This is a genomic window from Stenotrophomonas capsici, assembly GCF_034961085.1.
Taxonomy (GTDB): Bacteria; Pseudomonadota; Gammaproteobacteria; order Xanthomonadales; family Xanthomonadaceae; genus Stenotrophomonas; species Stenotrophomonas capsici.
Genome location: NZ_JAYFUH010000260.1, coordinates 1,013 through 55,875, shown reverse-complemented (window position 1 = coordinate 55,875; position 54,863 = coordinate 1,013). Strand labels below are relative to the sequence as shown.

Below are 54,863 nucleotides of genomic sequence, written 5' to 3'. Positions count from 1 at the left end.
TTGAACAGTTCGATCGCACGGACCAGTGCCGGGTCACGTGCCACCGTTGCCTTGGCCTGTGCGCTGTCGCCGGGGTTCCACGGGCACAGCGCGTAGGGTTGCTTGAGCTTGTCGGCGGCCAGGAAGCCGTGGAACGTCGGTTCGGTGGCGGCGGCACGGTACAGCGCGGTGGCTTCGCCGGGACGGCCGGTCTTCTCCAGCAGCCGGCCCTCGAACCAGCGCCAGCGCGAATCATTGCGCTGCGTCGCCGGCATCTTGCGGATGGCCGCCAATGCCGCCGGCCAGTCGCCGCGGGCCATGGCTTCGCGGGTGCGCCATTCGTGCAGGCGTTCGTCGTAGGCCGATTCGGGCACCGCGGCCAGCCGGCGTGCCGAATCCGGCAGGTAGGAGGCCACCGTCCACAGTGCGATCTCATACAGCACCTGGCCCTGCTGTTCGGCGCTCAATCCCAGCGCCTGCGCGTACTGTGGCAACTGCTGCTCGGCGGCGCCGGGGTCGGCCTTGGCCAGCCGCTGCAGGCCGTCGGTGGCGATGCGGCGGCTGCGCTCGTTCTTCGGCCAGTTCAGTGCGCGGGCGTCGGGCTTGTCGACGAAGGCGGCGTAGTCATTGGCCTGGGCCAACTCGGCGGCCGGCAGGCCACGTGCGGCGGCGCGCATCACCGCCGGTTGCTGGGCATCGGCGGCCGCATCGATGCGTTCCCAACGCAGCGCCGGTGACAGGCCGCCGCGGCTGGCGAGCACCGCGAACACCGGGTCGCAGGCATCGGGCAGCGATTTGCCGCTGCTGCGCCACAACGCCTGCGCATCGCTGGTCCATTGTGCGTCGGCCTTGCCGGTGGCCTGGCGGGCGTTGAGTTCGGCGCAACGCAGGCCGGCATCGTTGCCGGGTTTCCAGTTGGCCAACAGGGTCGGCCAATCCTGGCGGCGGGCCAGCGCCGGCAGCCAGGCGGCACGGAAGGTCTCGGCCACCGCCTGGCCCTGGTAGCGCTTGAGGAAGTCCTGCGCCTGCGGCGTGCCCAAGGTGTCGATGTTACGACGCAGGGCGCTGTACTCCAGCCAGCCGTACAGCGGGTGATTGCGCAGGCTGGCGGCGGCATTGGCATCGAACTGGCCGCGTTCGGCGTTGTCGATGGCGCTGCGCATCGTCGCGCGCTGGGCATCAAGGTTCTGTGCGCAGGCGGCAAAGCCGGTCAGCAGGGAAAGGGCGGCCAGTGGCGTCAGGAAAAAATGCTTCATGGCCGAAGGATACCGACCGCGGCGTCAACGACCGAGCGACATTCCAACTGGTGGATGAATGGAACCGGCCTCCTCACGCCAACGTGGGCTGAACGGGCAGGCCAACCGCGATGGCATTGCTCCGGCAGCGGCGTAGCGTTGGATCCGAGGCAACCGGCCTCGCCCCGGGGAACTGGACATGGCATTCAGTGCGGCAGGCAATTCCGGACGTCCGTTGGCCGACATCAACGTCACCCCGCTGGTGGACGTGATGCTGGTGCTCTTGATCATCTTCATCGTCACCGCGCCGATGGTGGCCGTTCCCATCCCGGTCGACCTGCCGCAGCGCAGCGAGCGGTTGGTCCCGCGCCCGGATCCACCGCCGCCGATCGAGCTGCGCGTGGATGCCGGCAACCAGTTGTTCTGGAACGGGCAGCCGATCGGCCGCGCCACGCTGCAGGCGCAACTGCAGGAACAGGCGCAGGCGCATGCCGGCAACCTGCCGGAGCTGCGGATCGACGCTTCGCCCGACGCGCAGTACGAGGTGATGGCGCAGGTGCTGGCCGATGCCAGCAACGCGCACATGCAGCGGATCAGCTTCGTGCGCTGAGCAGGCGGGGTGGCGCACGCGGACAGGCCCGCCGATGCCGGCGGGAACCGCCATGAAATGACGAAGGCCGGCAATGCCGGCCTTCGTTTCGTTCGTTTCGTTGCCGCGTTGCCCGGCCTCAGCGCAGGCTCTCGCCCGGGACCTGGACTTCCATTTCCACCGCCAGGTGGTCCGAGTGCGCCGCGGCGACCGCGCGGGTGTCGACCATCTTCAGGTTGTCGGTGAGCAGGATGTGGTCGATGGCACGGTCCGGCCCCCAGCTCGGGAAGGTCAGCACGTTGCAGCTGGGCGGCTGCAAGCGGGTCTTGTGGTACAGCACGCGCATCTCGGGCCGGTCGGCCATGCAGTTGAAATCGCCCATCAGTACGGCATTGGGCAGGTCGGACAGCAGGTCGGAGATGAAGTCCAGCTGCGACAGGCGCGAGGCCATGCCCAGCGACAGGTGCGCCACCGCCACGGTCAGGCCCTGGTCGCCGTCACCGAAGCGGGCGACCAGCACGCCGCGCCCGCCGAGGCGGCCGGGCAGGGCATGGTCCTGCACTTCGACCGGCTCCAGCCGGCTGAGCAGTCCATTGGCGCTGGAAGCGACGCCGCCCATGCGCCGGTTCGGCTGGTGGCTCCAGTAATTGAAGCCGGCCCGCTCGGCCAGGTAATGGGTCTGGTTGGTGAAGCCCGAGCGCAGGCTGCCGGGGTCGGCTTCCTGCAGGCCCACGATGTCGCGGCCACTGGCCAGCTTGGCGATGGCGTCCAGGCTGGAGCGCTTCTGTCCGGCGGGCAGGGCGTGGGACCAACTGCGGGTGACGTAGTCGCTGTAGCGGCGGGTACTGGAGCCGGCCTGGATGTTGGCCGTCAGCAACCGCAATGTCTGGGTCTGGGATTTCACGACGTGCAAAACCAAGGGCCCCGTTTCCGAGGCCCTGGTGTCCTTACTGGGCGTTGGCGGCGCGTTCGCGCGCGATCAGGTGGTCGGCGATGCGGAGCATGTCTTCATAGCTCTTGCCCTTGACCAGGTACTTGCCGTTGACGATCAGCGACGGGGTGCCGCTGATCTTGCTGCGCTGGGCGAACTGCTTGGCGCGGTTGACCTTGGCGGCCACCGAGAAGCTGGCCATGGTGTCGGTGAAGGTCTTCGGCTGCACGCCGTACTTGGCGTAGAAGTTGGCGATGTCTTCCGGGGTGTCCATGCCGCGCTCGCCCTTCAGGGTCTGCTCGATGTGGATGGCCGAGTACAGCGCGTCATGGGTCTTTTCCTGCACGCCCAGGGTTTCGGCGGCATAGAAGGCGCGGGCGTAGTTGTCCCACATGCTGCCGAAGGCGGCCGGGACATAGACGAAGTTCACGTCAGCCGGCAGGCCGGCCTTCCAGGAGTTCACCAGCGGCTGGAAGCGGGCGCAGGCCGGGCAGACGTAGCCGAAGATCTCGGTCACCTCGACCTTGCCGGTGGCCGGCTGGAACGGCTGGCCGCCTTCGATGGCGACGTAGTCGGTGCCTGCCACCGGCTCGGGGCCGACCGGACGCGCCGGTGCCGGCACCGGGGTGTTGGCGGCAGCGTCGGCCGGGGCGGCCTCGCTGGCCGGAGCGGCTTCGGTGGCGGCCGGGGCCGCTTCCGGGGTGGTCTGGGCTGCCGGAGTGGTGGCCGGGGCGGTGGTGTCGGCGGTACCGTCCTGGGCTTTGCAGGCAACCATCAACGGAAGCAGGGCCGTCAGGGCCAGGGCGAAGCGGATCTTCATCGGGTGGGATCTCCAGCGGGATTCTTGGATGCATTCAGGCCGCAGCGTCGCGGCCGGCGCTCGCATGATGCCATTATCGACAGGCTTGGCTGAACCGGCAGATCGGTCCAGCCATGGATCGCAATGTCTCAGCGGGCCCTGCCGCCGCCGGCGCGTTCGCGGGCGATCAGGGCGCTGGCGATGCGCAGCTGGTCATCGAAGGTCGCGCCCCGCACCAGGTACTTGCCGTTGACGATCAGCGCCGGGGTGCCCGGGACGCGTACGCGCTGGGCGAAGGTCCGGGCATTGCGGACCTTCTGCTCGACCGCCTCGCTGCGCAGGGCCTCGATGAAGCGGTCCGGCTGCACGCCGTAGCTGGCGTAGAAGTTGGCCAGTTCGCTGGGCGAGACATTCTGGACCGGCAGGCTGCGCTGCTCATGCAGGGCCTTGAACACGTCGGCATGGCTGCGCTTGAGCACGCCCACCTGCTCGGCGGCGTAGAAGGCGCGGGCGTAGGCATCCCAATAGCCGCCGAACGCGCCCGGTACCGGGGTGAAGCGCACGTCGGCCGGGAGCTTGGCGGCCCAGGCTTCCAGCTGCGGCTCGAAGTGGGCGCAATGCGGGCAGGTGTAGCCGAACACTTCGACCACCTCGATCTTGCCGGCCAGCGGTGCGAACGGGCCGGGCTGCCCGATCAGCTCGTAGTCCTGGCCCTCGACCGGGGTGGCATTGCTGGCCGCGCAGGCGGCCAGGGGGAGCAGGGCACACAACAGCAGGATCAGGCGGGGGAACAACGTCATGGGGGAGTCTCCAGTGGAAAAAGCGACGCCGACCTTGCGGCCGGCGTGTCTGCGTATCGTGCAGTTGCCGGGTCGCCGGAGCGACCGGCAGGGTCAGGGTTGCGAGGCGGCGGCGACCACCTTGGCGTCCGAAGCCCGATCATGCAGGCCCTGGATGTAGCTGGCCAGCGCCTGGATCTCCTGCTCGGTGAGCGCATGGCTGACCTGCTGCATGATCCTGAACTGGGCCGCGTTGGTTTCTTGGGTCTGGCCGGACTGGTAGCGCTGCAGGCGCTGGGCCACGTAGCCGGCGTGCTGGCCGCCGATATGCGGGTAGGCCGGGCCGGGATTGCCGGCACCGGTGGGGCCGTGGCAGGCCATGCAGGCCGGGATGTTGCGGCTGGCGTCGCCGCCGCGGTAGAGCTTCTGGCCGATCTCGAAGAACTTCATGCCGGCATACGGGCCCTCGGCGACGGCGGCATCGTCGGCCACGCCGGCACCGGGCTTCTGGGTGGCGAAGAACGCGCCGATGTCACGCATGTCCTGCGGGGTCAGGCCCTGAACGAAGGGCAGCATCGCCGCGACCGCGCCTTCGTTGCGCTGGCCGTTGGCGATCAGGGCCATTTCCTTGGCGATGTAGCGCTCGCTCTGGCCGGCCAGGCGGGGGTAGATCTCCACCGCGGAGTTGCCGTCGGCGCCATGGCAGGCGGCGCAGGTGGAGGCCTTGGCTTCGCCGGCCTTGGCGTCGCCGGGCTTGGTCTTGCTGAAATCGACCTCCAGCGAGGCGGTCTGCACCGGCGCGTTGTCCGGGACCGGGACGACCGAACTCTGGGCAAAGGCAACAGCGGCAATGACGGGAACGACTAACGCGGTAACGGCAAGAACACGAGCATGGCGCATGCGGAAGCTCCGTGTGGACCGGCCGGGCGGGGCTGTGCGCCGGCATCGGTCGGATTATCAACGCCGTTTTGCGGCAGGGTCAACGAAGCAGTGCAGCAAAAAAGTCGGGGCAGGGCGGTGCTGCAGGGCAGCGTGAACCACGCGCGGCACCGCAACATGCGATCCTATGCGCATGTCACAGCTCATCGAACGCGCCCGTTACCTGCTCTCTGCCCACAATGCCCGGCAATTGCCGGACGACGAAGGGGCCGAAGTGGCTTTCGCCGGCCGCTCCAACGCCGGCAAGTCCAGCGCCCTCAACGCCCTGACCCGCCAGAACGCCCTGGCCCGCGTCTCCAAGACACCGGGCCGCACCCAGCAGCTGGTGTTCTTCCAGATCACGCCCGAGGCGCATCTGGTCGACCTGCCCGGCTATGGCTACGCCAAGGTGCCGCTGGAACTGCAGGCGCACTGGCAGGCTTTCATCGACAAATACTTCCGCACCCGCAATGCCCTGAAGGGGCTGGTGGTGGTGATGGACATCCGTCACCCGCTGAAGGAATACGACCTGCAGATGCTGGGTTACGCGGTGCAGCGCGGCCTGCCCGCGCACGCGCTGCTGACCAAGGCCGACAAGCTCGGCCGTGGCCAGCAGGGCCAGACGCTGCAGAAGGTGCGCAAGGAGCTGCACGCCAAGTTCGGCGATACGGTCAGCGTGCAGGTGTTCTCCGGTGAGTCGAAGCAGGGCGTGGAAGAAGCCCGCACGATCATCGGTGGTTGGCTGGGGTTGAACCCGCCGGCCGAGGAAGCGCCGGTCCCGCAGGGCTGAGCCCTGCCCGGCACGTAGGCCATCGGCAGTGCCGCCGCCGCGCGGCCCGGTGCTGCCGGGCGGTGGTTTCCGCCAAGGCGCCCCTCCCCAGCCCTCCCCTTCGCTGCGCGAAAGGGAGGGAGCCAGTCGTGTTCCTTCGCTGTGCGAAAGGGAGGGGCCGGTCATGCCCTTCGTCGTGCGGAAGGTAAGGGGCCGGTCATGGCCCTCGCGGTGCGGAAGCGAGGGGGCTGGGCCGGTGTGTCACGGTGTCAGCGGCGAGAGCGGCGAGAACTCGGCCGGTACCCAGGCGTAGGCCTCGCCTTCACGGCGGACGTGGCCCAGGCCCGGGAAAGGCAGGTGCGCACCGGCGACCCACCATCCCTTGTCGGCGGCCTCGGCCAGCATGCGACGGCGGCTGGCGATGGCCGCTTCGGGATTGCTGTCCGCCTCGAAGGACACGTCGGGGCGGGCGAACTGCACGGCATGGAAATGCACCAGATCGCCCCACACCAGCAGTTGCTGGCCGTTGCCTGCGTCCACGTTGTAGGAGGTGTGGCCGGGCGTATGACCGTGGCTGTCCAGTGCGCTGATACCGGCGGGCAGAGTATCGGCCGGTACGAAGCGATGCAGGCGGCCGCTGGCCGCGTACGGGGCGACGGCCTTGCGGGCGAGCGGGAACGCGGCCTGCACGCGCTTCGGTGCGGCGGTCTCGCTGGCTGGGTCCAGCCAGTAGTCGGCATCGGCGCGTGACAGCCAGACCGTGGCGGTCGGATAGGCCGGTTTGCCGTCGGCGTCGAGCAGCCCGCACATATGGTCCGGGTGCGCGTGGGTCAGCAATACCTCATCGACTTCGGCCGGGTCGTAACCGGCGGCGCGCAGATTGCCCAGTACCTGGCCCAGCCCCGGGCCGAAGCATTGGGCGGTGCCGGTGTCGATCAGCGTGAGGTGATTGCCGTTCTGGATCAGGAAGGCATTGACCGCCGTCTGCAGGCCCTGATCATTCTCCGGGACGTAGCGGTGGTCCAGCAGTCGGGTGACGGTCGCGGTGTCCACGCCGGCCATTTCCTGTCGGCCCAGCGCCACGGTGCCGTCGAACAGCGCGGTGATCCGCAGCGAGCCGATTGTTTGGTGATAGACGCCCGGGACCTGTCGGTCGGGGGTGTGCGAGGTGCCGGCCTGGGCGCTGCCGGCGCAGGTGGCGGCCAACAGCAGGAGAGCTGTCAGTGAGCGCTTTGAACGTGGGGACATGCAGGTTTCATCCGTCTGCGGCGGCGCCGCGGTGTCTGCATGGTGCGTCGGTTGCGGCGAGCGTTCCGCTCAGAATGGTGCGCGAACCGCTCGTGGTGCTCAGTCGTTGCCGATGTCTGCCGGTTCCATGCCGTAGCGGTCGACGAAGCGCTTGTTGAAGCTGGCCAGCGAGCTGTAGCCGGAGCGTGAGGCCACCGTCTTGAGCGGCAGCCGGGTGGTGTAAAGCAGCTGCATGGCATGGGCCAGACGGGCATCGACGACCAGCTCGCGCAGTCCGAGTTTTTCCATTGCCAGACGTCGCCGCAGGGTGGCGCCGCTGATGCCGAGATGCTGTTCAAAATCGCGCGACTGCCAGTCGCGTTCCGGTTGTGCGGCGACCAGATCGCGGATGCGTTCGCCCAGGCCGGGTTCGGGGGGAATCAGCAGGCCGCCCAGACCGCGCCGGCACAGGGTCAGGGTGAAGGTGGCCAGCGCCGAGCGGGCCTCGCTGTAACGGGCTTCGCGCAATGCCTGCCGCCATTGCAGCAGGATCGGGGCGTGTTCGTGCAGCGGCTGTACGGCCAGCGCCTGCCCGGGTTCGGGCAGCGGTTCGTTCCACAACATCCGCGCGGCGCTGAGTACATCGGGACAGAACGGCACGATGGCGCTCACATATCTGCCGGTGTCGGGGTCGGGACTGTTGACCACGTCGAAGCGGCAGCGGCGGGTGACCACGAACAGATCCCCCGGCCCCAGATCCAGCGACTGCTGGGCGGTACGGACCTGCTTGCGCCCCTGCAGCAGGATGGCGAACTGCGGCTGTGGAATCTCCACCGAGCTGGCACCGTGTTCGCGTCGGGCGGTGATGCAGGCGTAGCCATTGGCGAACTGGCAGTCGGCCAACGAGGCAAACTGGGCCAGCACCTGGGTGGCATGGTCGGCGGGCAGGTTCATGGCTTAGACCGCAGTATTGAACAACTGACCGATGCCGGCGGCTGCGGACATAGCCAACGCACCCCAGAACATCACCCGCAAGGCACCGCGCAGCACCGGTGCGCCGCCGGCCTGCGCGGCCAGCGCGCCAGTGATGCTCAACCCGACCAGGGTAGCCGCGGTGGTGATCGGTGCCACGTGCGCATGCGGGGCCAACACCGTGGTCAGCACCGGCAGGGCCGCGCCGGTGATGAAGGCACCGGCCGAAGCCAACGCGGCCTGCAGCGGGCGGGCGCGCAGCTCCTCGGTGATGCCCAGTTCGTCGCGGGCATGCGCGGCCAGCGCGTCGTGCGCGGTGAGCTGCTCGGCGACCTGCTGGGCCAGTTCCGGCGACAGGCCGCGCTGGCGGTAGATCATCGCCAGCTCCTGCAGTTCGCTGTGCGGGTCCTCGTGCAGCTCGCGGCGCTCGACCGCCAGGTCGGCGTGTTCGGTGTCGGCCTGGGACTGCACCGAGACATACTCGCCGGCAGCCATCGACATCGCGCCGGCAACGGTGCCGGCCACGCCGGTGGCCAGCACGGTGGACGCCGGGGCGCCGCTGGCGGCGATGCCGACCACCAGGCCGGCGACCGAGACGATGCCGTCGTTGGCGCCCAGCACGGCGGCACGCAGCCAGCCGACGCGGTCGGAACGGTGGATTTCGCGATGCGGGGTGCGGGTCATGCCGGACAGTGTAGGACGCATGGCCCGGTGCCAGCGGAATCAAACGCGTTATCAGCTGCATGCCGCGCCGGCGGCGCGTCCGGGGCGCCGGCAGGGGCCGGTCAAGCCGTTGCCGGTGGGATGCTGAAAACCGCCACGGTGACCGGTGGATAACGGGCTCCGCGATATAGTGCGCACTTGTGATGCCGGGGCCGGGTCCCCACATCCCCGCCCAGAACAGAACCTTGCGAGCCTGCCCTTGTCGAGCCCCAGCCACGTCGCCGATACCCCCATCACTGACCGCGACCAACTGGTCCAGAGCATTGCTTCCGGCGAAAAGCCCAAGGCGCAATGGCGGATCGGCACCGAGCACGAGAAGTTCGGCTTCCGGCTGGATGACCTGCGCCCGCCGACCTTCGACGGTGACCGCGGCATCGAGGCACTGCTGACCGGCTTGACCCGTTTTGGCTGGGAGCCGGTGCTGGAGAACGGCTGCACCATCGCGCTGCTGCGCGACGGCGCGTCGGTGTCGCTGGAGCCGGCCGGGCAGCTGGAGTTGTCCGGCGCGGCCCTGGAGACCCTCCACCAGACCTGCGTGGAAACCGGCACGCATCTCAACGAGGTGGCGCAGGTGGCCGGCGAGATGCAGCTGGGCTTCCTGGGCATGGGTTTCCAGCCCAAGTGGACGCGCGCGGACATGCCGTGGATGCCCAAGGGCCGCTACCAGATCATGAAAAGCTACATGCCCAAGGTCGGCTCGCTCGGCCTGGACATGATGACCCGCACCTGCACGGTGCAGGTCAATCTTGATTACGCCAGCGAAGCGGACATGGTGAAGAAGTTCCGCGTGTCGCTGGCGCTGCAGCCGATCGCCACCGCGCTGTTCGCCGATTCGCCGTTCACCGAAGGCAAGCCCAACGGCTACCTGAGCTACCGCTCGCACATCTGGACCGACACCGACGCCGACCGCACCGGCATGCTCGACTTCGTGTTCGAGGACGGTTTTGGCTACGAGCGTTACGTGGACTACCTGCTCGACGTGCCGATGTACTTCTCCTACCGCGACGGCATCTACCACGATGCCAGCGGCCAGAGCTTCCGCGACTTCCTGCAGGGCAGGCTGCCGGTGCTGCCGGGCGCGTTGCCGACCCTGCGCGACTGGTCGGACCACATGACCACCGCGTTCCCGGAAGTGCGGCTGAAGAAGTACCTGGAGATGCGTGGCGCCGACAGCGGCCCGTGGAGCCGCATCTGCGCGCTGCCGGCGTTCTGGGTGGGGCTGCTGTACGACCAGACCGCGCTGGACGCGGCCTGGGACCTGGTCAAGGATTTCAGCCTGGCCGAGCGCCACGCGCTGCGCGACGGCGTGCCGAAGCACGCGATGCACCTGCCGTTCCGCGACGGCACGGTGCGTGACCTGGCGCGCCGCGCGCTGGAGATCTCGCGCGACGGCCTGCGCCGTCGTGCCGCGCTCAATGGCGATGGCCAGGACGAAACGCGGTTCCTGGACGTGCTGCAGGAAATCGTGGATTCGGGCAAGACCGCGGCCGAGCGCAAGCTGGAACTGTTCCATGGGGCATGGAACGGCAACATCGACCCGGTGTTCACGACCTTCGCCTATTGAGCCGGCGCGGGGCGCAATCCGCTTCCCGCCACCGCTCCGTTCCGACCGTTGCCGGTGCAGCCCTGCCTTCCCGTGCACGGCTGAACGCGGCGATGGGCGGCTCAGCCGTTGGCCAGGTCCGGCGACAGGCAGGGCAGGCTCAGCGTCGCCCGCAGCCCACCATCGTCGCGATTGCGCAGGCGCAGGGTGCCGCCGTGGTCGAGCACCACGCTGTGGGCCACCGACAGGCCCAGGCCGATGCCGCCGGTATCGCGGTTGCGCGATTCCTCGCCACGCGCGAACGGCAGGAACAATTCGTCCTCGCGCGCGGGGTCGATGCCGGGGCCATCATCGTCCACGTCCAGCACCACGTTGCAGCCCTCGCGCTGCAGGCGCAGCCGCGCGTGCTGGCCGTACTTGAGGGCGTTGTCGATCAGGTTGGACAGGGCGCGCCGCAACGCCAGCGGGTCGCCGCTGACCAGCGCCGGCTCGGAGGCGGTAACGGTGACATCGTGCCCGGTGTCGGCCAAGTCACCGGCCACGCTTTCCACCAGCGAGGCAAAGTCCAGGCGGCTGCGTGGGCCGCGCTGTGACTGCCCGTGCAGGAAATCCAGCGCGGCGGTGATCATGGTGTTCATCTCGGCGATGTCGGCGCTGGCCTTGTCGCGGGCCTCCTCCGGCAGCGCATGCAGGCGGAACGACAGCCGCGCCAACGGCGTGCGCAGGTCGTGCGCGATCGCGCCGATGGTGCGGGTGCGTTCGTCCAGCAGGCGGTTGATGCGGGCCTGCATGGCATTGAACGAATCGGCGGCGCGGGCCAGCTCGGCCGGGCCACTGCGGTCCAGCGGCGGCGCGCCGGGGTTGCTGCCGAGCCGGTCGGCGGCCTGGGCGAAGCGGCGGATCGGTGCCGACAGCGCGCGCGAGAACCACCAGGCCAACGGCAGCATCACCGCCGCACCGAGCAGGAACAGCACCAGCACGTGGCGCGCCACGCTGGGCAGCGCGCCGGGCATGCGGTGGGTCACGCTGCGCCAATGCCCATCCGGCTTGCGCACCGCCACGAAGAAGTCGCCGAACAGTGGCGCGTTGGCGCGGCGGATGTCGTCGGGCGAAGGCGGTTGCCGCGGGGCTTGGTCGGCCACCGGTGGCGGGCGGTCGTCCGGATCGAAACCCGGGCCGGGCCCGGGGCCATGCCCGGGCGGACGGGTCGGATCGAACGGACGTTGCCATTGGCGGCTCTGGCGCAGGACGTCCACCGGTACCGGCAGGCGCATGCCGCGGCAGTAGTGCAGGGCATCCACGTCAACGTTCATCCAGCCGGCCAGGCGCCGGCCCATGAACCAGTCTTCCTGCTGGCCATCCGGGCAGGCCGGGCGTTGCGCGCTGTCGGTGACGGTCAGCCGGCTGTTGGTGGGTGGCAACTGGCTGGACAGCAGCGCCACCACCTCGGACAGCGGCACGCCCACCGGCCGCACCGGCGGCCGGGTCAGCAACAGCCCGAAACCCAGCGCGAGCGCCACCAGCAGCGCGCCCAGCAGCAGCAGGAAGGTGCGGGCGAAGATCGGCAGGGGCTTCACAAACGGCGGACCGTGGGCAGCAGCAGGTAGCCTTCGTTGCGGACGGTGCGGATCAGTTCCGGGTGGCCGCGCTCGTTGAGCTTGCGGCGCAGGCGGCTGATCTGGCTGTCGATGGCGCGGTCGTAGACCTCGCAGTCCTGGCCGCGGGCCTGGGTGAGCAGCTGGTCGCGGCTGAGCACCCGCTGGGGATGCTCGACGAAGCTGCGCAGCAGGGTGAACTCACCGTCGGACAGCGAGATGTAGGTGCCCTCCGGGTCGCGCAGGTCGCGGTGCAGGGCATCCAGCCGCCAGCCGCCGAATTCGTAGATCGGATGCGGCGCCGAGGAGGTCGGCTCCACGCTGGTCTGCGCCCGCCGCAGCAGGGCGCGGATGCGCGCCAGCAGCTCGCGCGGGTTGCAGGGCTTGGACAGGTAATCGTCGGCGCCGACTTCCAGGCCGATGATGCGATCGGTGTCGCTGCCCAGCGCGCTGAGCATGATCACCGGCGGCGGATTGCGTTCGCTGGTCAGCTGGCGCACGGCGCTGAGGCCGTCCTCGCCGGGCATCATCACGTCCAGCACGATCAGGTCGGGGCGCTGGTCGCGCACGGCCAGCCGCAGCTGGGCGGCGTTCTCGGCGGTGGCGACGTGGAAGCCGTGCTGGGCAAGGAAATCGGCGATCAGGCGGCGCAGGTCCGGATCATCGTCGACCACCAGGATATGGCTGGACATGGGGTTCCTTCAGCGAAGGGAAGAGTGCCGGCATCCGCGCCGGTATGGCGGACCGCCGATCATAGCGCCGCTCTTTGTCAATGCTTGTCAGTGCTTGTGGCCGGTGCCAGGGGCGGGCCATCGCATGGCCATCGGGGGGGCGCAGACTGCGTCCTCTTTTCGCCGGGTGCAGTCGATGGGGCTTCCGCAAGTACGCCTGATCAGCCGTGAGAACGGGGTGGGCCTGAGCCGGGACCTGGACCTGATGGCGGGCCTGCTGGCCGGGCAGGCCCGGGTCGAGCGGCTGGGCATCGGCGGGCGCAGCCGCATGCGGCTGCAGGAGCTGGGCCTGTGGGGCCGGCGGCTGCTGCACGGCAAGGCGCCGCTGCAGCTGTTCGCCGAGCGGGTCTACCGCCGTTGCCTGCCGCTGGCCGAACGCAACCTGCTGGTGCCCAACCCGGAATGGTTCCTGGAGCGCTGGCTGCCACTGCTGCCGGCCTTCGACGCGGTGCTGTGCAAGACCCGCCATGCCGAACGCATCTTCCACGCGCTGGGCTGCGACGCACGCTACATCGGCTTCACCAGCCCGGACCGGATGCAGGCGGCGGTGCCACGCCAGCGGGTGTTCCTGCACCTGGCCGGGCGCAGTTCGGCCAAGGGTACGCAGGCGCTGCTGGCCACCTGGCAGCGGCATCCGCATTGGCCGCTGCTGGTGGTGGTGCAGCACCCGAAGATCGCCACGGCCAAGGTGGTGGCGGCGAACATCGACCACCGCATCGCCTACCTCGACGATGCCGCGTTGCAGGCCCTGCAGAACCAGTGCCTGTTCCATGTGTGCCCGTCCGAGACCGAGGGCTTCGGCCACTACCTGATGGAGGGGCTGAGCGTGGGGGCGGTGGTGCTGACGACCGACGCCGAGCCGATGGCCGAACTGGTGGCGGCGCAGCGTGGCATCCACATCCCGGTGGCGGGCAGCCGGACCGACGGACTGGCGCGCCGCTACTTCGTCGACGGCGAAGGCATTGCCGCGGCGGTCGAGCAGGCACTGGCCCTGGACGCGGCGGCGCTGGCGCGGCTCTCGCACGCCGCGCGCAGCTACTACCTGTGCAATGACCAGGCCTTCGCCCGGCGCTTCCAGCGTGAGGTCCTGGCCTGGACGCGCAGTGCCGCGGCGCTGCCGTTGGCCGAGGTCGAGCGATGAGCGCGGCCGTGCCGGGCCGGTGCTTCCTGGTGGGGTGTCCACGCTCGGGCACCACCGTGCTGCAGCACCTGCTGGCCACCCAGGCGCAGGTGGTGTCGTTGCCTGAAACGCATTTCGTGCAGCGGCTGCTGCGTAGCGAGGACCACCGGAGGCAGGCGCGCGCGGCAGGGCCGCCGTGGCGCCAGCTGCAGCAGCTGCGCCGCCGCTGCCAGGCCGGCCTGGGCTGGGTGCCGCGCCATCAGGTGCAGCGGGCATGGCAAGGCATCCCGGAGCTGGCCTGTCCGATCGACACCAGGGCGCGCTGGCAGCCGGCGAAACGGCAGCTGCAGGCGTTCGTGGCCGCGCTCGATGCGTACTGCGCGCGGCACGGCGCCGGTGCGTGGCTGGAGAAGACGCCTGACCACCTGTTCTACCTGACGCAGATCCAGCGCCACGTCGCCGGCGCGCGGGTGATCCACCTGGTGCGGGATGGCGCGGAAGTGGTGGCGTCGCTGCATGCCGCCGCGCACCGCTATCCGCCATGGCGACCGTTCCTCGACCTGGACCTGGCGGTGGACCGCTGGAACCGGGCGCTGCAGGAAAGCCTGCGCTGGCAGGGACATCCCGCCCACCTGCTGCTGCGTTACGAACACGTGCTGCAGGCACCGGGCCCCACGCTGGCGCGCCTGCGTGCCTTCCTTGGCCTGCCCGGCGACGCGGCCGCACTGCGGCACCCGTCGCACGGCCTGCCGCTGGTACGCGCCGACGAACCCTGGAAGCGTGATGCCACCGGCCCGCTGCGCGATCACCGCAAGTTCGAGCAGATGTTCACCCCACGGCAGCAGGCCCGCATCCGCGCGCGCCTGCTGCCGCTTCCCGGCGCGTTGCAGCACGCTGCGGCCGCCTAGCCCACAACGGAGACAACAACGATGAAGCCTATGGAAACCCTGCGCGGGCATGCACCGGCCACCGCCGCACTGCTCGGGCTGGCGCTGGTGGCCGGTGCCTGGATGAACGATGCCAGCGCCAGCGCGCCGGACCAGGCACCGCCGGGCGAACACCGCGAGCCGCCACCGGGTGCGTCACACCGCGGGCATCGGCCGCGGGATCCGGCATTCACCCAGGCACTGGAGGAATGCGCCACCGCACTCGGCATCACGCTGCCCAAGCCCGGTGACACGGGCGGAAAGCCGCCGGCACCGCCGCAGGGCCATGACCGCGAGGCCATGGACGCCTGCCTGAAGGACAAGGGCGTGCAGCCGCCACCCCCGCCGCCGCCGCCGCGCGACTGAGATGCCCGCCGCGGCGGATGCACAGGCCCGGCGCTAGACTCCGCATTCCTTTCGCGGAGCAACCGGCATGGGCAACAGCAGCGACGAGATCGTCTTCTACACCAACCCGATGTCGCGCGGGCGCATCGTGCGCTGGATGCTGGAAGAGGTGGGCCAGCCCTACCGGGCCGAGGTGCTGAGCTTTGGCGACAGCATCAAGGCCCCGGCCTACCTGGCGATCAACCCGATGGGCAAGGTGCCGGCCATCGTCCATCGGGGCGTGGTGGTGACCGAGGCCGCGGCCATCTGCGCCTACCTGGCCGATGCCTTCCCGCAGGCCGGGTTGGCCCCGGCCAATGACGATCCACTGCGTGGCAGTTACCTGCGTTGGCTGTTCTTCGCCGCTGGCCCGGTGGAGGCGGCGGTCAGCGCCAAGGCACTGGGCTTGCTGGCGCCGGCCGAGCGGTCGGGCATGGTGGGCTATGGCAGCTTCGAGCAGGTGGTCGACACGCTGGAGCAGGTGGCCACCGATGCGCGGCCGTGGTTGCTCGGCGAGCAGTTCAGCGCGGCCGATGTCTACGTCGGCAGCCAGATCCTGTGGGGGCAGATGTTCAAGACCCTGCCCGAGCGCGCGGCCTTCGCCGGGTACGGGCAGCGCCTGCGCGAGCGCGCGGCGTGGCAGCGTGCGACGGCGCTGGATGATGCCCTGATCCCGCCGCGCGGATGACGTGCGGGTAACGCGTGGCGGTGCCGCGCGGGAGCGGGAATGCTTCGCCGGGCAGGGCTCGGCGCTGGCAGGCAGCCTGCCGTGCAGGACATGACCGGCGGATCATTGCAGCCACGCTAGAATCCGGGCACGTTGTCGAAGGGATGCCCGGTGTCGCCATTCAACCTGTTCCAGCGCCTGTCGCAGGCGCCCACCAACCCCCGCGCCGAGCCGGTCGCGCGCAGTTTCGACGTGGCCGAGCTGTACGAAGGGCCGGTGCAGCTGCAGGACCCGGGCCAAGCCGCGCCACTGGCGTTGGATGAGAAGCTGCGTCAGGCGTACTTCTGGATCGTCAACAACGCCATCATCAGCCCGCACTACGACATCGAGTACCACGATGGCCCATCGGCGAGCTTCAGCGTCGGCGATACCCGCCGTACCCTGACCCTGCCGTCGGCACAGAGCTACTCCAGCTACGTGCTGCTGCCGCTGCTGACCTTCGCCACGCGGCGCAAATGCCTGTTCGTCGGTGGCCCCGGCCGCGGCAAGACCGCCAGCGCGATCCTGATGGGCGTGCTGGCCGGCTACCCGGTGCGCGAGGTGCGCCGCGCCATGCAGCATGGCCATCCGCAGATGACCATCGCCGACCTGCTCGGCAACCCCTTGCCGGCGGACCTGGTGGCGGCGCAGGACATGGGCCAGATCCGCATCGCCTGGCGCAACTGGCTGGGCATGCGGGTCAAGATCATCGACGAGTACAACCGCATCCCGACCCGCACCCAGAGCGCGCTGCTGACGGTGATGGGCGACAACTACGCCGAGATCCTCAACCAGGTCTACGAATGCCCGGAGTCGGCGTGGTACCTGACCGCCAATGACGACCGCGGCGGCGGCACCTACCAGGTGATCGAGGCGCTGCGCGACCGCATCGACGTGGTGGTGCAGGCGCTGGCGTTCAACCCGCGCTTCCTGGACGAGATGCTGCTGCGCATCGAGCAGAACCTGCGGCCGGAGGAGCTGGTGCCGCGCGAGATCATCTTCAGCGAGGCCGAGTCCGAGCAGATGATGGCGCAGATCCGTGCGGTGGACGTGCCCGACGACGTGCGCCGCCGCATCGAATTCTTCAGCAGCCAGTTCGAGCTGATGGAGACCGCCGGCGCGCAGTTCGAGTACCTGACCAAGGACACCGTGCGCCTGGCCGGCACCGACTGGGCGCAGGCCACCGCCGCCGACAGTGGCCGCGACCGCATGAAGGACCTGGGCTGCCAGACCCGCAACGGCCTGTCGGTGCGCAACCTAAGCGCGCTGCTGGTGTACGCCAAGGCGCTGGCGTGGTTCCGCGGCAACCAGGCGGTGGCGCTGGACGACGTGCGCCAGGTGCTGCCGTTCGTGCTCAACGACAAGCTGCAGCCCGACCTGGACGCGCCGTTCTTCGCGCTGCCGGAGAACGCGGCCTACCGCAGTGACCGGCTGAGCTGGCTGCGCTGGCTGCTGGATGCGTCCAACGCCGAGTACGACCGTCTGGACCTGGATCGCAACGACCCGGTCGGGGAGTTGTCCGCGCAGTTCGCACGCGGGCTGGACGGCGTGACCGAGCGCGAGACGCGCGCACGCTTGACCCGCATCGAGCGGTTGATCGAGGAGCGGGTGAAGGGGCGCAAGCTGTACGGCCATCTCTACGACGACCTGCTCAAGCTCAAGTACCTGCACCAGCGCTACACCAATTACCTGCACTGGCTGCGGGCACGCTGAGATGGTGTCGTCGGTACTGGCCGGTGTACTGGCCGAGCGGCGCAGCCTGTTCAACCAGCGCGTGGCCGAGGCACGGCACCGCTGGCCCGGCTTCGATACGGCGGCCTTGTCGGCCTTCATCACCCAGACGCTGGACCCGGTGTGCGTGGCGGTCGCGCAGGTTGATGCGGCGGCCACGTTGGCGGTGGCCGAGGCCGGCTTCGAGGTCGGGCTGGAACTGGTCGCGCAGGGGCTGGCCGGCCCGGCCGCGCGCCTGCCGTGGGTGGACGCGGCCTGGCAGCAACTGGCCACGCCGGCGGCGGCGCTGATTGCCCGCGAGCCGCTGCAGGTGCTGGGCGCGTTGAGCAATGCGGTGGTGCGGATGGACAGCGTGCCTGGCGTGCGCGTGCCGGAATGGATCGCCGCGATGCAGCCGTTGGCCGCGCGCTGCACTTCGGGCGCGCAACTGCGCGCTGTCGGCGCGCTGTGCGCGTGGCAGGCCGGCATGGTGCAGCTGCGCGAGGCGGCCTTGGCGCAATCGGCGCAGCTGCCCGATCACCTGGTGGCCGAGGCCCTGGGCGTCGCAGGCGGGCAGGTGGACGCGGTGCGCCAACAGCTGCAGCGGGAGCGCTGGTGGAACCCGCGCACGCAGGCGGTGGAGGCGCTGGGACAACTGCTGGGCGGTTTCACCGGCCTGGGCGGCCCGTTCGCCGCGCCGCCGGAACTGCGCGCCTGCGCGCTGGGCTTCATCGCGCGCAGTGGTGAGCGTCACCACCTGCTGCTGGCCGATGCCTTCGGCGCCGTGGTGCTGCCTGCCAGTGCGGCGGAGTTCGCCGCGGCGAGTGCGACGCCGGCACGCGCTGCGGTGGTGGATGCGCAGGGCGTGCAGGTCGGCGCACGCCACGTGCGGTTCGCGGCACCCGAAGAGGGCCTGCAGGCGGTGACGGGACCGGCCGGCATCGCGATCCACTCGCCGTATTCGCATCACGTGCGCGTGGTGCCGGAGGTCGCGTGAATTCGCCGGATCACGACGCGTTGCTGGCCGCTTGGCGTACCGCCTGGCCGCAGGCGCTGGCCGACTGGAGCCGGTTCACCCGGCTGCAGGACCCACGGTTGTGCGATTCCAGCGTGGACGCCGCCGCCGAAGGCCTGACCGGCAGCTTCGCGATGATCCGGCTGGCCGACCAGCGCGTGGTGATCGACCTGCCGCGCGTGCAGCAGCTCGGCCTGCAGGCGTTCGCCCGCGAGATCCTCGCCCACGAGATCGGCCACCACGTCCTGGCGCCGGCCACCGCCACCGACCATGCCCGCCTGCTGGCGCGCATCCATCGCGCGTTGCCGACGCTGGAGGCGCATGCGCCGATGGTGGCCAACCTCTACACCGACCTGCTGATCAACGACCGCCTGCAGCGGCAGTGCGGCCTGCGCATGGCCGAGGTCTACCAGCGCCTGGCGGCCGGCGCACAGGGCAGCACCCCGCTGTGGACCCTGTACATGGGCATCTACGAGCAGCTGTGGCAGCAGCCGGCCGGCAGCCTGGGTGGGCCGGTGGACGATGCGGCCCTGCGCGGCGATGCCTGGCTCGGCGCGCGGGTGATCCGCACCTATGCGAACGAATGGATGATCGGCGCTAACCGCTTTTCGGCGTTGCTGCTGCCCTACCTGCTGGAGACGGTGAGCGACGCGCGCGTCGATGCGTTGATGGATACCCGCCACGCCGGGCGTGGCAGCCAGCCGTCCGGGTTGGACCGACTGGAGGAAGACGAGCTGGAACCGCCCGTGCACCCGGCGCACGACCCGCGCATCACCGGCGAGGCATCGGACGCCGCTGCCCCGGCCGAGCCCGAAGCCGAGCCGGCCACCGCGCACAGCGTGGGCCAGGCGCGCGAGCCGTTCGAGTACGGCGAGATCCTGCGCGCGGCCGGGCTGGAACTGGACCCCAGCCAGTTGGCGATCCGCTACTACCGCGAACGCGCGCTGCCGCACCTGATCCGCTTCCCGGTCCATGCACAACCCCAGGCGATGGAACCGGAGATGGAAGGCCTGGAGCCGTGGGAGCCGGGCGACCCGCTCGATGCGGTGGACTGGCTGCAGACACTGATGCAGTCGCCCCGGGTGGTGCCCGGCGCGACCACGGTGCGGCGCGTTTATGGCGATGCCCCCGGCAACGAGCCGGCGGCCGAGCCGATCGACCTGGACCTGTACGTGGACAGCTCCGGCTCGATGCCCAACCCGCAGCAGGTAACGTCGTGGCTGACCCTGGCCGGCGCGGTGATCGCGCTGTCGGCGCTGCGCGCAGGTGCACGGGTGCAGGTGACCTTGTGGAGTGGCAAGCACCAGTACCTGCACACCGAGGGCTTCGTCCGCGACGAGAACGCGATCCTGGGGGTGCTGGTCGGCTACTTCGGCGGCGCCACGGCCTTCCCGATCCATCGCCTGCGCGATACCTACGCGCAACGCAGCCGCACCGGGCGCGCCGTGCACATGCTGCATATCTCCGACGACGGCATCACCACGATGTTCGAGGACGACGAACGTGGCAACAGCGGCTGGGACGTGGCCGCGCAGGCACTGCGCGCGGGCCGCGCCGGCGGCACGATGGCACTGAACCTGTACAGCCCGTTACCCGATCACCTGGCCGGGGCCAAGGGTTGGACCGCCGACCTGCTGCGCGCCCGCGACGCCGGCTGGGACATCCATGTGGTGCGCGACATGGCCGATCTGCTGGCCTTCGCCCGCGATTTCAGCCGCCGTCACTACCAGCAGGAGGCGCGGCGATGAGCCGGCAAATAGGAAACCTGTTTTCATGCCTGACATGCCCATGACCACCGGCCCGTCGCTCGACGTCCTGTTGCGTCGCCTGCTCGACACGCCTCCGGACTTCCTCGACCCGCCACGGCGCGGCCGCGAAGGGCAGCTGCACGTTGCCGCCGTGGTCAACGACGTGTTGGCGATGCACGGCACGGCGATGGCATCGTCGCTGCGTGTGACCTTGTCGGGCGGATTGCAGGGGGTCAACGCGAACCAGTTGAGCCTGTCGGCGGTGATGGCGTGGTTGCTGGCCGATGCGACGTGGCAGTCGTTCGATCGCGATGGCGAACAGTTGCAGGCGTTGTTCAGCGAGGCGGTGCCGGCGCTGGCGACCGAGGCGGCGGCGACGCGTTACGTGCTGGAGCCGGACCGGCGCGAAGAGCTGGCACGTACCACCATCGCGCGGCTGGGCCTGTTGCCCGCCGGCGAAACCGCGGCACAGGCGGCCGACCGGCTGGCCAGCGTCAGCGGGGTGGAGCGGCGCCGCCTGCTCGAGGCCAGCCGCGCCGCCGAAGCGCGTGCACGTGCCATCCGTGAAGCCCTGGCGCGCAAGGCGGCCGAGGAATCGGCGGACAAGTGGACGCGCGAGTGAGCCAGGCACCCACCGATGCCGAGCGCTATCCGACCCTGAGCGAAGAGGGCCGGCGCTTGCTGCAGCGGATGCGCGAGCATCCGGCCGCGCCGATCTTCCGCAACCAGAGCGGCAACCGCCTGTTGGCCGAGGAGGTGACGCAGCTGCGTGCCTATGAGCAGCAGGTGATGGCGGCACGGTTTGAATGGCAGCCCGGTGTGCCGCCGCCGTGGTTGGCGGGGTTCCTCGACGCGGTGCATGCACAGGTGCCGTACTTTCGTGCGCGCGGCCGTGGCACGGCGTTCGAGGCGCTGCCGACCACCGACCGGGGCGACCTGGCCGCCGACATCGCCCGCTTCGTGCCCGACCCGGTGCCGCTGGAGCGGATGATGAACTTCCGTACCACCGGCACCACCGGCCATCCGTTGGTGCTGCCGTCGCACCCGGTGGTGGCCGCGCGTTACCTGGCCTACCACAAGCGTGCGCTGGCCCGGTTCGGCATCGGCCTGCAGCATGGGCGCGGGCAGATGGGGGTGATGCTGCTGGGCATGCAGCAACGCTGCTTCACCTATGTGTCGGTGACGCCGACGATGGATGAGTCGGGGCTGGCCAAGATCAACCTGCACCCCAACGATTGGCGCGACGTGGACGACCGCGCGCGCTACATCGACCAGATGCAGCCGGAAGTGATCGCCGGCGACCCGATCTCGTTCGCCACCCTGCTCCAACTGCCACTCTCGCACCGCCCGCGCGTGCTGCTGTCGGTGTCGATGGCCTTGTCGACCGGCCTGCGCACCGCGCTTGAAGCGCGCTTCGGTTGCCCGGTGCTGGACCTGTACTCGATGAACGAAGCTGGCCCGCTGGCGGTGCACGACGATGCCTATGGTGGCCATGTGCTGCTGCAGCCGGGCATGTACGTGGAAGTGGTGGATGCGGCGGGCCGGGCATTGCCGGCCGGGCAGGAAGGCGAGATCACCCTGACCGGTGGTTTCAACTTCTGCCTGCCGCTGCTGCGCTACCGCACCGGCGACCGCGGCGCACTGGCGATGGCCGGTGACGTGCCGATGATCGTCGGCCTGCAGGGCCGGCGCCCGGTGCGCTACCTCACTGCCAACGGCCGCTGGATCAACAACATCGACGTGAGCCACGCGCTGGCCCCGTTGCCGTTGTCGCGTTACCGCGTGCACCAGCACGCTGATGCGGGCATCACCCTGCACCTGCCGGTGGCGGAGGCCGGGTTGGCCGATGATGCCGTCGCCCGCCTGCAACAGGCCCTGGACGGACGCGCCGTGCAGGTGCAGCGGCTGCATGCCGAAGACAAGCTGCTGCAATACACCACTGACTTACCGGAAGGCTTCACCGCATGACCGTTCTTGAAATCGCCGCCAACGTGATGGCTGCCGCTTCGATCCTGCTGGCCGCGCGCAACAGCGTGCACACCTGGTGGACCGGCATCGTCGGTTGCTCGTTGTTCGGCCTGTTGTTCTGGCACACCCAGTTGTACGCCGACGTGCTGCTGCAGGTGTTCTTCGTCGTGGCCAGCCTGTTCGGCTGGTGGAACTGGCATGCAAGCGCCAACCATGCCGCGCTGCCGATCCAGCGCACGCGGTTGCGCAGCTTTGTGCTGATGAGCGTGGCCGCCGTGCTGGCCGCACTGGCCTACGGCACGCTGCTGCACCGTTTCACCGACGCCTATGCGCCGTTCGCCGACTCGGCGGTGCTGTGCCTGTCGGTGCTGGCACAGCTGCTGTTGATGCAGCGGCGGGTGGAAACCTGGCCGGTGTGGATACTGGTCAACAGCATCGCCGTGCCACTGTACGCTTCGCGCGGCTTGAGCCTGACCTCGGTGCTGTATGCCGCGTACTGGCTCAACGCCTGGCTGGCGTGGCGGCATTGGCACCGGCTATGGCGGGCGCAGGAAGCGCGCGCGTGAAGCCGCATCGCGTGGGGCTGGTGGTGGGCAAGTTCTGCCCGCTGCACCGCGGGCACCAGGTGCTGCTGGACCATGCGCAGGCCGCCTGCGAGCGGCTGGTCGTGGTCAGCTACACCCGGCCCGAGTTCGATGGCCTGTGGCCGGCGCGGCGCGAGCAGTGGTTGCGCAATCTGTATCCGCAGGCACAGCACTGGGTGCTGGATGACGCGCGGCTGGCCGCGCTCTGCCAACAACGCGGCGTGCCGGTGCGGGTGCTGCCGCGCAACGACGAGGACGATGCGACGCACCGTCAATTCGTGGCCTGGCTGCTGCACGAGATCGTACGGAGCGACGTCGATGCGGTGTTCACCAGCGAGGCCTACGGGCCGGGCTTCGCCGAGGTGTTGTCGCAGGAGCAGCAACAGCGCGGTGGGCGCGCGGTCGTGCATGTCGCGGTGGACCCGGCGCGCGTGCGCGTGCCCACCTCGGGCACCGCGATCCGCCGCGACCTGCACGCGCACCGGCAGCTGCTGGCGCCGCAGGTGTACGGCGACTTCGTGCGCCGGGTGGTGCTGCTGGGCGGGGAATCGACCGGCAAGTCGACGCTGGCGATCCATCTGGCCCAGCGCTGCGGCAGTGTGCATGCCGCCGAGTACGGCCGCGAGCTGTGGGAAGCACAGGATGGCGTACTGCAGGAGGCGGACCTGCTGCGGATCGCGCGCACCCAGGTGGCGCGTGAAACGCAATTGCTGGCCGATGCGCGGCGTTGGCTGGTCTGTGATACCTCGCCGTTGACCACGCTGCTGTATGCGCAGGCGATGTTCGATCGCGCTGCCCCGGCGCTGGTCGCGCTGGCCACGCGCCGCTACGACCTGGTGCTGCTGTGCGGGCCGGACGTGCCGTTCGTGCAGGATGGCACCCGCCGTGACCCGGCATTCCGGCAGTGGCAACACGATTGGTATGTGCGCGAGCTGGACGCACGCGGCGTGCCCTACCAGACCTTGCACGGGGACTGGCAGGCGCGCACGCAGGCCGCCTGGCAGGCATTGCAGCAGGCCGACGCGGTGGCCTGAGGGGCGTGCGTTTCAGCCCTGCAGGCGTGCCGGGGCGGTGTCGGTGAGCAGCTGGTTGATGCGGCGCAGGGCACTTTCCAGTTGGCGGCGGTCCGGCGCCAGCCCGAGGGAGAGCCGCACACCATCGTGCAGGGGCTGGTCCACGGCACTGAAAGTGGACGACGGGGAGACCGCCAGGCTCTGCAGCTGCGCTGCATGTGCGAACGCGGTGTCGGTCCACGGTGGCGGCATCGTGCACCAGGCATGCAGGCCGCCGACCTGCGCACGCAGATACGGGCTGAGCAGGTGATCGGCCAGGCGTGCGCGCTCGCGTGCTTCAGCCAGGGCCTGCTCCAGCAGCGCCTGCGCCGAGCCGTCCAGCAGCAGCTGGCTGGCCAGCGCCATGCCGAACGGCTGGCCCATCAGGCACAGTGCCCGCAGCACGCGCGCCAATGTTTCGGCGTGCGCGGCCGACGGGCAATGCACGAACGCCGTGCGCAGGCCGGGGCTGATCGCCTTGGACAAGGTGGAGACGTAGTGCACGTGCGCCGGGGCGAAGGCCGCGATCGGCGCCGGCCTGCTGGCATCGTGGTGCCAGTACGGGTCGTCCTCGATGGCGAGCAGGTCGTGTTGCTGCAGCACGCGCGCCAGTTCGGCGCGACGCAGCGGCGGGATGGTCAGCGCGGTCGGGTTGTTGCAGGTCGGGTTGAAGTACACCATGCGTGCGCCGTGCAGCCGCGCGGCACGCTCCAGCTGGTCCGGGCGCATGCCGTCGGCATCGGCATCGACCGCGATCAGGCGGCGCCCGAGCGAGTCGGCCAACTGCAGCAAACCGGGGTAGACCAACCGGTCGCACAGTAGCGCATCCCCTTCGCGGGTCTGGCTGACCAGCAGCGCGGTCAGGGCGAACTGCGCGCCTTCGGCGACCACCAGCCGGGCTTCATCCACCTTGCCCAGCATCGGTTCCAGCCAGCCGGTCGCCGCGTGCAGGTCGGTGCGGCTGCCGCCGGTGAGGTGGTAGGTCATCAGGTTGGGCGCGTTGCTGCGTGCGAGCACGGCGGCGGCACCGCGGCGCAACGCGTCATTCAACGCGGCGGCATCCGGTACCGGCGGCACGTTCATGCTCATGTCCACCGGCTGCCCGAAGGCGGCCTTGGGCGGGGCGATGAAGCTGCCCTGCGGTCCGCGTGCCTCGATCAAGCCACGCCGGCGCGCTTCATCGAAGGCGCGCGTGACCGTGGTCAGGTCGATGCCCAATTGCTTGGCCAATGCACGCTGCGAAGGCAGGCGATGCCCGGGTGCCAGCTCGCCGGTGTTCACGGTGCGCTCGATCGTATCGACGATGCGCAGGTAGATCGGCCCGTTGCTGGCCAGCGCGTTGTCGATCCAGGTCATCGCGCACCTCCGTGGAAGCGGGGCAGGGCTGCGACAAACGGTCGCGCCATGTAGGGAGGATGTCGTGCCCTATCGTTTACCTCAGCGGCGGGCGCCTGCTCACAACCATCGGTCGGTTGGAGTGGGTGCCCGCTGTTTTTCGTGGACGCGCGGCGGCGCCGCGCAACGAGGGCGAAGGGAAGGCACATGGCGATGTCAGGGCGTGGTTTGCCAGCGGCAATAACAACCGACGGCGAGCAGGCCGCGCGGGCGCACGGGCTTGCCGGAGACCAGCTTGTCCAGGATCGGCTCGACGAAGCTGTTGGCCGAGTTGCACACCATGCCGATGCTGTACGGGCCGGCGTAGGCGAGGTGGCCATCGCGGTCCCAGATCGCCACCGCCGGGCTGGCCGGGATCTGCTCCACGCCGGTGAGGGTGGGCAGTTCCTGCAGGCGGCCCTTGAGGTAGTCGGGCAGCTCACCGGTGGTGCCGGGACGACGCACCGCATAGAAGTCGATGCCGGCGCGGCGGTACATGCTGATCAGGTAGCTCAGGTGCGCACCGGTTTCGCGATTGCAGACCGTGCAGGCCGGGTCCCAGAAGTGCACCACGCGGATGCGGCCATTGGCACCGGCCAGGTCAAGCGGCAGCTGCAGTTGCGCGTCGTCGAACACGATGGCCTGCTCGGCGAAGCTGGCCTGTTCGCTGAAGCCGAAGTACTGCCACAGCGCCACGCCCACGCCGAGCATGAAGACGCAGGCCGCGGCGATCAGCAGGCGCATGCCACGGCGACGCGCAGGCGTCGCGGGAGGGGTGTTCACGACGCAGTGCCTGCGCCGAACTTGTGCTCGTACTGCTTGACCATTTCCCGGCACGAATCGGCCTGGGCGCGGCGGTAGATCTCGGTGCGGTCAGGCGCGCGGCTGCGCTCCCAGCACTGGGCGATGGCCGCCTGTTCGGCGGCCTGCACGCTGGCGGTCTGCGGGCGGGTGCAGACATAGGCCAGCGAGGCCAGGGCCAGACCGACGAAGCCGGCGCAGCCGAACATGACCAGGTGGAATTTCAGCTTGTCCCGACGCATAACGAAGCACACGCATATCCATACAAGATTAAAACTCTATCATTTTTGTATGGATATGACCGGGGAGGGGCTAGACGATGGTCTGGGTCCGCGTCTCAGGTGCTGTCGAGATTATCTCGGTCAGGCGGGTCAGCGCTGCGGCCAGGCTGGGCTGGTCGACTGCCCCGCCCAGCGACAGGCGGATCGCGTTGCCGGCCTGCTCCTCGATGCTGAATGCCTCCGAGCTGGCGATGCCCAGGCCTTGGGCCTGCGCGGTCTGGATCAGCCGGTACTGGTCCAGCCGCGCGGGCAGCGGCAGCCACAGGTGCAGGCCTGCCGGATGCGCCTGGTAGGGCGTGGGCAGGAGGCGTGCGGCGATCTGCTGTCGCTGGCGCAGTTCCTGCTGGAAGCGGCGCACCATCTCGTCGGCCTGGCCGCTGCGGATCCAGTGCGAGGCCACCGCCACCATCGATTGGGTCGGCATCAGCGCGATCGAACGCAATGCGTCGAGCACCGGTTCCATCGGCTCGCCCGGCGGCACTACCAGATAGGCCGTGCGCAGGCCCGGCGCCAGGCACTTGGACAGGGTGGAGACGTAGTAGACCGGCGCCTGCGGGCTGCTGTCGACGGCCAGCGGCGCGGCGGCATCGCCGGCCAGCAGCCAGTATGGGTCGTCCTCGACCACGGCCACGCCGTACCGGCGTGCCACCGCGAGCAGGGCGCTGCGGCGGGCCTGCGACAGGGTTGCCGTGGTCGGGTTCTGGATGGTGGGGATCAGGTAGACCAGGCTTGGCTTGCGCTGCTGGCAGGCCGCTTCCAGCGCCTCCGGGAGCATGCCTTCGGCGTCCATCGCGATCGGCGCGATGCCCCGCTGCAGCACGCGCGCGGCGGCCAGCAGGCCGGGATAGGTGAGCTGTTCGGCGGCGATCACGTCGCCGGGTTGGGTCCTGGCCAGCAGGATCGCGCACAGCGCGGCCTGGGCGCCGGGGCAGATCACCACCCGTTCCGGGGCGACGGTGCCCAGCATCGGGGCCAGCCACTGCACGGCCGCGGCACGGTCCTCGCGCGAGCCGGCGCCGACGTGGTAGCTCATCAGCTCGCCCTGGCCCAGTTGCTGGCTGAGCTGGTGGAAGCCGCGTTCCATGCCCTGCGCGAACGGTCCGCTGCCCAGCAAGGGGGGGATGTTCATGCTCAGGTCTACCGAGGTGGCGCTGTTGCCGGCGGACAGGGCGATGAAGGTGCCGCCGGCGCCCTGTGCGTCGAGCAGTTCGGACTGGCGCAGCTCGGCATAGGCGCGGGTCACCGTGGTCAGGTCCACCCCCATCTGCTGGGCCAGGTCGCGTTGCGGCGGCAGCCGGTCGCCCGGTTGCAGCACGCCGTCATCGACCGCGGCGCGGACCTGCTGGGCGATCTGCAGGTACAGCGGGCCGGCACCCTCGGTGAATGGGCGGACCCAGGTCCGGTTCGGCTTTTTCAGGCGTCGGCCAGTGGCGTGTTGCTGCATCGGGGAGGCACCTTCCATACATGGCATGTGCATCAAGCCATACAATGATGTATCTTGTATGGACTTGACTGGGGCGGAGTTCCTTTTGTAGGTGCCGCCGTATGGACAGTGTAGCCGCTCCGCGCGCCCGCGCCGGGTGCTGGATGTCCTCGGTCAAACAGCTCCTTCAACCGGGTCGACCTTCAATGAATATCTGCTGGAAACGCATCCGCCCAGCGCTGGCCGCTTTGGCATGCGTGGGATTGGCTGGCTGCAACTGGGCGTTGCTGGACTCCAAGGGGGACGTGGGCCTGGCCCAGCGCGACCTGATCCTGATCTGCATCGGGCTGATGCTGATCGTGGTGATCCCCGCCATCGTGCTGACCTTCGTGTTCGCCTGGCGCTACCGCGCGGGCAATACCGCCGCCCGCTACATGCCCGACTGGGCGCACTCGACCAAGGTGGAAGTGGTGGTGTGGGGCGTGCCGCTGATCATCATCGCGGTGCTGGCCGCCATCGTGTGGAAGTCCACCCATGACCTCGACCCCTACAAGCCGCTGGACATCCCCGGCGAGCCGCTGCACGTGGAAGTGATCGCCACCGACTGGAAGTGGGTGTTCGTCTACCCGGACCTGGGCATCGCCACGGTCAACCAGCTCAACTTCCCGGCCAAGCGCCAGTTGGCGTTCGACATCACCTCCAACTCGACGATGAATACCTTCTTCATCCCGCAGCTGGGCGGGCAGATCTACGCGATGGCCGGCATGCGCACGCAGCTGCACCTGGTGGCCAACGAACCGGGTGAGTTCCGCGGCATGTCCGGCAACTACAGCGGCCACGGCTTCTCCAACATGAAGTTCACCGCCACCGCGATGACGGATGCGCAGTTCGATGCGTGGGTCGCCGAGGTGCGCAGTGCGCCGGAACAGCTCAGCTTCGATGCGTTCAAGCAGCTGGCCGCACCCAGCCGCAAGGCGCCGGTGCGTCACTTTGCCTCGGTCGAGCCGCTGCTGTTCAAGAAGGTCATCGACCAGTTCATCGGCGTGGGCGAGAACACCGCAGCCAGTTCGGGCCATCACGCAGAAACCCAGGCCTCGCAGGAGTAATGAGCATGTTCGGCAAGTTGACGTGGGACGCCGTGCCGCTGCACGAGCCGATCGTCGTGGTGACATTGTTGGGCATGGTGCTCGGCGGCCTCGCGCTGCTGGGCGCGGTGACCTATTTCAAGCTCTGGGGCACGCTCTGGCGCGACTGGTTCACCACCGTGGACCACAAGAAGATCGGCATCATGTATGTCGTGGTGGCGTTGGTGATGCTGGTGCGCGGCTTCGCCGACGCGCTGATGATGCGTGCGCAGCTGGCCGCCGCCGGCCCGGGCAGCGAGGGCTTCCTGCCGCCGGAGCACTACGACCAGATCTTCACCGCGCATGGCGTGATCATGATCTTCTTCGTCGCCACGCCGTTCGTGGTCGGCCTGATGAACATCATCGTGCCGCTGCAGATCGGTGCGCGCGACATGGCGTTCCCGTTCCTCAATGCCTTCAGCTTCTGGATCTTCGTGGTCGGCGCCGCGTTGATGATGATCTCGCTGGGGGTTGGCGAGTTCGCGATGACCGGCTGGGTCGCCTATCCGCCGCTGTCGGGGCTGGAGTTCAGCCCGGGGGTGGGTGTCGATTACTACATCTGGGCATTGCAGGCGTCGGGCGTGGGCACACTGCTGACCGGCGTCAACCTGTTCATCACCATCCTGCGCATGCGTGCGCCGGGCATGACCCTGATGAAGATGCCGGTGTTCACCTGGACCGTGCTGGTCACCAGCGTGATCATCATCGCCGCGTTCCCGATCCTGACCGTCGCGCTCGGTGCGTTGACGCTGGACCGCTACCTGGACTTCCACTTCTACACCAATGACCTGGGTGGCAACCCGATGATGTACGTCAACCTGGTGTGGGCCTGGGGCCACCCGGAGGTGTACATCCTGGTACTGCCGGCGTTCGGCATCTTCTCTGAAGTCACCGCCACCTTCGCGCGCAAGAAGCTGTTCGGCTACAAGTCGATGGTGGGCGCGACGCTGGCGATCGGCATCCTGTCGTTCGTGGTGTGGTTGCACCACTTCTTCACCATGGGCTCGGGCGCCAGCGTCAATGCGTTCTTCGGCATCATGACGATGATCATCGCCATCCCCACCGGCGTGAAGATCTTCACCTGGCTGTTCACCATGTACGGCGGACGCGTGGAGTTCAGCGTGCCGATGCTGTGGACCATCGCCTTCCTGGTGACGTTCACCATCGGCGGCATGACCGGCGTCCTGCTGGCCATCCCGGGCGCGGACTTCCTGCTGCACAACAGCCTGTTCCTGGTCGCCCACTTCCACAACACCATCATCGGTGGCGCGTTGTTCGGCTACCTGGCCGGCTTCGCCTACTGGTTCCCGAAGGTGTTCGGCTTCACCCTCAATGAGCGCCTGGGCAAGTGGTCCTTCGCCTGCTGGGTGATCGGCTTCTACCTGGCCTTCATGCCGCTGTACATGCTCGGCTTCATGGGCATGACCCGGCGCATGAACCAGTACGACAACCCGGCGTGGACACCGTACCTGATCGTGGCCTTCGTCGGTGCATTGTTCGTGTTCGCGGGCATCGTGCTGATGCTGGTGCAGATCTACGTCAGCATCCGCGACCGCAAGAAAAACCTGGACATCACCGGCGACCCGTGGAATGCCCGCACGCTGGAATGGGCAACGCCCTCGCCGCCGCCGTTCTACAACTTCGCCGTGGTACCGAAGGCCGACCAGCTCGATGCCTTCCATGAGGCCAAGAAGGAAGGCCTGCCACCGCCACCGAAGGCCTACGCGCCGATCCACATGCCGAAGAACACCGGCGTGCCGCTGATCCTCAACGTCTGGATCCTGGTGCTGTGCTTCGCCTTGATCTGGCATATCTGGTGGATGGCCGGCGCCAGCTTCGTGGCGATGATCGTGACCCTGATCGTGCGCTCCTACGACGAGGACGTGGACTACTACGTCAGCGCCGAGGAAGTGACGCGCATCGAGAACCAGCACCAGAGCAAGCTCAAGCAGCACGGGGTGACCGCATGAACCTGATGTCCAACACCGCCGCCATCACCGAGCCGGTGGCCGACCACGGCCACGATGACCACGGCCATGCGCAGGGCGGCATGAAGGTCTTCGGCATGTGGATCTACCTCATGTCCGACCTGGTGCTGTTCGGCTCGCTGTTCGCTTCCTACGCGGTGCTCAGCACCGCTTATGCGGGCGGGCCGACCGGCAAGGAGCTGTTCTCGCTGCCGTTCGTGATGGTGGAAACCTTCGTGCTGCTGTTCTCCAGCATCACCTACGGCCAGGCCGTGCTGGCCATGCACCGCCAGAACAAGCAGGCGGTGCTGGCGTGGCTGGGCGTGACGTTCGCGCTCGGCGCCACCTTCATCGGCATGGAGCTGTTCGAGTTCAGCCATCTGATCCACGAAGGTGCCGGGCCCAGCACCAGTGCCTACCTGTCGGCGTTCTTCGCGCTGGTCGGCACCCACGGCCTGCACGTGGCCAGCGGCCTGCTGTGGATGGCGGTGGTGATGCACCAGGTGCATCGCCGCGGCCTGACCGCCACCAATGTCACCCGCATTTCCTGCCTGAGCCTGTTCTGGCACTTCCTGGACCTGGTCTGGATCTGCGTGTTCACCTTCGTCTATCTGGTTGGAGCGTTCTGAGCATGTCCGACATCGATACTTCCCGCGCCGGTGGCGGCCACGGTTCCACCCGTTCCTACCTGATCGGCTTCGTGATCTGCGCGGTACTGACCGTCATCCCGTTCCTGCTGGTGATGAACCCGACGCTGTCGCGGCCGTTGACGCTGTTCCTGCTGGTGGCCTTCGCCGTGGTGCAGATCATCGTGCAGCTGGTCTACTTCCTGCACATGAACCGCTCCTCGGAAGGCGGCTGGAACCTGGCCAGTTTCGTTTTCACGCTGGTCATCCTTTTCATCGTGGTCGCGCTCTCGGTCTGGATCATCTGGAGCATGCACTTCCACATGATGGTCAACTGACGCCGTCGCACGGGCCGGCAGGCAACTGCCGGCCCGTTGCGTGTCCGTCGGAGGCCGTCCCTCGCATTGCCAACGCCATGTCCCGTCATTCCTCCCTCGCCACCGGCCTGGCCGCGTTGGCACGCACGTTCTCCCTTCCCGTCGTGCTGGTCACCGCCGCCAGCCTGCTGCTGGTCGCCTGCGCGGCCAAGCCCAAGCTCGACTATTACGGCAAGGACATCTCCTGCCAGGACCTGGGCCAGCACTGGACGCTGCCCGACAGCGCCGGCGTCAGCCGCTCGCCGGCCGACTTCCAGGGCAAGGTCACCTACCTGTTCTTCGGTTTCACCAGCTGCCCGGACGTGTGCCCGACCACGATGGTCGAGCTGGGCCAGGTCAAGCACCTGATGGGCTCGGATGCAGACAAGCTGCAGGTGGTGTTCGTCACCGTCGACCCCGAGCGGGATACGCCTGCGGTCGCGCAGACTTACGTGAAAGCCTTCGACCCCAGCGCGACCGCGTTGGTCGGTGATGCCGATCAACTGGCCGCCATGGCGTCGCGCTTCAAGGCGTTCTATGAGCGCGAGGACGGCCCGGTGCCCGGCGCGTACGCGATGACGCATACCGCGGGCGGCTACCTGCTCGACCGCCAGGGCAGGGTGCGCCTGTTCGTGCCGTTCGGCATGCCGGTGGAGCAGTTGTTCTCCGACATCCAGCGGCTCACGCTGGAGCCGGACCATCCGGTCAAGGCACCGGGTGCGGGGCTGTGCCCGGGCGTGGCCGGCAAGGGCTGAGCCGGTCAGGCGGGGACGCCTGCACGTCCCCTTGGTCGAATCCACGGATGGCGCGCGTGCGCCATGCGGTCACGCACGCCGGCCGAAGTGCCGGTTCAATCGGCGGCGTCGGCCGCGTTCCAGGCCTTCACCTGCGCACGGGTGGCGTCGAGCAGTGCATCCAGCGCCGCGCGGTCCTGGACCTGGCCGCGCAGGATCACCGTATTGATCGCGGTGGTCGCACCGATGTCCTGCAGCGGATTGCGCTCCAGCAGCACCAGGTCGGCGGCCTTGCCGGCCTGCACCGCGCCGTAGCGGTCGAGCTTGCCGAACCAGGCCGGGCCGGCGCGGGTCGCCGCCGCCAGCGCCTGCGGTGCGCTCAACCCTTCACGCACGTACAACGCCAGTTCGTTGTGCAGGCCGATGCCGGGATAGTTGTACGAGTTGAGGAAGCCCGCATCGGTGCCGGCCATGATCTGCACGCCGGCCTGCTGCAGCATCGGCAACACCGCGGCGACCTGCGCGTAGTGCGCATGGCGGTCCTGGATCTGCTGTGGCGTGGCCTTGGCGGCACGGTCCACGCGCCAGGCATAGGTCTTGCGTAGGCCCGGGCCGATATACGCCAGGTAGGCGTCGTCGGCATGCGGTTCGACGTCGAGGAAATCGATGATGCGCCCACCGTCCAGGGTCGGGGTCACCGCCACGCCGTGTTCGGCGAAGCGGCGGTAAGCCGCCATCGCGGTGTCGCGGTCGAAGCCGCCGCGCAGCCGGCGGTTGGCCTCGGCGCGGTCGATGCGCCCGGCGGCGAAGTCGGCGGCGATGGCCGCCTCGTCCTTCACCCCGGCCTTGAACGCGTAGTCCAGGTGTTCGATCGAACTGATGCCCGCATCGACGGCCTGCTCCACGGTCAGCGCCATCGGGATGTGGCCGGAGGTGCGCAGGCCACGCTGCCTGGCCTGGCGCAGCGCGTACAGGAACAGTTCGGGCTTGAGCGTGCTGTCGGTGATCTTCACGAAGTCCACCTGGTCGCGCTGCTCGCGGTCCAGCGCAGCGTCCACGCCGGCTTCGTCGCCGGCCTCGAGGGTGCCTTTCCAGACCGGCGCGATGCCTTCGATCTTGGCGCCGGAGGTGAACAGCTGCGGCCCGAACAACTGCCCGGCCGCGATCTGCCCGCGCCACGACAACACCTGCTCGGGCAGGTCGCCGGAGGCGTCGCGCACGGTGGTGATGCCATGCGCCACGTACAGTGGCAGCAGCGCCTTGTTCTCCTCGACCAGGGCCGGGCCACCACCGAAGTGGACGTGCATGTCCCACAACCCGGGGATCAGGTAACGGTTACCGGCATCGACCACCTGCGTGGCCTGCCACTGCCGGGCCAAGCTGGCGTCATCGCCGACGGCGACGATGTCCTGGCCGCGGATGGCCACCGCCTGGCCGGGCTGCAGGCGGGCGTGCTCCACGTCGACCACGGTGGCATGGCGGATCAGCACATCGGCGCTGGACGGGGCAGCCAGCGCCGGCAGCGCAACCGCGAACAGGGCCGAAATGGCCAAGGAAAGCGTGGTCTTCATCAGGGGTTCTCGTGGGCCGCGCGGGTGCGCAGGGGAAAGGACGCCGTGCTCATCGCGCGTTGGCGGCGAGCAGCAGGCGGATGTTCTCGGCCTGGCCGCGTTGGCGGGCATGCTGCAGCGGCGTGATGCCATTGCCGTCGGCGAGGTTGACGTCGGCCCCGGCGTCGATCAGCAGCTTCACGATGGCCACGTGATCCGGGCCGCCGTCGCCGAGGATGATGGCCTCCAGCAGCGCGGTCCAATCCAACCGGTTGACGTGGTCGACATCGACGCCGGCCTGGATCAGCGTGCGCACCACCTCCACGTGCCCGCGTTCGGCCGCCGGGATCAGCGCGGTGCCGCCATAGCGGTTGGTGCTGCGCAGGTCGGCGCCGTGCTGCAGCGTCAGTTCCAGGATCTCGCGTTGGCCGCTGGCACCGGCGAGCAGGTAGGCACTGTCCAGGATCCGGTCCTTGGCGTTGACGTCGGCACCGGCATGGATCAGCACGCGCGCGGTATCGGCGCGGCGCTGGCGCACGGCGGCCAGCAGCGGGGTGCGGCCTTCCCCGTCGCGGGCCTCCAGCGGGGCGCCGCGTTCGAGCAGGGCAGTCACCTGCCGGGCGTCGCCGTGCGTGGCGGCCTGGTGCAGCGCTTCAGCCAGTGCCGGCTCGCCGGCGCCGGCCGAACAGGAGGTCAGCATGGCCGCGGCCAATGCATGCGTGGTGACCCAATGCCGGGTAGCCATGATGTCGTCTCCAGATGCGTGGCGCGGGCGCGCCGCTTGCCGTTCCAGACCGCCGGCGCAGTTGCCCGGGGCTGGCGCCGATGCTACAAGTCGGCCGCTCCATCCAGAAATGAAATATGGCGATGGGTGATATTCAGAAATCAAATAGGTCGATCTTCGACCTCGATCTGCTGCGTGCATTGGTGACGGTGGCTGACTGCGGCAGCTTCACGGCCGCGGCCACGCGCCTGCACTCGACCCAGTCCACCATCAGCCAGAAGGTGCGGCGGCTGGAGGAGCTGGCGGGGCAGCGCCTGCTCGACCGTGGCGTGCGCGATGCGCGCCCCACCGACATCGGCGAGACGGTGCTCGGCTATGCGCGCCGGATGCTGGCCTTGAACGAGGAACTGGCCGCCGCGTTGTCCGGCGAAGGAGCGGGCACCACCATCCGCATCGGCGTGCCCGAGGACTTCGCCGCCGGCCGCACCACCCGGTTGCTGGCCGACTTCAGCCGTGACCACCCGCGCGTGAAGCTGGAGGTCAGCAGCGGGCTGAGCCGCGGCCTGGCCGAAAGCTACGACCGTGGCGAACTGGACCTGGTGCTGGTCAAGCAGCGCCGCGGCAGCCGCGAGGGCCTGGCCTGCTGGCCCGAGCCGATGTGCTGGATCGACGCCGCCGCCGCGCCCACCTTCGCGCAGGACCCGGTGCCGCTGGTGGCCTTCCCCCCGCGTGGGCTGTACCGCGAGGACATGATCGATGCCGTCGAGGCGCTGGGCCGGCGCTGGCGGATCAGCTTCACCAGCTCCAGCCTGGGCGGGATCCAGGCCGCGGTCGCCGACGGCCTGGGCATCAGCCTGCTGCCGGCACGCGCGGTGACCGCCGCGCACGTGGTGCTGGGTCCGGCGAGTGGACTGCCGGTGGTGGACAGCATCGAGCGGGTGCTGCTGCAGCGTCCCTCGGCCGAACCGGAGGTCAAGACGCTGGCGGCGATGCTGGTGCGGATGCTCGGCGAGGAGCCGGCCTGATCGCGGGTGCCGGTGCTGGCGGGGTATCCGCCGCCGCATGTCCGGACGAGGGCGGCGACGCGCTAAACTGCCTGCAACCGGGTGTCCATGCCCCGGCCTGTTTTTCATGGGATCCCTACCAATGACGATAGACCTGACTTCCTTGAGCGTGCGGGAGTTGAACCAGCTGATCCGCACCGCGGAACAGACGCGCAAGGCGCTTGTCAGCCGCCCACCTGCCGAGAAGGTGAAGAAGCAGCTGACCGCGCTGGCCAGGAAGGCCGGTTACACGATCGAGGAAGTGTTCGGAGAAGGCACGGACGGAGGCGCTGCACCGCGTACGCGCCGCCGCAAGCTGCCCAAGGTGGCCATCAAGTACCGTGACCCGGAGAACCGCCGCTACACCTGGACCGGCCGCGGCAAGATGCCGCGCTGGCTCGCCTCCAAGGTTCGCTTCGGCCAGGACCCGGTCGATTTCCTCGTCCCCGGCGTGGCCAAGCTCACGCCCAAGGCGGCCCCGGCCAACCCGAAGCGCAAGTTGTTCAAGCAGGGCTGATGGCTCGTGCCCCTTGCGCACATATGCGGCAAGGGCATGCCAATGACGACGAACAGAGGGCAGGGCACACCGCGCAGGCACCTCGACGCCGGCGCCGGTCCGCGTCGTGATGGCGCGCGATGAAGTGCACCTGGGACGAAGTGCGGCTACGTCCGTATCGTGACGTGGCAGCAGGCACTCAATACCGCGCCGAGGTCAGCGGCGCATCGGCCCATTGCCAGGCGTCACGTTGCTGGCGCGAGGTCTCGCGTGCGGCGTCGGCCTGGCCCATCGCCTGTTGCGCCTGCGCCAGGCCGAACAGCGACCAGCCGTTGGCGGGATAGGTCTTCAGGTCCTGCTGGAAGACATCGGCGGCGGCCTTGGCATCGCCCGCTTCCAGCAGCGCGGCGCCCAGGTAGGGACGGATCGGCAACGGCCAATCGGCGGGCTCGTTGTAGGCCAGTGCGTCCTCGGCGGTGGCGGCCTCACGTAGTGCGGCGATGGCGTCGGCGGGCTTGCCCTGTGCGCGCAGCAGTTCGCCGCGCAGCAGGGCGTCGGCAATGCGCAACACGGCATCGGCGTGGTTGATGTCGAAGAAGCTCACCTGCGCCATCGCCGGGTCCAGCGTGATCGCGTGCAATGCCTCGGCTTCGCGCGCGGCATCGGCCAGGGCCCCCTTGCGCAGCTGCGCCATGCCGCGCGCGAAATGGCCGATCGCCGAGGGATACGGCAATGCCGGTGCCTGCGCGGTGTCGGCGAGGATGGCGTCCCAGTCACCGAAGCGCACCTGGGTGAGCAACGGCGTGACCACGAACTGCTGCATGAACTGCATCGGTGCCTCGCCCATCGCGGCTTGGTCGGCACGTCGCGCGGTCTGGCTGGCCGCTTCCATCGCCAGCGTGCGCGAGCCGGTGAGGCCGCTGGTCATTGTCGCGAAGTGCCAGTTGTGTGGCACGTAGCCGAGCGGATAGACGCCGTTGCTGCCGCGACAGACCGCGAGGAAGTCCTTGTCCGCGGTGCTCGCTGCCAGGTTGGTCAGGGTGGCGTCGTGGTAGCGGCCCAGGCGGATGTAGATGTGTGCCGGCATGTGCACCAGATGGCCGGAACCGGGGGCGAGCGCGGCCAGGGCGTCGGCGTGGCGCTCGGCGCGGCGTGGGTCGGGGGAGGCTTCGACCGCATGGATGTAGTAGTGCATGGCGCCGATATGGCGCGGATTGCGGGCCAGCACGCGTTCCAGTTCGCCGACGAGGCGTGCGGTGAATTCGGCGGGCGTGCCGTCCGCGCTCCAGTAGGCCCAGGGCGAGAGATCCATCAGGGCTTCGGCGTACAGCGTCGCGGCATCGTCATCGGCGGGAAACGCCTGGACCACGCGCGCCATCGCATCGGCATAGGCCCGGTCCAGCGGCTTGCGGTCTTCCGGTGCGGGCGCGGCATAGCGGGCCTGCAGCGCCTGGATCAGCGCACGGTCGGCGGGGCGCGCATTGCCGGCCAGTGCGGCGGCCTTGGCCGCGAGCATCGCGGCGTCACCGGCCAGCGACGGATCCATCGGCAGGTTGATGTTCGGCCCGAGCACCAGTGCCTGGCCCCACACGCACATCGCGCACTGCGGGTCCAGCCGCGCCGCTTCGGCGAAGGAGCGGGCCGCAGCCTCGTGGTTGAAGCCGTAGGCCAGGCGCAGGCCCTGGTCGAAATAGCGCTGGGCAGCCGGCACGCGGGTGCCAACGTCACGATGCAGGTCCCCGAACGTTTCGAACAGCGGCACGGCCGTGCCGGGCGGTGCCGCCGCGGTCCCGGCCGGTTGCGATGTGCCGCGGTCGCAGCTGGCCGACAACAGCGTGGCAAGCGCGGCGAGGGACAGCAGGAGCGGGGTTCGACGGGTCATCGGGGTCACTCCATGACAGGCACGGCGGACGATACTGCCGGCGAATGCGGGATGTGATAGCGCCGCGTTAAGCACGCGCCAAATGTTGATTCCGGCACATCGGCGCCAGTCCGGCGCCGCGCGCCACCGCCCCCGGCGTGGCATGAGAAAACCTGATGGCTGGGCCGAAATCTGCTCGATTGTGGGCGATGCCGGTGCGGCGCATCGTTCGGTTCCCTCCACACAACGAAGGCGCACGCATGAAGATTGGCAACGGGTTTGGCATCCTCGCCACCGCACTGGCCGCGGCCAGCGTCTGGCCGGCGCTGGCGGCCGATCCGGCGGAATGGTCGGCACCGGTCGCGCCCTTCCAGGTCGCGGGGAACGTGCACTACGTCGGTACCGAAGGATTGTCCGCGTACCTCATCACCACGGAGGCGGGGGCGATCCTGCTGAATGCCACCCTGCCGGAGAACGCGGCACTGATCGAACGCAACATCGAGAGCCTCGGCGTACGCCTGGCCGAGGTGAAGCTGCTGATCAGCGACCACGCCCATGCCGACCATGTCGGTGCGATGGCGCGGATCAAGCGCGACACCGGCGCACGCGTGATCGCCAGCGAGGGTGACCGCTGGGCCCTGGAGAACGGACGCAACCAGGGCGACAACAACTACGGCATCCAGCCATTTGAGCCAATCCGGGTCGACCAGGTGGTCAGCGACGGCGAACGGGTGCGCCTGGGCGATGTCGAACTGACCGCGCACCTGACGCCGGGGCATACGCGTGGCTGCACCAGCTGGAGCATGACGGTGAACGACCGGGGCACGCCGCGCGAGGTGCTGTTCCTGTGCAGCATCACCGTGGCCGGCAATACCCTGGTCGGCAATCGTGCCTATCCCCGCATCGTCGAGGACTACCGCACCACCTTCGCCAAGCTGGCGGTGATGCGCGCCGACATCGTGCTGACCAGCCACCCGTCGGTGGCCGAGGTACTGGAGCGGGAGCAGCAGCGTGCGCGCGGGGACGATGATGCATTCATTGATCCGGCGTTGCTGCCGCGGCTGGTGCGGCAGTTCAGCCAGGAATTCGAGCAGACGCTGGTCAAGGCCAGTCAGCCCTGAGAATGCTCCGGGGCCGGTGAGGGTGCTGGCATGGCGCAGCCTCGCTGCAGGCGATGATCGGAGACATCGAGCCGGTGTGGTTGGGCGACAGCAATCGAGGGAGTTTCCGCTTCTGTGTCCAACGACACATGTCCGCGCGCTGCTGGAGTGCAAGCATCGCCCCTTTGCAGAGGGCAGGTGCATCCATGGCTTACACGCTCAATCGCCGCTCTTTCCTGGCCAGCACGGCCGCGCTGCCGGCCGTGGGCCTGGTTCCTGCCAGTGCCGCGCTCGCCGCCGCGGCGCCTGCCGGCATGGCTTCACTCATCGATGGCGAGCGCAGCGCCATCGTGTCCGCCATGGCCGGCAGCAGGATCGGCGCGACCGCGGTCTGCCTTGTGCAGGATGGGACACCGCAGTGGGTGGAAGGGTTTGGCCACACCACCGACGTGGACGGGCAGGCGGTCGATGCCCGCACGCTTTTCAGCATCCAGTCCACCTCCAAGCATTTCGCCGCCGTCGCGGTGTTGCTGGCGGTGCAGGATGGCCTGCTCGATCTGGATGCGCCCATCACCCGCTACCTGCCGGCGTTCACGGTGAACAGCCGCTTCGAGCGCGCGCCGCAGGAGCGGATCACCCTGCGCCTGTTGTTGGCCAACCGCGCCGGCTTCACCCATGAAGCACCGGTGGGAAACAACTATGACGCTGCTTCTCCCGATTTCGAGACGCACGTGCGCAGCATCGAGAAGACCTGGCTGCGCTTCCCGGTGGGTGAGCGTTACCGCTACTCGAACCTCGGCTTCGACCTGGCCGGGCATATCCTGGAGCGGGCCGTGGGCATGCCGTATGCGCAATGGCTGCAGACGCGGTTGTTCGCGCCGCTCGGCATGCAGGACAGCACCGCCGACGCGGCGGTCCACCAGGCGCGCGCCAACCGCGCGCGCGGTCTCCAGGAGGGCCATGCGGAAGTGCCTTCGGTGACGCCGCTGCTCGTGTCCGGCGGGGTGTGGACCAGTGCCCGCGACATGGCGACCTACCTGGCGTTCATGCTTTCCGGCGGACGCCACGCGGGCCGCCAGCTGCTGGCGCCGGCGTCATGGAAGCAGATGCATGGCTTCGGGCTGGGCGGTGACTACGGGCTGGGCGTGATGCGTACCGAGCGACGCTACGGCCAGAGTCCGGTGCGCCTGCTGCACCATCGAGGCGGAGGTTTTGGCTTCGGCTGCGTGTTCACCTACTGCGTGGAAGCGGGTGTGGGCTTCGCGGCCATGTTCAATCGCGCCACCTCGGCCGGCTATCGCTTTGGTGACGCGGTGATCGATCAATTGCTGGCGGCCCGCTTCGGGCCACGCGCACCGCGGTTGCCGGCCTCGGCGCTGGCCACGATCCATCCGACCCCGGCGCGGGTGCGTGCCTTCGTTGGCCATTGGATCGGTCGCAACGTGCGCGCGCAGATCCGCAGCGATGACGAGGGACGCCTGCACCTGCATCGAACGGAGGGTGAGCCCGGTGTCGCGCTCGGCGTGATGGATGTCGATGCGGTGTTCACCGTGGACGCGGAGGGCGAGGTGGTCAACTATCGCTACCACGCCGCCACCGGCGACCAGCCAGCGCATCTGGAATGTGCATCGGGCGAGGAGAGCCTTGACCACAATGACGGCCCGGACCTGCCACGCGGTCCGGACACGCCGCAGTGGGAGCGTTGGCTGGGCCGCTACCGCATCGACCAATGGGGCCGCTCCTCGATGGTGGTCGAGGTGGAGCGGCGCTCGGGGTGGTTGTACCTGGATGGAACACGGCTGGTCGTTGAAACCGAGCCAGGCCTGTTCTTTACCAGCGACGGCGAGGCGGTGGACTTCCGTGGGCCGGTGCCCACCTGGCGCAATCTTCGCCTGCAGCGCGTGTGAGCGCGATGCGGGGCATGGGCTGATCGGGCGCGCAGCGGAAGCGTGCAATGCCGATCGGCGACCGGCATTGCACGGAGCGGTACTACAGCTCGCTTTTGCGCGTGATGAACACGGGCAATGGCACGTCCAGTGCGTCCGCGCTGACCGTCTGGCCGGCGAGGAAGTCCGCGATCCGGTCGGCGATGGCGGCGTTGCCCAGCCAGAGTTCGTTGTCATGGCTGGCGCCGCGTACGCGCAGGTGCTGGCCCTTGCTGAAGCCGGGCAGCAAGGCCTGGGCATTGGCCGGCGGGGTCCGGCCATCGAGCGTGCCGCTGATGAACAACGTCGGGACATCGCTGCGCAGCGGCGCACGGAATGCTTCGCCCAGGTCGGCCAACCCCAGGCCGTCCGCCAGTTCCGGAAGCGGGAAGTTCAACGCGTCGCCAAACAGGCTTTCGCGTGCCTGCGCCTGGACCAGGGCGCGCCGTTGCGGGCTCTGTCCGGAAGCAACGTCCATCGCCAACGGCATGGCGCGGAAGCTGCCCATGTCCTCGCGCATCATCAGCACGAACCCGGCCAGCAACGTGTAGTCACCTGCTTCGGCTTCGCGCAGCAGCAATGGCAGCATCCGCTGCGTCGCGCGCCGGCCAAGCGCGTTTGCGATGGCGATCTGCGCGTCGAACTCGCCGATGGTGACGGTTCTGCCGCCATGCAACGGGCTGCTTGCCTGCACGGGGTGCTGGCGCAAGCTTGCCAGCACGCGTCGGGCGGCGCCTTGCAGGTCGTCGAAGCCGTCCTTGCGCGCGACCGTGGACAGGTCTGCCAGCAGCGTGTCCGCCGCCAGTGGCAGCTTGATCGTATCGTCCGGGCCCTCGGTTCCCATCAGCACCACCCGCTCAAGCTGCGGGCCGTGGCGGCGAACCGTGGCCAGGGCCAGGTGCGTGCCGTAGCTCATGCCCCACAGGCTGATGCGCGGCAGGCCCATGGCGCGCCGGAGGTCGTCGATGTCGTCGGCACTTTCGGCGGTGGTGTACGCGCCGAGATCGACGCCGGCATTGCGCCATTCGTTGATGCATTCGGTGGCTGCACCGCGCAGCGCGGCCAACGCGGCCTCAAGCTGCAATGGCTCGGCGTCGGCGAAACGATGTGCGTGCGAGCATTCCGGGGGCATTTCCGAGAAGTCCGTGCCGCGCTGGTCGAGCAGCAGGACATCGGTCTGGCGACGGACGCGATCGAACACCGGCCAGCGCGGCCCAAGCGCCGTCCCGAAACCCGAGCCACCCGGGCCGCCGGCCAGGTAGACCACCGGTGCGGCGCGGCCATCGCCGCCGGTGGCGGGCAAGCGCACCACCCGCAGGCGGATGCGTGGCCCGTCGGGCTCGCTGTGTCGGCGCGGCACCTCCAGGAAGGCCTCCTCGGTGGCAATCGTGCCGTGGCTCTTGGTGACCATGGCATAGGGGGAGAACACCAGCGGCGTCGGGGCATTGCCGGCTGCTGCCGGTGCCGCTGCAGTTGCGGCCAGGGCCAGGCACAGGGTGGCCAGTACGCCGGCCCGATGCGGGGATGGGCGACGGTCGAAGGGAACGGTGCGCGGTGTGCGGGACATGGCGGACTCCAGTTGTGGGCAAGCGTGGGTGTGGAACTGGCCCCGACGACGGCGGAAGTGGTACCGGGTGCAGGGGGCGTGACCACCATCGCCCCGTACGCGTCGATCCGGCCGCGCCGGTCCGCCCAACGTCTCCAGCTGGCCGTCCAATGTCTCCGCCCAGCCGATACGATGGGCGCATGCAGATCTTCCGGACCCTGGCCGTACTCGCGGTACTGACCGCCGCCGTTGCGGCGTGGATGGCCGTTGCCACGCCGGACATGGCCAAGGTGCAGGTGCTGGACGGTGAGATGGCGCCGGCGGTGCTGCCGGCGACCGGGGCATTGCCGCGGCACCCGCCAGCCACGGCGGACTGGCGCCCGCTGGACCAGGGTGTCTTGGCCGGTTGGCGGGGGCCGTACTGGCTGCGCTGGCACTCGGGGACGCCGGGGGAACAGCACGGGGCCAGCCGTGCACTTCGCCTGTCGCTGCGAGGTGCCAGCCAGCTGTACTGGAACGGGCAGCCCTTGCCGGGCAACGGCGTCGTGGGCCGTACCGCCGAAGCAGAGCACCCCGGCCGCGTCGACATCGTCCGGATACTGCCTGCATCTCCTGACGCGGGCGCGGACGAATTGTTGGTACTTGCCTCCAGCCACCATCAGGGCATCGCGCTGCGCAGCGCCGATGCGGTTGCCGTGGTGGCACCGCCGGAGCTGCTGTTTGGCCATTTGCTCCGGCCCTGGTTGATCGCTGCGTTCGCCATGGGGGCACTGGCGGCGGCATGCCTGTACTTCCTGGCGGTGCAGCGTGGGCGTCCGCGCACGGCGGACACGCGCCTGCTGCTGGCGCTGTGCGCGGTCGGCCTGGTGTTGCCGGTGGTGGAGGCGTGGCGGTCGCTGCTGGGCTATGCCTATCCGTGGCATGGCCCACGCCTGCTCGCCCTGCTGTGCCTGCACGTGGCCGCGGCGGCGTTGTTGCCGGCCTACCTGGCCCAGCGCTTCCGTGTTGCCGTGCCAGCCGGTGCCTGTGCCGTGTACCTGGCGGGCCTGGTGGCAGCGGCGATCTTCATGCCCAGCTTCGACGCCCGCTCCACCGTGGTGCTGCTGCTGAGCCTGTTGGCCTCGGCGGGGGTTCTGCTGCGCGCCCGTGAAGCGCGGGAGGAGCGCTGGCCGATCCTGGCCCTGCTGCTGGCCGGTGCGATGGCCCTGGCGATCGAACGCGGTGCATTCCTTGATGGGCCGTACTTCCTGTTGTTGTCGGTGCTGATGGTCTTCCTGCTGCTGCGGCACGCCGCGCAACTGCGTGCGCTGGACCGCAACAACGCGCGACTGCGCGAGGAGCGCGCGCAGCTGTCGCTGCAACTGCTGCAACGGGGCATCCAGCCGCATTGGCTCATGAACACGCTGACCTGCCTACAGGAACTGATCGAACGCGAGCCGCCACGCGCCAGCCGGATGGTTGAATCGTTGGCTGACCAGTTCGATCGCCTTCGCGACAGCAGCGCCCGGCCGAGCGTGCCCCTGGCCGATGAGCTGGCGCTGTGCCGCAGTCATCTGGACATCGTTGGCCTGGCGCTGGACCGGCCCATCGCGCTGGAGGTGGAGGCCGCCGACATTGGCGTATCGTTGCCCCCCGGCGTACTGCACGCCCAGGTCGAGAACGCATTGACCCATGCCGGGGCCGTCGCCTGCGCGCAGCATCCGTTCCGTCTGCGCGTGCATCGGGAGAATGACCGTTGGGTCCTGGAGCTGCGGAGTGTGCGCGGATCATCGCCACATCGCGGCAGGGGAACCGGCACGCGCTACATCGAGGCCAGCCTGGAGGTCGCCTGGCCCGGTCGCTGGCAGTTCACCCAAGGGGCCGATGGCGCCGATTGGCGTGGCCGGATCGAGCTGCCATGCGCATCCTGATCGTCGAGGACGAGCCGCTGGTACGCCAGCGCCTTCTGCGCCTGTGCGCGGAGCTGGCCGGTGCCCGCGCACGCTTCGATGCGGTGGAGGACCTGGAGTCCGCGGGCGACAGGCTGGGGCGCAGCGTCTACGACGGCCTGTTGCTGGACCTCAATCTTGGCGGCGAGGACGGCTTTGAACTGCTGCGGAAGGCCGTGTCCGGGCGCTACCACTGCGTGGTGGTCTCGGCGCACCGTGAGCGTGCATTGCAGGCGTTCGAGCATGGCGTGCTGGATTTCGTCCCCAAGCCGTTCTCGCGCGAGCGGTTGGGTCAGGCCCTGCAGCGGTTGCTGGACGTGGGGCGCTACCGCTCCGGTCGCGCCCGCTATCTCGGCATCTGGCGGGCCCAGGGCACGGCCCTGGTTGAACTGGCGGATGTCGTGTGGATCCGTGCCGATGGCGACTACAGCGAACTGCACATGTCCGACGGGCGCAGCGAACTGCACGACAAGTCGCTCGCCGGCCTGGGCGCGGTGCTGCCCCCCGATTTCGTGCGTTGCCACCGCTCCTACCTGGTGAACCTGCGCCATGTACGTAGCCTGCATGCCGGCTCGGGCAGTCGCTACTGGCTGGTGCTGAGCGACGGTGCGGCGCTCACCGTTGGCCGTGCCCATGTCGCGGCATTGCGGCAGGAGCTCGGGCTGGATTGAACACGCAGGCTCCTGGCACCGTTGCCACGCCGGTCACCACGCATCCGGCTCGCGGACCATGTGGACGATGCCGGCGGGGTTGGTGATCCAGCCACCCCGGAAGCCTTCCGGCAGGGGTTCGATGGCGTCGCAACGAACGACGCCGGCCTTGGCCAGATGTGCCGCGGCGTCCTCGAAGCGCTCGGTGAACAGCTCCAGCCACACTTCGGCCTGGCTCATTCCCGGTGCTTCGGCGATCCACAGCCGGGTCGGCCCCAGCGCGAAGCCGATGTCCGGCAGCTTGTCGGTGATGGGGGTCAGGCCGATGACGTCCCGGTAGAACTGCAGCGTTGCCTCGTACTGATGCGGCGGCACCTTGATGGCGATGTCGATGCCGCCCTGGAAGGTCGTATGCATGGCGGATGCTCCCGGGTTCTATTCGTCGTCCACGAGTGGTGCGCGCGCCGGTTCGCCGTTGAGTTCGCTGGGGTAGTAGCCCGCGCGCAGGTTGATGCCGTACTCCAGGAATGCCTTCATGCAGCTGAGCATCTGCGACCAGCCTTCGCAGTTGATGTAGGCGCTGCGCTGGCCCTGCACGTCCTCATGCCAGCCGGTCTCGGCGATGGTGACCAGGGTGGCGTCGCCATCGAGCGCGGTGAAGTTCATTTCGATGCGGGTCTTGTAGGTGGCGGTGCCATCGGCGGCGCGGGGGCCATCCCAATGCAGGACGATGCGGCTGTCGGGTATCACCTCGGCCACGTCCACCGGCACGTCGCCCCACCACAGCACCGTCGTACCGGCCACCAGCGGTGCGCTGGCGCCGCCCAGGGTGGTGAAGTACGCGCTGAGCGTTTCAGGATTCACGACCGCATCGAACACCGCGCTGACCGGCTTGGCGATGCGTGCGGATACCCGGAATTCAGGCTTCATGGCACTGCTCCTCTTGCACTGGGTAGCTATGTGTTATAAATATATAACATGATGGATGGCGATGCGGAAGACGCGGTTTTCAAGGCGCTGGCCCACCCCCGGCGGCGGGCGCTGCTCGACTGCCTGAAGGAGCAGCCACGTACCACCGGCATGCTGTGCGAGGCATTCGACGACATGGACCGCTGCACGGTCATGCAGCACCTGAAGGTGCTGGAAGCGGCCGACCTGGTGATCGTCCAGCGCGAAGGGCGCGAACGCTGGAACCACCTCAATCCGCTGCCCATCAAGCACATCCACGAGCGCTGGATCAGCCAGTACGCCACCCATGCGCTGACCCTGCTGGACCGGCTCAAATCCGGCTTGGAAGGCTGAGGGCCTCAGCCCGCGTTGAACCGCCGCCGGTACTCGCCCGGGGTCAGGCCGACGATGCGGTGGAACACCTTGCGGAACGAGCCCGGGTCGCTGTAGCCGACGTCCCAGGCCACGCGTTCCAGAGGCAGCCGGGTGGACTGCAGCAGGTCGCGTGCATGGGCCACGCGCACGCGCTGCCCGTACTCGGTGGCGGTCATGCCGGTGGCCTTCTGGAAACGGCGCAGGAAGGTGCGCTCCTCCAGCCCGGCGCGGCGCGCAAGCTCGGGCAGGGCTGCCGCCTTGGCGTGTGTTTCGTGCAGCCATTGCTGCACTGCCAGCACCGCTGCATCGCCATGCGAGACGCGGGGCGCGAAGCTGCTGTAGTAACGCTGCTGGCGTCCGAGCGGATCGACCAGCAGGGTGCGTGCGGTGTCCAGCATCACCGCCACGCCGAGGTAGCGCTCCACCAGGCGCAGGCCCAGGTCGATCCAGGCCATCGCCCCGCCGGCGGTCAGGATGTCGCCGTCGTCGATGACCAGTTGGTCGGTGTCCAGCCGCACCGCAGGGAAGCGGCTGGCGAAGCTGTCGTTGAACGCCCAGTTGGTGGTGATGGTGCGGCCATCGATGCGCCCGGTTTCGCCCAGCAGGTAGGCCCCGGCGCAGACCGAGGCGAGCGTGCTGCCGGTGTCATGCAGGCCACGCAACCAATCGAGGTAGGGCGCGGCCGCCTCGGCGGTGAGCGGTTCCTCAAGGCTCGGCGGCAGGATCAATACGTCCGGTCGCAGGCTGCCCTGCGCGGGGGAAGGTGCGTCCGGCGCTGGGCGCTGCCCCGGTACGGCGATATGCCATTGCGTGACATGCAGCTGCGGCGGTCCTGCGGGCGCGTGACGGTGGGCGATCCTGCTAGCCAGGGCGAGCAGGTCGGCCAGCCCGAGTACGGCCGCCAGTTGTGCGCCGGGGTAGCGTAGTATCCCGATCTCGATGTGGCGGTCGTGGTGCATCTGTCGGTGCAGCCCTCAAGAATGTCGGTGATGCCCCTTCGCTGCGTGCGGCCGGCGGCGGAAAATTCTCCCACGTTTTCCATACGTGAACCGGGAGCCCCATGCACAAGCGCGCCGTCATCGTCATTGATCTGCAGAACGAATACCTGCCCACCGGCAAGCTGCCACTCACCGGCATCGACGCCGCCGTCGCCCACGCGGTGACGGTCATCGCCGAAGCCCGCCGCACCGGCATCCCGGTGCTGCATGTCCGCCACGAATCGGCCAGCAACGAAGCGCCAATCTTCGTGCCGGGCTCGGACGGGGTGGAGATACAGGCCGCCGTCGCCCCGCGGGAAGGCGAGCCGGTGATCACCAAGCACTTCGTCAATGCGTTCCGCGACACCGACCTGAAGCAGCAGCTGGATGCCCGCGGCGTTGGCGAGGTGGTCGTCATCGGTGCGATGAGCCATATGTGCGTGGACGCCTGCGTGCGGGCCGCCGCCGACTTCGGCTACACGGTCACCGTGCTGCACGATGCCTGCGCCACGCTGGACCTGGCGTTCAACGGCGTCACCGCCCCGGCGGCGCAGGTGCATGCGGCGATGATGGCGGCCTTCGCCTTCGGTTATGCGCGCGTGACCTCGACGGACGCCTGGCTCGCTGGCTGATCCCGGTGAGCGCGGATGCGGTGCAACCGTTTGATTGGAAACGACTTCATTAATCTTCATTCGCACATCAGGCAGTTCATTCGGGGCCATGGTCGGCTGGGCGCTCCCTACCTGGAGTGCCTCCATGCCCCGCCTGATCCGCCTCGCCCTGCTTGCCGTCCTTGCCTCCTTCGTTCCCTGTCTGGCCGCCTCCGCCGCGGCCTCCACGTCCCCTGACTGGACCGTCGCCGACCCCGCCAGCCAGGGCCTGGATGCCATCCGCCTTGCTGCGCTGGATGCCGCGATCCGTGGCGGCGAGGCGCCCGACACCACCAGCGTGCTGGTCGTCCACCGCGGCAAGCTGGTGCACGAGGCCTACTTCAACGGTGCCGACCGCACGACCCTGCACAACACCCGCTCGTTGACCAAGAGCGTGACCGCGATGCTGGTCGGGGCGGCCATCGACCGTGGCTTGATCGTCGGAGTCGATGCGAAGGTGCTTGGCTTCTTCCCCGAGCGCACGCCCGCGCACCCGGGCAGGTTCAAGGACGCCACCACCGTCGAGGACCTGCTGAGCATGAGCGCGCAGTGGGAATGCGATGACAACAACGAATACTCGGCCGGGCATGAGGAGCGCATGTATGTCAGCGCTGATTGGACCGGCTTCACCCTGGACCTGCCCGAACGCGGCTACGCGCCGTGGGTGAAGCGACCGGCGGACAGCCCGCACGGCCGTGCGTTCGCCTACTGCACCGCCAATTCGTTCCTGCTCGGCGCCATCGTCGAGCGCGCCAGCGCGATGCCATTGGAGCGCTTCGCGGCAGACGCGCTGGAGCGCCCGCTGGGCATCAGCGGCTCGGTCTGGCAACACGCCTCCGAAGGCGTCGGCATGGGCGGTGGTGGCACCGAGTACCGCAGCCGCGACCTGGCCAGGCTCGGCCAGTTGTTGGCCGACGGTGGTCGCTGGAACGGTCGACAGGTGCTGTCGCCGGGCTGGGTGCAGGCGATGATGCAGGTGCGCGCACAGACCCCGTTCGACGCCGATTACGGTTACCAGATGTGGCGCTTCACCTTCACCATGGGCGCGCAGGAGCTGCATGCGTGGACGATGTCAGGCAATGGTGGCAATGCGGTGTTCGTGGTGCCGGACAAGCAACTGGTGGTCGTGGTCACGCGCACCCGCTACAACCAGCGCGGCATGCACCAGGAAACCCGCAAGCTGCTGCAGGACTACATCCTCAGCGCGTTGCCGTGACGTCCTTCGCGTCGGCCGGCAACCGCCCGGCCGCGTTGATGCGCGCCCGCTCGGCGGCGACGGCGGACGTGATCGTTGCCAGCACCGGCGTGAAGCCGGGGTCGCTGCGCAGGCCCGCGAGCAGCGGTGACACGCGCAGGTAGTTGGCATCGCGGTAGCCCGCGGCAACGGCGGCCTGCAGCGCTGCCAATGCAGCGCTGCGGTCACCGGCCAGATCGGCCAGCAGGGCGGCGTCGATGCCATCGAAGGCATCGCTGCCCTGCAGGCCCTCGCGCAGGGCGTTGGATTGCACCAACAGTTCGGCCGACGTAGGCCGGACGGCAGCACCGGTGATCCAGGCGACCGTCCGCGGCAGGCTGGCGTGCGGCTTCAGTGCCCGTGCCTTGCCTGCTTCCACCTGCGCGCCATGGGCATCGCCCTGCAGCAGTGCCAGCTCCGCGCCGAGCAGGTGCAACCCCGCGTGCGCGGTGCCACGGGCGCGTGCTTCGGCCAGTGCCGCACGGGCTTCCTCCATGCGCCCATGTTCGAACAGGAACGTGGGCCAGGCCAGGTTGGAGAACACGTTGTCCGGGTACAGCTGGAAGCTGCGCCGGTAGCGTGCTTCGGCTGCGGCAGCGTACCCGAGCAGGTCGAGGTTGGAGGCCACCTGCAGCTCCCAGAAACGCACCTGCCCGGGATGCCGCACGGCGAGATTGGCGTCGAGTGCATCGGCCAGGCGACCCTGCCGGGCGTACAGGTAGGCCGCCGAGGCGCGACTGGCATCGGCGTCGGGATCCAGTTGCACGCTGCGCTCGTAGCCGGCGATGGCCGCATCGACCGCGCCGCGGCAGTCATGGGCATAGGCCAGCACCGCATGCGCGGCAGCCAGCCGCGGCTGGCGGGCGATCACCGCTTCGGCCATCGCCTGGGCCTGGTCGGCATCGTCGCGGCTGCCGCTGTACAGGCACAGGCGCGCTGCCAGGGCGCGTGCCGCGCCCAGCGTGGCCAGGACGTCATCCGGCGCTTCCTGCAGGCGTTGGCGGTACAACGCAAGCGCGCGTTCGTTGTTGTCACGCTGGCCGATGCCGGCGTAGTAGTCGGCGCGCTGCAGTAGCGGGGAGTGCGCCGGGTTGCCGGCGTCGGGCCATTGCCACCAGGCGATGCCTGCTGCCGCCAACAACACGATGGCACCGGCAATGACCAGGCCGCGTCGCGCGTGCGCGGGGGCCGGCGGTGGTGGCGCGTCGAGCGAAGGTTCGCTGCACAGCTGGTAGCCCTGGCCGCGCACCGAGCGCAGGTAGCGCGGTTGCCGGCCGTCCTCGCCCAGTGCCTGCCGCAGCAGGCGCACGCGCTGGGTCACGGTTTCCTCGTTGACATGCGCCGGTGCCCAGACCTGCGCGATCAGCTCATCGAAGCCCACCACGCGCGTGCCCTGCGTGAGCAGGTAATGCAGCAGGCGGAAGCTGAGCCCGCTCACGTCCAGCAGCTGTCCGTCCTCGCGCGTTACCCGCTGGCGAGCCACGTCGATGTGCAGGTCGTCGAGCCGGTACTGCAGGGGCGGGGCAGGTGGGGTGTCAGCCATCGCGAGCGGAGGAGGGTCCGGGAGGGCCAAGAGTATCAGCAGTGCTGTGGTTTCCAGGACCGGGCTTGGAAGCCATATCCCGGGCGCGGTGCGGGGCGAGTCCTGCCTGCGGTGGTTGGGCAGCGGCAATTGCGGCCGACATCATCCGGTGGCTGATGGGAGGTCGATCAATCGCTGCGCGGATCAACGATGGATGTAGCCTTCCTTCAGTTTCTCGAGCTGCGCTCCCGACTCCATCATGCTTTTGATGCGATCGAGCACTGCCTCGATGCCGTTCAGGCGCTCCTGCTCGTTGGAGGTACCCGCTGCCTCTTTCAATGCGCGCCTGGTGACGATGGCGAGCGCACGCAGCTTTTCCAGCCGCTTGGTGTGTGTCCAGGCGTGATTCGACGTCGTCATCTCAAGGGCCAGATCATCGAGATCCGCCCTTGCTTCTTCGTAGTTCATCGCTGCGGCCCTGAGCGCTGGGTGAGCTCATCTCCAATCACCATAGGCGCTTTGCGGGGGAATTGTGCGATTCAATCGCTTGAAGCCTGTTTATCGCACCTGGCCGGTACTTCGTCGTGCCGATTTCTTTACGGTTCAGTGATCTCCCACCCCGATGCATGGCGGGAGCCCGGTTGGGCGTTGCCGGTATATTCGCGGTAGGCGGCTGGATGATGCCGGTTATCGCGGAAATTGGATTTTCCCGGCTGAGTATCACTGCTTGCAGTCAACGTGCATGCACTCCGGTGGCATCGGAAAGCGAACGAACGGCTAACGTGGATGCGCGCACCGTGGGGCTGCGGCAATCATGCCGTTGTACGAGGAAGGGATATGAGCATGCCTCCGCAAGGTTCCAATCCGAACGCCAGGACTGAATCGCAGAAGGAGAGCAGTCCGCCTCTCCGGTCGACAAGGACGGGAAGAAAGTCGATCCGCCGGAGCTTGTTCCGCAGGCCGAGCTTGTCGAAGAAGGGCAGCAGGACCGCAAGGCCGCGAACGACAGCTGAGCTGTCCGAGTGAGTGAGCAGTGGCCCACGTGGTGTTCATGGGAAGCCGCCTGGGCTCACTGTTTGGCTGCCCCGCGCAAGGATGTGCGGGGTGCGGTCGGAGCGCCCGCGTTGGGATACGTGCCATGCGGGAATCCGGCTTTCGACCTCTGTCGCCCGATCTCTGGCGTCGCCGTGTGCGACTGCAGTTTCCCGAAACCCTGTCCGACATCCACGGGTACGTGGCGCTTATGATTGCCGGATTCGCCGGCACCCATGGTCGCTCCTCGTGCAGGGACGCAAGGGTCCGGCGCCTCCTTCGTTCCACCGGATGAAAATGCAGTGCTCAAGGTGATTGCCCAGGACTTCATCAAGCCCGAACACATCGCGACGGTCGCGCCGCTCTATCGCGAGCTGGTCGAGCGCACTCGCCAGGAGCCACTGTGCATCTCCTACGCGCTGTACGTCGACGAAAAGGATCCGGGGCACTTCGTCTTCATCGAAGAGTGGCCGGACCGTGCAGCGCTGGACGCGCATTGCAGTACGGAGCACTTCCGGCGGCTGGTGCCCTTGATCGATCAATACCAGCGTGCCCCGGGAACCTATCTTCTGATGGACGCGTTCCGGTGATCCCGCCAGGTGCGCCACCCGGGCATGCGTGCTTGCAGGCCGGTGCGCCACATCAGGGGATGGGCGGCCCGGTGGTGCCTGCGCGCCGTGGGCGGTTAGTCCTTCTTGCCCCCGAAGTCGATCGGTTTGTCATCTTCGGCACGATTGGACGACCAGACCTGCGCGGAGCGGCACTTGCTTTCCCGGGCGGCGACCTGGGGCGGGAGGTCCTTCACGAAAACCGAGTCATTGCAGGCTTGGTTCATTGCTGAGTCGTCGTAAGTAGCACAAGCCACCGACGCGCTGGAAAGGGCGATTGCAACGATGCAGTTGACGATAGCGGCGGGCTTCATGCGGTGTTGTTCCGGGCGGAGAGGGCTGGTGCACCAGGTCAGCGCGGTATGACGTGCCAGTCATGTATATCCCGCGCGTTTGCCGGCAGGAATGTGATGGAAGTCATGTTCTACCGGTGACATGGCTGCCCGGGTCCGTGGTCCAGCACACCTGATTACTTGCGCTTGTGCGACCTGGCGGGCGTGGCGCTGTCACCGGCTGCGGTGGGCGGTGCCTGGGGGGTGGCCGCGGATTTGTCCGGCGAGGTCTTCATCCGGAAGGGCGTATTGCCGAGCACCTCGATCTTTCCACCGGCGCTTCGGAATGCGGCCATGTCTTCGGCGATGCGCTCACGGCTCAGGTCGTGCTTCTGCACGTTCGGGCTGAAGAACGGGGTCGTCTTCACTGCGGGGTAGCGGGCCGACTTGCGGGGAGGTGTCGCCATGGAGTGCTCCTCATATAAGTTGCAATGCGATCGTGCGAGCGCCCTGCCGGGCATGTTCGTCGCGCTCGGCGCGACAGTAGGGGCCGCCCATCACGAAGGATCGGCAGGCGGTTGGCCTGCTGGCGTAGATGCGGCACTGCATGTGCAGCCCGTCCAGGGCAACGCACCACCCCTCCTGATCCTTGGCCATGACATGCAGGCCGCCGGGAAGATGCGTGGTCAGGTGGGCGGGCACGTCATCCTTCTCATCCAGAACCACGGTGAGCTGGCAGCACAGCGCATCGCATGTGGCGCAGGTGATCTTGGCGCGCTTCTCGCGCTCGACCCGGTTCATGTGGCTACCGCGGTCATGCCGCGCGAGTAATGAAGCAGCTGTCCGCGGAAAGGCTCGGTATCGGCATCATCCATCGGGCATCTTGTCGACAGGAAGGCGAAGCCCTGTTGTTCCAGCATCCGGCTGAAGCGTGCGCTGTTGCCCCGGCCGGGGTCGGTGATGACCACCTCGGCGCTGGGCTTGGCATGACGCAGGATGACATCGGCCATCAAGTCGGTCTGCGCGCGCTCGTAGAGCACGTCGCTGGCAATGATCAGGTCGAACGTGCCAAGCGCGGGCAGTTCCCGGTCCCATCGCAGGTGGCGATAGTGCACGGCAGGTAGTGCGTTCAGTGCGGCGTTGTAGGCGAGGAACGGTTCGGCCAACGGGTGCATGTCCGAAGCAATCACATCGGCACCTCGCTGCATCAGCACGATGCTGGCCAGGCCAATGCCACAACCCAGCTCGAGTATGCGTTTGCCCTGGATGTCGAAGCGGGACATGGCCTGGGCAAGCACGTGTCCGGATGGCCACAGTTGGCCGAACAGGCTCCATTGCGCCGAGGAAATTCCAAGGCGTTCGCCATGGCCGTCCGGATCGCTGAATTGTTGCTTGTCGCTGAGGATGCGCAGCAGGTAAGACTGGCCACCGACGGTGACCTTCACATTGCGTGTCGTATAGCCGGGCATCGCGCACTCCGCCGAGCGACCGCCCATGCATCTGGGCAGGTAACGCATGAAAGGGAGCGAAGTGGGCAACAATCCAGACAGTTGCGCAAAGCGCGCGTAGCGGGCAATGCCCGCGATTTCATGCTAGCACGTCACGATGGATGCAGGCCGGCAATCCCTGGATGGGAAGCTGAACCCGTCAAGGCTGTTTCTGTACATGATGCGACTGATGGGTGTTGGCCATGAAGGATTCCTGCTCGTGCATCATCCGAAGGGGGGCGGACG

General features: G+C 68.6%; 56 protein-coding genes (1 of these 56 cut by a window edge). 29 read left to right on the top strand and 27 right to left on the bottom strand.

The genetic code is table 11. The features are described 5' to 3' along the window. Positions 1 to 1,235, bottom strand: the 5' portion of a protein-coding gene (locus tag VA603_RS18760; RefSeq protein ID WP_323439734.1) for a transglycosylase SLT domain-containing protein. The gene continues 709 nt to the left of window position 1, outside the view; only the first 1,235 of its 1,944 coding nucleotides appear in the window; its start codon is at positions 1,233 to 1,235; its stop codon lies off the left edge, out of view. A 178-nt stretch (positions 1,236 to 1,413) separates the two neighbouring features. On the opposite strand from VA603_RS18760, the gene VA603_RS18755 reads away from it, so the two are divergent. Next, positions 1,414 to 1,824 carry an ExbD/TolR family protein gene (locus VA603_RS18755; RefSeq protein ID WP_323439733.1) on the top strand — a complete coding sequence of 137 codons (411 nt, stop codon included), beginning with the start codon at positions 1,414 to 1,416 and terminating at the stop codon, positions 1,822 to 1,824. 118 nt (positions 1,825 to 1,942) lie between these two features. On the opposite strand, the gene VA603_RS18750 is transcribed toward VA603_RS18755, so the two are convergent. From VA603_RS18750 to VA603_RS18735, 4 genes are all read right to left on the bottom strand, one after another. Next, the gene (locus tag VA603_RS18750; protein WP_132866222.1) at positions 1,943 to 2,680 is read right to left on the bottom strand and encodes an endonuclease/exonuclease/phosphatase family protein; all 738 of its coding nucleotides are present in this window, start codon (positions 2,678 to 2,680) and stop codon (positions 1,943 to 1,945) included. A 70-nt stretch (positions 2,681 to 2,750) separates the two neighbouring features. Beyond that, positions 2,751 to 3,554 carry a thiol:disulfide interchange protein DsbA/DsbL gene (locus tag VA603_RS18745; RefSeq protein ID WP_132865640.1) on the bottom strand — a complete coding sequence of 268 codons (804 nt, stop codon included), beginning with the start codon at positions 3,552 to 3,554 and terminating at the stop codon, positions 2,751 to 2,753. A gap of 128 nt (positions 3,555 to 3,682) precedes the next feature. Beyond that, positions 3,683 to 4,333: a thiol:disulfide interchange protein DsbA/DsbL gene (locus VA603_RS18740; RefSeq protein WP_132865639.1), complete on the bottom strand. Its 651-nt coding sequence runs from the start codon at positions 4,331 to 4,333 to the stop codon at positions 3,683 to 3,685. 93 nt (positions 4,334 to 4,426) lie between these two features. Next, on the bottom strand, positions 4,427 to 5,212 hold the full coding sequence (locus tag VA603_RS18735) for a c-type cytochrome (RefSeq protein WP_323439732.1): 786 nt from the start codon (positions 5,210 to 5,212) through the stop codon (positions 4,427 to 4,429). A gap of 172 nt (positions 5,213 to 5,384) precedes the next feature. Between VA603_RS18735 and yihA the strand changes: the two genes are divergently transcribed. Next, entirely contained in the window at positions 5,385 to 6,020 is a 636-nt protein-coding gene (gene yihA / locus VA603_RS18730; RefSeq protein ID WP_323439731.1) for a ribosome biogenesis GTP-binding protein YihA/YsxC, read from the top strand. A 240-nt stretch (positions 6,021 to 6,260) separates the two neighbouring features. Here the strand turns inward: yihA and VA603_RS18725 are convergent, their stop codons facing one another. The 3 genes from VA603_RS18725 to VA603_RS18715 all read right to left on the bottom strand — a co-directional run bounded on the left by VA603_RS18725 (position 6,261) and on the right by VA603_RS18715 (position 8,882). Beyond that, positions 6,261 to 7,247 (bottom strand): MBL fold metallo-hydrolase, encoded by a 987-nt coding sequence (locus VA603_RS18725; RefSeq protein WP_323439730.1) that lies wholly within the window; start codon positions 7,245 to 7,247, stop codon positions 6,261 to 6,263. A 99-nt stretch (positions 7,248 to 7,346) separates the two neighbouring features. Further along, positions 7,347 to 8,180, bottom strand: coding sequence for a helix-turn-helix domain-containing protein (locus VA603_RS18720; protein WP_132865635.1), 834 nt, complete (start codon positions 8,178 to 8,180; stop codon positions 7,347 to 7,349). A 3-nt stretch (positions 8,181 to 8,183) separates the two neighbouring features. Beyond that, a complete protein-coding gene (locus VA603_RS18715) occupies positions 8,184 to 8,882 on the bottom strand; it encodes a VIT1/CCC1 transporter family protein (protein WP_132865634.1) in 699 nt (232 codons plus the stop codon). 238 nt (positions 8,883 to 9,120) lie between these two features. On the opposite strand from VA603_RS18715, the gene VA603_RS18710 reads away from it, so the two are divergent. After that, positions 9,121 to 10,485: a glutamate--cysteine ligase gene (locus VA603_RS18710; protein ID WP_323439729.1), complete on the top strand. Its 1,365-nt coding sequence runs from the start codon at positions 9,121 to 9,123 to the stop codon at positions 10,483 to 10,485. 101 nt (positions 10,486 to 10,586) lie between these two features. Here VA603_RS18710 and VA603_RS18705 read toward each other — a convergent pair whose 3' ends face one another. Further along, on the bottom strand, positions 10,587 to 12,041 hold the full coding sequence (locus VA603_RS18705; RefSeq protein WP_323439728.1) for an ATP-binding protein: 1,455 nt from the start codon (positions 12,039 to 12,041) through the stop codon (positions 10,587 to 10,589). Beyond that, positions 12,038 to 12,751, bottom strand: a complete 714-nt coding sequence (locus tag VA603_RS18700; RefSeq protein WP_132865631.1) for a response regulator — start codon at positions 12,749 to 12,751, stop codon at positions 12,038 to 12,040. The genes VA603_RS18705 and VA603_RS18700 overlap by 4 nt, the downstream gene beginning before the upstream one ends. A gap of 124 nt (positions 12,752 to 12,875) precedes the next feature. Between VA603_RS18700 and VA603_RS18695 the strand changes: the two genes are divergently transcribed. The 11 genes from VA603_RS18695 to VA603_RS18645 all read left to right on the top strand — a co-directional run bounded on the left by VA603_RS18695 (position 12,876) and on the right by VA603_RS18645 (position 23,985). Next, entirely contained in the window at positions 12,876 to 13,931 is a 1,056-nt protein-coding gene (locus VA603_RS18695; RefSeq protein ID WP_425603749.1) for a glycosyltransferase, read from the top strand. Beyond that, the gene (locus VA603_RS18690) at positions 13,928 to 14,818 is read left to right on the top strand and encodes a sulfotransferase family protein (RefSeq protein WP_323439727.1); all 891 of its coding nucleotides are present in this window, start codon (positions 13,928 to 13,930) and stop codon (positions 14,816 to 14,818) included. Before VA603_RS18695 ends, VA603_RS18690 begins: the two co-directional genes overlap by 4 nt. 21 nt (positions 14,819 to 14,839) lie before the next feature. Then, positions 14,840 to 15,202 carry a hypothetical protein gene (locus tag VA603_RS18685; RefSeq protein ID WP_323439726.1) on the top strand — a complete coding sequence of 121 codons (363 nt, stop codon included), beginning with the start codon at positions 14,840 to 14,842 and terminating at the stop codon, positions 15,200 to 15,202. 67 nt (positions 15,203 to 15,269) lie between these two features. Further along, positions 15,270 to 15,908 (top strand): glutathione S-transferase family protein, encoded by a 639-nt coding sequence (locus VA603_RS18680; RefSeq protein ID WP_132865627.1) that lies wholly within the window; start codon positions 15,270 to 15,272, stop codon positions 15,906 to 15,908. A 150-nt stretch (positions 15,909 to 16,058) separates the two neighbouring features. Next, a complete protein-coding gene (locus VA603_RS18675) occupies positions 16,059 to 17,639 on the top strand; it encodes an AAA family ATPase (protein ID WP_323439725.1) in 1,581 nt (526 codons plus the stop codon). 1 nt (position 17,640) lies between these two features. Then, on the top strand, positions 17,641 to 18,633 hold the full coding sequence (locus VA603_RS18670; RefSeq protein WP_323439724.1) for a hypothetical protein: 993 nt from the start codon (positions 17,641 to 17,643) through the stop codon (positions 18,631 to 18,633). Further along, a complete protein-coding gene (locus VA603_RS18665; protein ID WP_323439723.1) occupies positions 18,630 to 20,399 on the top strand; it encodes a hypothetical protein in 1,770 nt (589 codons plus the stop codon). Before VA603_RS18670 ends, VA603_RS18665 begins: the two co-directional genes overlap by 4 nt. Before the next feature lie 25 nt (positions 20,400 to 20,424). Further along, positions 20,425 to 21,021, top strand: coding sequence for a hypothetical protein (locus tag VA603_RS18660; RefSeq protein WP_323439722.1), 597 nt, complete (start codon positions 20,425 to 20,427; stop codon positions 21,019 to 21,021). Further along, on the top strand, positions 21,018 to 22,367 hold the full coding sequence (locus tag VA603_RS18655) for an AMP-binding protein (protein ID WP_323439721.1): 1,350 nt from the start codon (positions 21,018 to 21,020) through the stop codon (positions 22,365 to 22,367). The genes VA603_RS18660 and VA603_RS18655 overlap by 4 nt, the downstream gene beginning before the upstream one ends. Next, positions 22,364 to 22,933 (top strand): nicotinamide riboside transporter PnuC, encoded by a 570-nt coding sequence (gene pnuC, locus VA603_RS18650; protein ID WP_323439720.1) that lies wholly within the window; start codon positions 22,364 to 22,366, stop codon positions 22,931 to 22,933. The genes VA603_RS18655 and pnuC overlap by 4 nt, the downstream gene beginning before the upstream one ends. Then, on the top strand, positions 22,930 to 23,985 hold the full coding sequence (locus VA603_RS18645) for an AAA family ATPase (RefSeq protein ID WP_323439719.1): 1,056 nt from the start codon (positions 22,930 to 22,932) through the stop codon (positions 23,983 to 23,985). Before pnuC ends, VA603_RS18645 begins: the two co-directional genes overlap by 4 nt. 12 nt (positions 23,986 to 23,997) lie before the next feature. On the opposite strand, the gene VA603_RS18640 is transcribed toward VA603_RS18645, so the two are convergent. From VA603_RS18640 to VA603_RS18625, 4 genes are all read right to left on the bottom strand, one after another. Next, positions 23,998 to 25,359 (bottom strand): aminotransferase-like domain-containing protein, encoded by a 1,362-nt coding sequence (locus tag VA603_RS18640; RefSeq protein ID WP_323439718.1) that lies wholly within the window; start codon positions 25,357 to 25,359, stop codon positions 23,998 to 24,000. A gap of 195 nt (positions 25,360 to 25,554) precedes the next feature. Next, on the bottom strand, positions 25,555 to 26,160 hold the full coding sequence (locus tag VA603_RS18635) for a DUF6436 domain-containing protein (protein WP_323439717.1): 606 nt from the start codon (positions 26,158 to 26,160) through the stop codon (positions 25,555 to 25,557). Next, complete coding sequence (locus tag VA603_RS18630; RefSeq protein WP_132865620.1) at positions 26,157 to 26,420, bottom strand: hypothetical protein; 264 nt, start codon at positions 26,418 to 26,420, stop codon at positions 26,157 to 26,159. The genes VA603_RS18635 and VA603_RS18630 overlap by 4 nt, the downstream gene beginning before the upstream one ends. Before the next feature lie 70 nt (positions 26,421 to 26,490). Next, positions 26,491 to 27,903 carry an aminotransferase-like domain-containing protein gene (locus VA603_RS18625; protein ID WP_323439716.1) on the bottom strand — a complete coding sequence of 471 codons (1,413 nt, stop codon included), beginning with the start codon at positions 27,901 to 27,903 and terminating at the stop codon, positions 26,491 to 26,493. Between the two features lie 185 nt (positions 27,904 to 28,088). Between VA603_RS18625 and cyoA the strand changes: the two genes are divergently transcribed. The 5 genes from cyoA (at position 28,089) to VA603_RS18600 (ending at position 32,710) form a co-directional block, all read left to right on the top strand. Next, positions 28,089 to 28,988 carry a ubiquinol oxidase subunit II gene (cyoA, locus tag VA603_RS18620; protein ID WP_323439715.1) on the top strand — a complete coding sequence of 300 codons (900 nt, stop codon included), beginning with the start codon at positions 28,089 to 28,091 and terminating at the stop codon, positions 28,986 to 28,988. A gap of 5 nt (positions 28,989 to 28,993) precedes the next feature. Next, positions 28,994 to 30,976: a cytochrome o ubiquinol oxidase subunit I gene (gene cyoB / locus VA603_RS18615; protein ID WP_323439714.1), complete on the top strand. Its 1,983-nt coding sequence runs from the start codon at positions 28,994 to 28,996 to the stop codon at positions 30,974 to 30,976. Between the two features lie 5 nt (positions 30,977 to 30,981). Next, complete coding sequence (gene cyoC / locus VA603_RS18610) at positions 30,982 to 31,602, top strand: cytochrome o ubiquinol oxidase subunit III (protein ID WP_425603753.1); 621 nt, start codon at positions 30,982 to 30,984, stop codon at positions 31,600 to 31,602. A gap of 2 nt (positions 31,603 to 31,604) precedes the next feature. After that, positions 31,605 to 31,937: a cytochrome o ubiquinol oxidase subunit IV gene (gene cyoD, locus VA603_RS18605; RefSeq protein ID WP_132865615.1), complete on the top strand. Its 333-nt coding sequence runs from the start codon at positions 31,605 to 31,607 to the stop codon at positions 31,935 to 31,937. A 77-nt stretch (positions 31,938 to 32,014) separates the two neighbouring features. Then, on the top strand, positions 32,015 to 32,710 hold the full coding sequence (locus VA603_RS18600; protein ID WP_323439712.1) for an SCO family protein: 696 nt from the start codon (positions 32,015 to 32,017) through the stop codon (positions 32,708 to 32,710). A 95-nt stretch (positions 32,711 to 32,805) separates the two neighbouring features. Here VA603_RS18600 and VA603_RS18595 read toward each other — a convergent pair whose 3' ends face one another. Together VA603_RS18595 and VA603_RS18590 are read right to left on the bottom strand one after the other, a co-directional pair. Further along, positions 32,806 to 34,260, bottom strand: a complete 1,455-nt coding sequence (locus VA603_RS18595; RefSeq protein WP_323439711.1) for an amidohydrolase family protein — start codon at positions 34,258 to 34,260, stop codon at positions 32,806 to 32,808. A 49-nt stretch (positions 34,261 to 34,309) separates the two neighbouring features. Continuing rightward, the gene (locus VA603_RS18590) at positions 34,310 to 34,939 is read right to left on the bottom strand and encodes an ankyrin repeat domain-containing protein (RefSeq protein WP_313252598.1); all 630 of its coding nucleotides are present in this window, start codon (positions 34,937 to 34,939) and stop codon (positions 34,310 to 34,312) included. A gap of 167 nt (positions 34,940 to 35,106) precedes the next feature. Between VA603_RS18590 and VA603_RS18585 the strand changes: the two genes are divergently transcribed. Together VA603_RS18585 and VA603_RS18580 are read left to right on the top strand one after the other, a co-directional pair. Next, entirely contained in the window at positions 35,107 to 35,988 is an 882-nt protein-coding gene (locus tag VA603_RS18585; RefSeq protein ID WP_132865611.1) for a LysR substrate-binding domain-containing protein, read from the top strand. A gap of 121 nt (positions 35,989 to 36,109) precedes the next feature. Beyond that, positions 36,110 to 36,523 (top strand): H-NS histone family protein, encoded by a 414-nt coding sequence (locus VA603_RS18580; RefSeq protein WP_132865610.1) that lies wholly within the window; start codon positions 36,110 to 36,112, stop codon positions 36,521 to 36,523. Between the two features lie 178 nt (positions 36,524 to 36,701). On the opposite strand, the gene VA603_RS18575 is transcribed toward VA603_RS18580, so the two are convergent. Continuing rightward, complete coding sequence (locus VA603_RS18575) at positions 36,702 to 38,384, bottom strand: tetratricopeptide repeat protein (RefSeq protein ID WP_323439710.1); 1,683 nt, start codon at positions 38,382 to 38,384, stop codon at positions 36,702 to 36,704. Positions 38,385 to 38,623: 239 nt separating this feature from the next. Here VA603_RS18575 and bla point away from each other — a divergent pair, with 239 nt between their 5' ends. Further along, positions 38,624 to 39,484, top strand: coding sequence for a subclass B3 metallo-beta-lactamase (gene bla, locus VA603_RS18570; RefSeq protein ID WP_132865608.1), 861 nt, complete (start codon positions 38,624 to 38,626; stop codon positions 39,482 to 39,484). A gap of 185 nt (positions 39,485 to 39,669) precedes the next feature. Beyond that, positions 39,670 to 41,370 carry a serine hydrolase domain-containing protein gene (locus tag VA603_RS18565; RefSeq protein ID WP_323439709.1) on the top strand — a complete coding sequence of 567 codons (1,701 nt, stop codon included), beginning with the start codon at positions 39,670 to 39,672 and terminating at the stop codon, positions 41,368 to 41,370. A gap of 82 nt (positions 41,371 to 41,452) precedes the next feature. Here VA603_RS18565 and VA603_RS18560 read toward each other — a convergent pair whose 3' ends face one another. Continuing rightward, positions 41,453 to 42,955: an alpha/beta fold hydrolase gene (locus tag VA603_RS18560; RefSeq protein ID WP_323439708.1), complete on the bottom strand. Its 1,503-nt coding sequence runs from the start codon at positions 42,953 to 42,955 to the stop codon at positions 41,453 to 41,455. A gap of 179 nt (positions 42,956 to 43,134) precedes the next feature. Between VA603_RS18560 and VA603_RS18555 the strand changes: the two genes are divergently transcribed. Beyond that, a complete protein-coding gene (locus VA603_RS18555; protein WP_323439707.1) occupies positions 43,135 to 44,844 on the top strand; it encodes a histidine kinase in 1,710 nt (569 codons plus the stop codon). Beyond that, the gene (locus VA603_RS18550; protein ID WP_132865604.1) at positions 44,832 to 45,533 is read left to right on the top strand and encodes a LytR/AlgR family response regulator transcription factor; all 702 of its coding nucleotides are present in this window, start codon (positions 44,832 to 44,834) and stop codon (positions 45,531 to 45,533) included. Before VA603_RS18555 ends, VA603_RS18550 begins: the two co-directional genes overlap by 13 nt. A gap of 33 nt (positions 45,534 to 45,566) precedes the next feature. Here VA603_RS18550 and VA603_RS18545 read toward each other — a convergent pair whose 3' ends face one another. Together VA603_RS18545 and VA603_RS18540 are read right to left on the bottom strand one after the other, a co-directional pair. Then, positions 45,567 to 45,929, bottom strand: a complete 363-nt coding sequence (locus VA603_RS18545; RefSeq protein WP_132865603.1) for a VOC family protein — start codon at positions 45,927 to 45,929, stop codon at positions 45,567 to 45,569. An 18-nt stretch (positions 45,930 to 45,947) separates the two neighbouring features. Continuing rightward, complete coding sequence (locus VA603_RS18540) at positions 45,948 to 46,442, bottom strand: SRPBCC domain-containing protein (protein WP_132865602.1); 495 nt, start codon at positions 46,440 to 46,442, stop codon at positions 45,948 to 45,950. A 48-nt stretch (positions 46,443 to 46,490) separates the two neighbouring features. Here VA603_RS18540 and VA603_RS18535 point away from each other — a divergent pair, with 48 nt between their 5' ends. Then, positions 46,491 to 46,814, top strand: coding sequence for an ArsR/SmtB family transcription factor (locus tag VA603_RS18535; protein WP_207911828.1), 324 nt, complete (start codon positions 46,491 to 46,493; stop codon positions 46,812 to 46,814). A gap of 5 nt (positions 46,815 to 46,819) precedes the next feature. Here the strand turns inward: VA603_RS18535 and VA603_RS18530 are convergent, their stop codons facing one another. Then, on the bottom strand, positions 46,820 to 47,794 hold the full coding sequence (locus VA603_RS18530; RefSeq protein ID WP_132865601.1) for a GlxA family transcriptional regulator: 975 nt from the start codon (positions 47,792 to 47,794) through the stop codon (positions 46,820 to 46,822). Between the two features lie 101 nt (positions 47,795 to 47,895). On the opposite strand from VA603_RS18530, the gene VA603_RS18525 reads away from it, so the two are divergent. Further along, positions 47,896 to 48,444, top strand: a complete 549-nt coding sequence (locus tag VA603_RS18525; protein WP_132865600.1) for a cysteine hydrolase family protein — start codon at positions 47,896 to 47,898, stop codon at positions 48,442 to 48,444. Between the two features lie 124 nt (positions 48,445 to 48,568). After that, positions 48,569 to 49,678, top strand: a complete 1,110-nt coding sequence (locus tag VA603_RS18520) for a serine hydrolase domain-containing protein (RefSeq protein WP_323439706.1) — start codon at positions 48,569 to 48,571, stop codon at positions 49,676 to 49,678. Here the strand turns inward: VA603_RS18520 and VA603_RS18515 are convergent. Beyond that, positions 49,662 to 51,239, bottom strand: coding sequence for a winged helix-turn-helix domain-containing protein (locus VA603_RS18515; protein WP_323439705.1), 1,578 nt, complete (start codon positions 51,237 to 51,239; stop codon positions 49,662 to 49,664). The two genes, VA603_RS18520 and VA603_RS18515, sit on opposite strands and share 17 nt — an antisense overlap. 183 nt (positions 51,240 to 51,422) lie before the next feature. Then, the gene (locus VA603_RS18510) at positions 51,423 to 51,686 is read right to left on the bottom strand and encodes a hypothetical protein (RefSeq protein WP_323439704.1); all 264 of its coding nucleotides are present in this window, start codon (positions 51,684 to 51,686) and stop codon (positions 51,423 to 51,425) included. Positions 51,687 to 52,552: 866 nt separating this feature from the next. On the opposite strand from VA603_RS18510, the gene VA603_RS18505 reads away from it, so the two are divergent. Then, on the top strand, positions 52,553 to 52,840 hold the full coding sequence (locus VA603_RS18505; RefSeq protein ID WP_132865596.1) for a putative quinol monooxygenase: 288 nt from the start codon (positions 52,553 to 52,555) through the stop codon (positions 52,838 to 52,840). A 95-nt stretch (positions 52,841 to 52,935) separates the two neighbouring features. Here the strand turns inward: VA603_RS18505 and VA603_RS18500 are convergent, their stop codons facing one another. The 4 genes from VA603_RS18500 to VA603_RS18485 all read right to left on the bottom strand — a co-directional run bounded on the left by VA603_RS18500 (position 52,936) and on the right by VA603_RS18485 (position 54,599). After that, the gene (locus tag VA603_RS18500; protein WP_132865595.1) at positions 52,936 to 53,172 is read right to left on the bottom strand and encodes a hypothetical protein; all 237 of its coding nucleotides are present in this window, start codon (positions 53,170 to 53,172) and stop codon (positions 52,936 to 52,938) included. A gap of 155 nt (positions 53,173 to 53,327) precedes the next feature. Next, positions 53,328 to 53,597 carry a hypothetical protein gene (locus VA603_RS18495; RefSeq protein WP_132865594.1) on the bottom strand — a complete coding sequence of 90 codons (270 nt, stop codon included), beginning with the start codon at positions 53,595 to 53,597 and terminating at the stop codon, positions 53,328 to 53,330. A gap of 10 nt (positions 53,598 to 53,607) precedes the next feature. After that, positions 53,608 to 53,931 carry a YkgJ family cysteine cluster protein gene (locus VA603_RS18490; RefSeq protein ID WP_132865593.1) on the bottom strand — a complete coding sequence of 108 codons (324 nt, stop codon included), beginning with the start codon at positions 53,929 to 53,931 and terminating at the stop codon, positions 53,608 to 53,610. Beyond that, positions 53,928 to 54,599: a class I SAM-dependent methyltransferase gene (locus VA603_RS18485; protein ID WP_132866217.1), complete on the bottom strand. Its 672-nt coding sequence runs from the start codon at positions 54,597 to 54,599 to the stop codon at positions 53,928 to 53,930. The genes VA603_RS18490 and VA603_RS18485 overlap by 4 nt, the downstream gene beginning before the upstream one ends. Between the last annotated feature and the right edge of the window lie 264 nt (positions 54,600 to 54,863).

Bases quoted from the DNA above. Each gene is read 5' to 3' on its own strand.
- VA603_RS18720 (WP_132865635.1), bottom strand. From the start codon at position 8,180: ATGAACCTGCCCGCCGACCATGCCACCCAGGTGCTGGCCCAGTTTGCC.
- VA603_RS18540 (WP_132865602.1), bottom strand. From the start codon at position 46,442: ATGAAGCCTGAATTCCGGGTATCCGCACGCATCGCCAAGCCGGTCAGC.
- cyoD (WP_132865615.1), top strand. From the start codon at position 31,605: ATGTCCGACATCGATACTTCCCGCGCCGGTGGCGGCCACGGTTCCACC.
- VA603_RS18670 (WP_323439724.1), top strand. From the start codon at position 17,641: ATGGTGTCGTCGGTACTGGCCGGTGTACTGGCCGAGCGGCGCAGCCTG.
- VA603_RS18585 (WP_132865611.1), top strand. From the start codon at position 35,107: ATGGGTGATATTCAGAAATCAAATAGGTCGATCTTCGACCTCGATCTG.
- VA603_RS18495 (WP_132865594.1), bottom strand. From the start codon at position 53,597: ATGGCGACACCTCCCCGCAAGTCGGCCCGCTACCCCGCAGTGAAGACG.
- VA603_RS18590 (WP_313252598.1), bottom strand. From the start codon at position 34,939: ATGCTGACCTCCTGTTCGGCCGGCGCCGGCGAGCCGGCACTGGCTGAA.
- bla (WP_132865608.1), top strand. From the start codon at position 38,624: ATGAAGATTGGCAACGGGTTTGGCATCCTCGCCACCGCACTGGCCGCG.
- VA603_RS18600 (WP_323439712.1), top strand. From the start codon at position 32,015: ATGTCCCGTCATTCCTCCCTCGCCACCGGCCTGGCCGCGTTGGCACGC.
- VA603_RS18500 (WP_132865595.1), bottom strand. From the start codon at position 53,172: ATGAAGCCCGCCGCTATCGTCAACTGCATCGTTGCAATCGCCCTTTCC.
- VA603_RS18630 (WP_132865620.1), bottom strand. From the start codon at position 26,420: ATGCGTCGGGACAAGCTGAAATTCCACCTGGTCATGTTCGGCTGCGCC.
- VA603_RS18520 (WP_323439706.1), top strand. From the start codon at position 48,569: ATGCCCCGCCTGATCCGCCTCGCCCTGCTTGCCGTCCTTGCCTCCTTC.
- VA603_RS18530 (WP_132865601.1), bottom strand. From the start codon at position 47,794: ATGCACCACGACCGCCACATCGAGATCGGGATACTACGCTACCCCGGC.
- VA603_RS18690 (WP_323439727.1), top strand. From the start codon at position 13,928: ATGAGCGCGGCCGTGCCGGGCCGGTGCTTCCTGGTGGGGTGTCCACGC.
- VA603_RS18550 (WP_132865604.1), top strand. From the start codon at position 44,832: ATGCGCATCCTGATCGTCGAGGACGAGCCGCTGGTACGCCAGCGCCTT.
- VA603_RS18565 (WP_323439709.1), top strand. From the start codon at position 39,670: ATGGCTTACACGCTCAATCGCCGCTCTTTCCTGGCCAGCACGGCCGCG.
- cyoB (WP_323439714.1), top strand. From the start codon at position 28,994: ATGTTCGGCAAGTTGACGTGGGACGCCGTGCCGCTGCACGAGCCGATC.
- yihA (WP_323439731.1), top strand. From the start codon at position 5,385: ATGTCACAGCTCATCGAACGCGCCCGTTACCTGCTCTCTGCCCACAAT.
- pnuC (WP_323439720.1), top strand. From the start codon at position 22,364: ATGACCGTTCTTGAAATCGCCGCCAACGTGATGGCTGCCGCTTCGATC.
- VA603_RS18700 (WP_132865631.1), bottom strand. From the start codon at position 12,751: ATGTCCAGCCATATCCTGGTGGTCGACGATGATCCGGACCTGCGCCGC.
- VA603_RS18685 (WP_323439726.1), top strand. From the start codon at position 14,840: ATGAAGCCTATGGAAACCCTGCGCGGGCATGCACCGGCCACCGCCGCA.
- VA603_RS18745 (WP_132865640.1), bottom strand. From the start codon at position 3,554: ATGAAGATCCGCTTCGCCCTGGCCCTGACGGCCCTGCTTCCGTTGATG.
- VA603_RS18725 (WP_323439730.1), bottom strand. From the start codon at position 7,247: ATGTCCCCACGTTCAAAGCGCTCACTGACAGCTCTCCTGCTGTTGGCC.
- VA603_RS18715 (WP_132865634.1), bottom strand. From the start codon at position 8,882: ATGACCCGCACCCCGCATCGCGAAATCCACCGTTCCGACCGCGTCGGC.
- VA603_RS18485 (WP_132866217.1), bottom strand. From the start codon at position 54,599: ATGCCCGGCTATACGACACGCAATGTGAAGGTCACCGTCGGTGGCCAG.
- VA603_RS18735 (WP_323439732.1), bottom strand. From the start codon at position 5,212: ATGCGCCATGCTCGTGTTCTTGCCGTTACCGCGTTAGTCGTTCCCGTC.
- VA603_RS18490 (WP_132865593.1), bottom strand. From the start codon at position 53,931: ATGAACCGGGTCGAGCGCGAGAAGCGCGCCAAGATCACCTGCGCCACA.
- VA603_RS18580 (WP_132865610.1), top strand. From the start codon at position 36,110: ATGACGATAGACCTGACTTCCTTGAGCGTGCGGGAGTTGAACCAGCTG.
- VA603_RS18640 (WP_323439718.1), bottom strand. From the start codon at position 25,359: ATGACCTGGATCGACAACGCGCTGGCCAGCAACGGGCCGATCTACCTG.
- cyoA (WP_323439715.1), top strand. From the start codon at position 28,089: ATGAATATCTGCTGGAAACGCATCCGCCCAGCGCTGGCCGCTTTGGCA.
- VA603_RS18755 (WP_323439733.1), top strand. From the start codon at position 1,414: ATGGCATTCAGTGCGGCAGGCAATTCCGGACGTCCGTTGGCCGACATC.
- VA603_RS18575 (WP_323439710.1), bottom strand. From the start codon at position 38,384: ATGACCCGTCGAACCCCGCTCCTGCTGTCCCTCGCCGCGCTTGCCACG.
- VA603_RS18595 (WP_323439711.1), bottom strand. From the start codon at position 34,260: ATGAAGACCACGCTTTCCTTGGCCATTTCGGCCCTGTTCGCGGTTGCG.
- VA603_RS18515 (WP_323439705.1), bottom strand. From the start codon at position 51,239: ATGGCTGACACCCCACCTGCCCCGCCCCTGCAGTACCGGCTCGACGAC.
- VA603_RS18510 (WP_323439704.1), bottom strand. From the start codon at position 51,686: ATGAACTACGAAGAAGCAAGGGCGGATCTCGATGATCTGGCCCTTGAG.
- VA603_RS18625 (WP_323439716.1), bottom strand. From the start codon at position 27,903: ATGCAGCAACACGCCACTGGCCGACGCCTGAAAAAGCCGAACCGGACC.
- VA603_RS18680 (WP_132865627.1), top strand. From the start codon at position 15,270: ATGGGCAACAGCAGCGACGAGATCGTCTTCTACACCAACCCGATGTCG.
- VA603_RS18660 (WP_323439722.1), top strand. From the start codon at position 20,425: ATGCCTGACATGCCCATGACCACCGGCCCGTCGCTCGACGTCCTGTTG.
- VA603_RS18560 (WP_323439708.1), bottom strand. From the start codon at position 42,955: ATGTCCCGCACACCGCGCACCGTTCCCTTCGACCGTCGCCCATCCCCG.
- cyoC (WP_425603753.1), top strand. From the start codon at position 30,982: ATGTCCAACACCGCCGCCATCACCGAGCCGGTGGCCGACCACGGCCAC.
- VA603_RS18695 (WP_425603749.1), top strand. From the start codon at position 12,876: ATGGCCATCGGGGGGGCGCAGACTGCGTCCTCTTTTCGCCGGGTGCAG.
- VA603_RS18740 (WP_132865639.1), bottom strand. From the start codon at position 4,333: ATGACGTTGTTCCCCCGCCTGATCCTGCTGTTGTGTGCCCTGCTCCCC.
- VA603_RS18545 (WP_132865603.1), bottom strand. From the start codon at position 45,929: ATGCATACGACCTTCCAGGGCGGCATCGACATCGCCATCAAGGTGCCG.
- VA603_RS18555 (WP_323439707.1), top strand. From the start codon at position 43,135: ATGCAGATCTTCCGGACCCTGGCCGTACTCGCGGTACTGACCGCCGCC.
- VA603_RS18535 (WP_207911828.1), top strand. From the start codon at position 46,491: ATGATGGATGGCGATGCGGAAGACGCGGTTTTCAAGGCGCTGGCCCAC.
- VA603_RS18525 (WP_132865600.1), top strand. From the start codon at position 47,896: ATGCACAAGCGCGCCGTCATCGTCATTGATCTGCAGAACGAATACCTG.